At 68.8% G+C, this 57,671-nt stretch carries 50 protein-coding genes and 3 tRNA genes (1 of these 53 running past the window's edge); 17 read left to right on the top strand and 36 right to left on the bottom strand.

The features are described from left to right. The 4 genes from fadD32 to A5680_RS23505 all read left to right on the top strand — a co-directional run. A protein-coding gene (gene fadD32 / locus A5680_RS23520; protein WP_055403906.1) for a long-chain-fatty-acid--AMP ligase FadD32 crosses the window boundary here: on the top strand, window positions 1–900 show its 3' portion. The gene continues 999 nt to the left of window position 1, outside the view; only the last 900 of its 1,899 coding nucleotides appear in the window; the start codon falls outside the window, past its left edge; the stop codon is at window positions 898–900. A gap of 71 nt (window positions 901–971) precedes the next feature. Next, entirely contained in the window at window positions 972–6,296 is a 5,325-nt protein-coding gene (gene pks13 / locus A5680_RS23515) for a polyketide synthase Pks13 (protein WP_067823850.1), read from the top strand. A 77-nt stretch (window positions 6,297–6,373) separates the two neighbouring features. Further along, window positions 6,374–7,867, top strand: coding sequence for an acyl-CoA carboxylase subunit beta (locus A5680_RS23510; protein WP_231633838.1), 1,494 nt, complete (start codon window positions 6,374–6,376; stop codon window positions 7,865–7,867). 39 nt (window positions 7,868–7,906) lie between these two features. Continuing rightward, a complete protein-coding gene (locus tag A5680_RS23505) occupies window positions 7,907–9,277 on the top strand; it encodes a tetratricopeptide repeat protein (protein ID WP_082970476.1) in 1,371 nt (456 codons plus the stop codon). 223 nt (window positions 9,278–9,500) lie between these two features. On the opposite strand, the gene A5680_RS23500 is transcribed toward A5680_RS23505, so the two are convergent. The 16 genes from A5680_RS23500 to A5680_RS23425 form a co-directional block, all read right to left on the bottom strand. Continuing rightward, window positions 9,501–11,273 (bottom strand): acyl-CoA dehydrogenase family protein, encoded by a 1,773-nt coding sequence (locus tag A5680_RS23500; protein WP_067823784.1) that lies wholly within the window; start codon window positions 11,271–11,273, stop codon window positions 9,501–9,503. A 10-nt stretch (window positions 11,274–11,283) separates the two neighbouring features. After that, entirely contained in the window at window positions 11,284–11,721 is a 438-nt protein-coding gene (locus A5680_RS23495) for an FHA domain-containing protein (protein WP_067823781.1), read from the bottom strand. Continuing rightward, complete coding sequence (locus tag A5680_RS23490) at window positions 11,718–12,185, bottom strand: hypothetical protein (RefSeq protein ID WP_067823778.1); 468 nt, start codon at window positions 12,183–12,185, stop codon at window positions 11,718–11,720. The genes A5680_RS23495 and A5680_RS23490 overlap by 4 nt, the downstream gene beginning before the upstream one ends. 105 nt (window positions 12,186–12,290) lie before the next feature. Further along, window positions 12,291–12,797 (bottom strand): hypothetical protein, encoded by a 507-nt coding sequence (locus A5680_RS23485; RefSeq protein WP_067823775.1) that lies wholly within the window; start codon window positions 12,795–12,797, stop codon window positions 12,291–12,293. 156 nt (window positions 12,798–12,953) lie between these two features. Further along, window positions 12,954–16,157 carry an arabinosyltransferase domain-containing protein gene (locus A5680_RS23480; protein WP_067823772.1) on the bottom strand — a complete coding sequence of 1,068 codons (3,204 nt, stop codon included), beginning with the start codon at window positions 16,155–16,157 and terminating at the stop codon, window positions 12,954–12,956. Next, a complete protein-coding gene (locus tag A5680_RS23475) occupies window positions 16,154–19,480 on the bottom strand; it encodes an arabinosyltransferase domain-containing protein (protein WP_067823768.1) in 3,327 nt (1,108 codons plus the stop codon). Before A5680_RS23475 ends, A5680_RS23480 begins: the two co-directional genes overlap by 4 nt. 71 nt (window positions 19,481–19,551) lie before the next feature. Then, on the bottom strand, window positions 19,552–20,175 hold the full coding sequence (locus A5680_RS23470; protein ID WP_067823847.1) for a maleylpyruvate isomerase family mycothiol-dependent enzyme: 624 nt from the start codon (window positions 20,173–20,175) through the stop codon (window positions 19,552–19,554). Window positions 20,176–20,186: 11 nt separating this feature from the next. Continuing rightward, window positions 20,187–23,453, bottom strand: a complete 3,267-nt coding sequence (locus tag A5680_RS23465; protein WP_156675212.1) for an arabinosyltransferase domain-containing protein — start codon at window positions 23,451–23,453, stop codon at window positions 20,187–20,189. Continuing rightward, window positions 23,453–25,411, bottom strand: coding sequence for a galactan 5-O-arabinofuranosyltransferase (locus tag A5680_RS23460; protein ID WP_067823765.1), 1,959 nt, complete (start codon window positions 25,409–25,411; stop codon window positions 23,453–23,455). Before A5680_RS23460 ends, A5680_RS23465 begins: the two co-directional genes overlap by 1 nt. Before the next feature lie 2 nt (window positions 25,412–25,413). Further along, window positions 25,414–26,178 carry a decaprenylphospho-beta-D-erythro-pentofuranosid-2-ulose 2-reductase gene (locus A5680_RS23455; RefSeq protein ID WP_055404588.1) on the bottom strand — a complete coding sequence of 255 codons (765 nt, stop codon included), beginning with the start codon at window positions 26,176–26,178 and terminating at the stop codon, window positions 25,414–25,416. After that, entirely contained in the window at window positions 26,179–27,579 is a 1,401-nt protein-coding gene (locus A5680_RS23450; RefSeq protein ID WP_067823762.1) for an FAD-binding oxidoreductase, read from the bottom strand. A gap of 89 nt (window positions 27,580–27,668) precedes the next feature. Continuing rightward, the gene (locus tag A5680_RS23445) at window positions 27,669–28,034 is read right to left on the bottom strand and encodes a GtrA family protein (RefSeq protein WP_156349657.1); all 366 of its coding nucleotides are present in this window, start codon (window positions 28,032–28,034) and stop codon (window positions 27,669–27,671) included. Window positions 28,035–28,150: 116 nt separating this feature from the next. Beyond that, window positions 28,151–28,630, bottom strand: a complete 480-nt coding sequence (locus A5680_RS23440; RefSeq protein WP_067823758.1) for a GreA/GreB family elongation factor — start codon at window positions 28,628–28,630, stop codon at window positions 28,151–28,153. 99 nt (window positions 28,631–28,729) lie between these two features. Beyond that, window positions 28,730–29,869, bottom strand: coding sequence for a flotillin family protein (locus tag A5680_RS23435; protein ID WP_067823755.1), 1,140 nt, complete (start codon window positions 29,867–29,869; stop codon window positions 28,730–28,732). A 58-nt stretch (window positions 29,870–29,927) separates the two neighbouring features. Continuing rightward, window positions 29,928–30,143, bottom strand: coding sequence for a hypothetical protein (locus tag A5680_RS23430; RefSeq protein ID WP_082459932.1), 216 nt, complete (start codon window positions 30,141–30,143; stop codon window positions 29,928–29,930). 44 nt (window positions 30,144–30,187) lie between these two features. Further along, window positions 30,188–30,709 carry a 6-carboxytetrahydropterin synthase gene (locus tag A5680_RS23425; protein WP_055404594.1) on the bottom strand — a complete coding sequence of 174 codons (522 nt, stop codon included), beginning with the start codon at window positions 30,707–30,709 and terminating at the stop codon, window positions 30,188–30,190. Between the two features lie 68 nt (window positions 30,710–30,777). Here A5680_RS23425 and A5680_RS23420 point away from each other — a divergent pair, with 68 nt between their 5' ends. Beyond that, a complete protein-coding gene (locus tag A5680_RS23420; protein ID WP_055404595.1) occupies window positions 30,778–31,140 on the top strand; it encodes a DUF732 domain-containing protein in 363 nt (120 codons plus the stop codon). Between the two features lies 1 nt (window position 31,141). Here the strand turns inward: A5680_RS23420 and A5680_RS23415 are convergent, their stop codons facing one another. From A5680_RS23415 to A5680_RS23395, 5 genes are read right to left on the bottom strand one after another with little or no spacing between them, the layout of a single operon-like run. After that, complete coding sequence (locus tag A5680_RS23415) at window positions 31,142–31,972, bottom strand: ABC transporter permease (RefSeq protein ID WP_067823752.1); 831 nt, start codon at window positions 31,970–31,972, stop codon at window positions 31,142–31,144. Further along, window positions 31,969–32,898 carry a glycosyltransferase gene (locus tag A5680_RS23410; protein WP_067823747.1) on the bottom strand — a complete coding sequence of 310 codons (930 nt, stop codon included), beginning with the start codon at window positions 32,896–32,898 and terminating at the stop codon, window positions 31,969–31,971. The genes A5680_RS23415 and A5680_RS23410 overlap by 4 nt, the downstream gene beginning before the upstream one ends. Further along, the gene (locus A5680_RS23405) at window positions 32,891–33,718 is read right to left on the bottom strand and encodes an ABC transporter ATP-binding protein (RefSeq protein ID WP_055405602.1); all 828 of its coding nucleotides are present in this window, start codon (window positions 33,716–33,718) and stop codon (window positions 32,891–32,893) included. Before A5680_RS23405 ends, A5680_RS23410 begins: the two co-directional genes overlap by 8 nt. Before the next feature lie 11 nt (window positions 33,719–33,729). Continuing rightward, complete coding sequence (locus A5680_RS23400; protein ID WP_055405601.1) at window positions 33,730–34,236, bottom strand: bacterial proteasome activator family protein; 507 nt, start codon at window positions 34,234–34,236, stop codon at window positions 33,730–33,732. A 20-nt stretch (window positions 34,237–34,256) separates the two neighbouring features. Continuing rightward, window positions 34,257–36,233 (bottom strand): DUF6541 family protein, encoded by a 1,977-nt coding sequence (locus A5680_RS23395; RefSeq protein WP_067823744.1) that lies wholly within the window; start codon window positions 36,231–36,233, stop codon window positions 34,257–34,259. A 129-nt stretch (window positions 36,234–36,362) separates the two neighbouring features. Between A5680_RS23395 and A5680_RS23390 the strand changes: the two genes are divergently transcribed. After that, window positions 36,363–37,559 (top strand): cysteine desulfurase-like protein, encoded by a 1,197-nt coding sequence (locus A5680_RS23390; protein ID WP_067823741.1) that lies wholly within the window; start codon window positions 36,363–36,365, stop codon window positions 37,557–37,559. 78 nt (window positions 37,560–37,637) lie between these two features. On the opposite strand, the gene A5680_RS23385 is transcribed toward A5680_RS23390, so the two are convergent. After that, entirely contained in the window at window positions 37,638–38,606 is a 969-nt protein-coding gene (locus tag A5680_RS23385) for an NAD(P)H-quinone oxidoreductase (protein WP_067823843.1), read from the bottom strand. A gap of 37 nt (window positions 38,607–38,643) precedes the next feature. Here A5680_RS23385 and A5680_RS23380 point away from each other — a divergent pair. Beyond that, window positions 38,644–38,730 (top strand) — tRNA-Ser (locus A5680_RS23380). Between the two features lie 36 nt (window positions 38,731–38,766). Here the strand turns inward: A5680_RS23380 and A5680_RS23375 are convergent. From A5680_RS23375 to A5680_RS23365, 3 genes are read right to left on the bottom strand one after another with little or no spacing between them, the layout of a single operon-like run. Then, window positions 38,767–38,958, bottom strand: coding sequence for a hypothetical protein (locus A5680_RS23375; protein ID WP_055405523.1), 192 nt, complete (start codon window positions 38,956–38,958; stop codon window positions 38,767–38,769). Between the two features lie 29 nt (window positions 38,959–38,987). Beyond that, window positions 38,988–40,223: a lipase LipE gene (lipE, locus tag A5680_RS23370; RefSeq protein ID WP_067823737.1), complete on the bottom strand. Its 1,236-nt coding sequence runs from the start codon at window positions 40,221–40,223 to the stop codon at window positions 38,988–38,990. Window positions 40,224–40,248: 25 nt separating this feature from the next. Then, window positions 40,249–41,073 carry a crotonase/enoyl-CoA hydratase family protein gene (locus tag A5680_RS23365; RefSeq protein ID WP_067823732.1) on the bottom strand — a complete coding sequence of 275 codons (825 nt, stop codon included), beginning with the start codon at window positions 41,071–41,073 and terminating at the stop codon, window positions 40,249–40,251. A gap of 23 nt (window positions 41,074–41,096) precedes the next feature. Here A5680_RS23365 and A5680_RS23360 point away from each other — a divergent pair, with 23 nt between their 5' ends. Continuing rightward, window positions 41,097–41,681 (top strand): TIGR03086 family metal-binding protein, encoded by a 585-nt coding sequence (locus A5680_RS23360; RefSeq protein WP_197499836.1) that lies wholly within the window; start codon window positions 41,097–41,099, stop codon window positions 41,679–41,681. Window positions 41,682–41,849: 168 nt separating this feature from the next. Here A5680_RS23360 and A5680_RS23355 read toward each other — a convergent pair whose 3' ends face one another. Continuing rightward, window positions 41,850–42,311, bottom strand: coding sequence for a DUF4334 domain-containing protein (locus A5680_RS23355; protein WP_067823725.1), 462 nt, complete (start codon window positions 42,309–42,311; stop codon window positions 41,850–41,852). Between the two features lie 11 nt (window positions 42,312–42,322). Continuing rightward, on the bottom strand, window positions 42,323–43,390 hold the full coding sequence (gene hisC / locus A5680_RS23350) for a histidinol-phosphate transaminase (RefSeq protein WP_055405528.1): 1,068 nt from the start codon (window positions 43,388–43,390) through the stop codon (window positions 42,323–42,325). A gap of 86 nt (window positions 43,391–43,476) precedes the next feature. On the opposite strand from hisC, the gene A5680_RS23345 reads away from it, so the two are divergent. Beyond that, a tRNA-Ser gene (locus A5680_RS23345) sits at window positions 43,477–43,565 on the top strand. Between the two features lie 45 nt (window positions 43,566–43,610). Continuing rightward, window positions 43,611–43,683 (top strand) — tRNA-Arg (locus tag A5680_RS23340). A gap of 88 nt (window positions 43,684–43,771) precedes the next feature. Here the strand turns inward: A5680_RS23340 and A5680_RS23335 are convergent. Both A5680_RS23335 and A5680_RS23330 read right to left on the bottom strand, forming a co-directional pair. Then, window positions 43,772–44,284, bottom strand: coding sequence for a hypothetical protein (locus A5680_RS23335; RefSeq protein ID WP_067823722.1), 513 nt, complete (start codon window positions 44,282–44,284; stop codon window positions 43,772–43,774). A 19-nt stretch (window positions 44,285–44,303) separates the two neighbouring features. Next, on the bottom strand, window positions 44,304–45,302 hold the full coding sequence (locus tag A5680_RS23330) for a phosphotransferase family protein (RefSeq protein WP_231977685.1): 999 nt from the start codon (window positions 45,300–45,302) through the stop codon (window positions 44,304–44,306). Between the two features lie 199 nt (window positions 45,303–45,501). On the opposite strand from A5680_RS23330, the gene A5680_RS23325 reads away from it, so the two are divergent. From A5680_RS23325 to A5680_RS23310, 6 genes are all read left to right on the top strand, one after another. Beyond that, entirely contained in the window at window positions 45,502–46,443 is a 942-nt protein-coding gene (locus A5680_RS23325; protein WP_067823716.1) for a class I SAM-dependent methyltransferase, read from the top strand. A gap of 51 nt (window positions 46,444–46,494) precedes the next feature. Next, window positions 46,495–46,905: an MmcQ/YjbR family DNA-binding protein gene (locus A5680_RS23320; protein WP_067823840.1), complete on the top strand. Its 411-nt coding sequence runs from the start codon at window positions 46,495–46,497 to the stop codon at window positions 46,903–46,905. Between the two features lie 103 nt (window positions 46,906–47,008). Further along, the gene (locus tag A5680_RS25505; RefSeq protein WP_082459989.1) at window positions 47,009–47,272 is read left to right on the top strand and encodes a hypothetical protein; all 264 of its coding nucleotides are present in this window, start codon (window positions 47,009–47,011) and stop codon (window positions 47,270–47,272) included. After that, on the top strand, window positions 47,269–47,424 hold the full coding sequence (locus A5680_RS26395) for a DUF6131 family protein (RefSeq protein WP_197506511.1): 156 nt from the start codon (window positions 47,269–47,271) through the stop codon (window positions 47,422–47,424). The genes A5680_RS25505 and A5680_RS26395 overlap by 4 nt, the downstream gene beginning before the upstream one ends. Before the next feature lie 152 nt (window positions 47,425–47,576). Further along, complete coding sequence (gene tcrX, locus A5680_RS23315; RefSeq protein ID WP_055405310.1) at window positions 47,577–48,281, top strand: two-component system response regulator TcrX; 705 nt, start codon at window positions 47,577–47,579, stop codon at window positions 48,279–48,281. A 100-nt stretch (window positions 48,282–48,381) separates the two neighbouring features. Then, on the top strand, window positions 48,382–49,887 hold the full coding sequence (locus A5680_RS23310; RefSeq protein ID WP_055405311.1) for a cell wall metabolism sensor histidine kinase WalK: 1,506 nt from the start codon (window positions 48,382–48,384) through the stop codon (window positions 49,885–49,887). Here A5680_RS23310 and A5680_RS23305 read toward each other — a convergent pair. Continuing rightward, window positions 49,880–50,356 (bottom strand): lipoprotein LpqH, encoded by a 477-nt coding sequence (locus A5680_RS23305; RefSeq protein ID WP_055405309.1) that lies wholly within the window; start codon window positions 50,354–50,356, stop codon window positions 49,880–49,882. The genes A5680_RS23310 and A5680_RS23305 overlap by 8 nt on opposite strands. A gap of 162 nt (window positions 50,357–50,518) precedes the next feature. On the opposite strand from A5680_RS23305, the gene A5680_RS23300 reads away from it, so the two are divergent. Beyond that, window positions 50,519–52,399, top strand: coding sequence for an alkyl/aryl-sulfatase (locus A5680_RS23300; RefSeq protein ID WP_197281329.1), 1,881 nt, complete (start codon window positions 50,519–50,521; stop codon window positions 52,397–52,399). Here A5680_RS23300 and A5680_RS23295 read toward each other — a convergent pair. From A5680_RS23295 to A5680_RS23270, 6 genes are all read right to left on the bottom strand, one after another. After that, the gene (locus tag A5680_RS23295) at window positions 52,389–53,360 is read right to left on the bottom strand and encodes an NADPH:quinone oxidoreductase family protein (RefSeq protein ID WP_067823713.1); all 972 of its coding nucleotides are present in this window, start codon (window positions 53,358–53,360) and stop codon (window positions 52,389–52,391) included. The genes A5680_RS23300 and A5680_RS23295 overlap by 11 nt on opposite strands. Further along, on the bottom strand, window positions 53,360–53,971 hold the full coding sequence (locus A5680_RS23290; RefSeq protein ID WP_067823709.1) for a TetR/AcrR family transcriptional regulator: 612 nt from the start codon (window positions 53,969–53,971) through the stop codon (window positions 53,360–53,362). Before A5680_RS23290 ends, A5680_RS23295 begins: the two co-directional genes overlap by 1 nt. Further along, window positions 53,968–55,275, bottom strand: a complete 1,308-nt coding sequence (locus A5680_RS23285) for an acyl-CoA dehydrogenase family protein (RefSeq protein WP_055405305.1) — start codon at window positions 55,273–55,275, stop codon at window positions 53,968–53,970. The genes A5680_RS23290 and A5680_RS23285 overlap by 4 nt, the downstream gene beginning before the upstream one ends. Window positions 55,276–55,292: 17 nt before the next feature. Further along, a complete protein-coding gene (locus A5680_RS23280) occupies window positions 55,293–56,057 on the bottom strand; it encodes an SDR family NAD(P)-dependent oxidoreductase (protein ID WP_067823705.1) in 765 nt (254 codons plus the stop codon). Window position 56,058: 1 nt separating this feature from the next. Beyond that, a complete protein-coding gene (locus tag A5680_RS23275) occupies window positions 56,059–57,090 on the bottom strand; it encodes a phosphotransferase family protein (protein WP_067823702.1) in 1,032 nt (343 codons plus the stop codon). 56 nt (window positions 57,091–57,146) lie between these two features. Further along, window positions 57,147–57,671, bottom strand: a 525-nt coding sequence (locus A5680_RS23270) for a class I SAM-dependent methyltransferase (RefSeq protein ID WP_156675211.1), incomplete at its 5' end; no start/stop codon positions are given.

Here is a 57,671-nt window from a genome sequence, read left to right as displayed (position 1 = left end):
GGCCTGCGCGAGACCGCGATCAAGCCGTCCTACGGCCTGGCCGAGGCCACCCTGTTCGTTTCCACCACGCCCATGGACGAGGCGCCCACGGTCATCCACGTCGACCGCGACGAGCTGAACAAGCAGCGCTTCGTCGAGGTCGCCCCCGATGCGCCCACGGCCGTCGCGCAGGTTTCCGCCGGCATCATCGGCGTCGACGAGTGGGCCGTCATCGTCGACCCCGACACCGCCAGCGAGCTGCCGGACGGGCAGATCGGCGAGATCTGGCTGCACGGCAACAACATGGGCACCGGCTACTGGGGCAGGGAAGACGAGACCACCGAGACTTTCCGCAACCTGCTCAAGTCGCGCATCAGCCAGTCGCACGCCGAGGGCGCCCCGGACGACGGCATGTGGGTGCGGACCGGCGACTACGGCACCTACCACAAGGGCCACCTCTACATCGCGGGCCGGATCAAGGACCTCGTCATCATCGACGGCCGCAACCACTACCCGCAGGACCTCGAGTACTCGGCGCAGGAGGCCAGCCGCGCCCTGCGCACCGGCTACGTGGCCGCGTTCTCGGTCCCGGCTAACCAGCTTCCGCAGGTGGTGTTCGACAACCCGCACACCGGCCTCAAGTACGACCCCGAGGACAGCTCCGAGCAGCTGGTGATCGTGGCCGAGCGCGCTCCCGGCACGCACAAGCTCGACTACCAGCCGATCGCGGACGAGATCCGGGCGGCCATCGCCGTCCGCCACGGGGTGACCATCCGCGACCTGCTGCTGGTGCAGGCGGGAACGATCCCGCGTACCTCCAGCGGCAAGATCGGGCGCCGCGCGTGCCGCGCCGCCTACCTCGACGGCAGCCTGCGTAGCGGCGTCGGATCGCCGACGGCCTTCGCCGGCGCTAACGACTGAACCCAGGAACCATGGCTGAATTAGACGATCCCCAGGACCCGCAGGAGAATCTGCCCGCCAAGAAGACCGAAATGCGCGCCGGCGACGATGCAGAGCGGAGCGATGAGGAGGAGCGGCGCAAAATGACGGTCCCCGAGATGCGCGAGTGGCTGCGCAACTGGGTGGGCAAGGCCGTCGGGAGGTCGCCGGACGACATCGACGAGTCGGTGCCGATGGTCGAGCTCGGCCTGTCGTCCCGCGACGCCGTGGCGATGGCCGCCGACATCGAAGACATGACCGGTGTCACCCTGTCGGTCGCGGTGGCCTTCCAGCATCCGACCATCGAGTCGCTGGCCACCCGCATCATCGAGGGCGAGCCCGAGATCGACACCAGCGGTGACGACGTCGCCGACTGGACGCGCAACGGCCCGGCCGAACGCGTCGACATCGCGATCGTCGGCCTGTCCACCCGGCTCCCCGGCGACATGAACTCTCCCGAGGAGACGTGGCAGGCGCTGATGGAGGGTCGCGACGCCATCACCGACCTGCCCGAGGGCCGCTGGTCTGAGTTCCTCGAGGAGCCGCGGCTGGCCGAGCGGCTGGCCAACGCCCGCACCCGCGGCGGCTACCTGAAGGACATCAAGGGCTTCGACTCCGAGTTCTTCGCGGTCGCCAAGACCGAGGCCGACAACATCGACCCGCAGCAGCGGATGGCCCTCGAGCTGACCTGGGAGGCGCTCGAGCACGCCCGCATTCCGGCGTCGAGCCTGCGCGGCGGATCGGTCGGCGTGTACGTCGGCGTCTCCAACAACGACTACAGCTTCCTGGCGGTGTCCGACCCGACCGTCGCGCACCCGTACGCGATCACCGGCACGGCGACGTCGATCATCGCCAACCGGGTGTCCTACTTCTACGACTTCCGCGGCCCGTCGGTCGCCGTCGACACCGCCTGCTCGAGCTCGCTGGTGGCCGCCCATCAGGCGGTGCAGGCGCTGCGCAACGGCGAGTGCGACGTGGCGGTCGCCGGTGGCGTCAACGCGTTGGTCACCCCGGTGGTGACGCTCGGTTTCGACGAGATCGGCCAGGTGCTGTCGCCCGACGGCCGGATCAAGTCGTTCTCCTCGGACGCCGACGGCTACACCCGCTCCGAGGGCGGCGGCATGCTGGTGCTCAAGCGGGTCGACGACGCCCGCCGCGACGGCGACCAGATTCTCGCCGTGATCGCCGGCAGCGCGGTCAACCACGACGGCCGGTCCAACGGCCTGATCGCGCCCAACCAGGACGCGCAGGCCGACGTGCTGCGCCGGGCCTACAAGGACGCGGGCATCGACCCGCGCACCGTCGACTACATCGAGGCGCACGGCACCGGGACCGTCCTGGGCGACCCGATCGAGGCCGAGGCTCTGGGCCGCGTCGTCGGCCGCGGACGTCCGGCCGACCGCCCGGCGCTGCTGGGTGCGGTGAAAACCAATGTGGGCCACCTGGAGTCGGCCGCGGGTGCCGCGAGCCTGGCCAAGGTGGTGCTGGCGCTGCAGCACGACAAGCTGCCGCCGTCGATCAACTTCGCCGGCCCCAGCCCGTACATCGACTTCGACGGGATGCGCCTGAAAGTCGTTGACACCGCGACCGATTGGCCGCGCTACGGCGGCTACGCGCTGGCCGGGGTGTCCAGCTTCGGGTTCGGTGGGGCCAACGCGCACCTGGTGGTGCGCGAGGTGCTGCCCCGCGACGTCGTTGAGAAAGAGGCGCCGGAACCCGAGCCGCAGGCCGAGGCCGAAAAAGCCTCTGAAACCGCTGACGCGCCAACGATGGAAGGCCACTCGCTGCGGTTCGACGACTTCGGCAACATCATCCCCGACGCCGAGGCGCCCGAGGAAGAGTACGAGCTGCCGGGCGTCACCGAGGAGGCGTTGCGGCTCAAAGAGATTGCGCTGGAAGAGCTCGCGGCCCGGGAGGCCGAGGAGCCGACCAAGCCGCTGATCCCGCTCGCCGTGTCGGCCTTCCTGACCTCGCGCAAGAAGGCCGCCGCCGCCGAGCTGGCCGACTGGATGGAAAGCTCCGAAGGCCAGGCCTCCTCACTGGAGTCCATCGGGCGGGCGCTGTCGCGCCGCAACCACGGCCGTTCGCGCGCGGTGGTGCTGGCCCATGACCACGAGGAGGCCATCAAGGGCCTGCGCGCGGTCGCCGAGGGCAAGCAGCGGCCGGGCGTGTTCAGCGTCGACGGCCCGGTGACCAACGGCCCGGTGTGGGCGATGGCCGGATTCGGTGCGCAGCACCGCAAGATGGGCAAGAACCTGTACCTGCGCAACGAGGTCTTCGCCGAGTGGATCGAGAAGGTCGACGCGCTGATTCAGGACGAGCGCGGATACTCGGTGCTCGAACTGATCCTCGACGACTCGCACGAGTACGGCATCGAGACTTCCAACGTCGTGATCTTCGCGATCCAGATTGCGCTGGGTGAGCTGCTCAAGCACCACGGCGCCAAACCCGCTGCGGTGATTGGTCAGTCGCTCGGCGAGCCCGCGTCGGCCTACTTCTCCGGCGGCCTGTCCCTGGCGGACGCGGCGCGCGTCATCGCCTCGCGTTCACACCTGATGGGCGAGGGCGAGGCGATGCTGTTCGGCGAGTACATCCGGCTGATGGCGCTCGTCGAGTACTCCGCCGACGAGCTGAAAAACGTGTTCGGCGACTTCCCCGGCCTGGAGGTGTGCGTCTACGCCGCGCCCAGTCAGACCGTCATCGGCGGCCCGCCCGAGCAGATCGACGCGATCGTCGCCCGCTGCGAGGCCGAGGGCCGCTTCGCCCGCAAGCTGCAGACCAAGGGCGCCGGGCACACATCGCAGATGGACCCGCTGCTCGGCGAATTCTCCGCCGAGCTGCAGGGCATCGAGCCGATGAGCCCGAGCGTCGGAATCTTCTCGACCGTGCACGAGGGCAGCTACATCAAGCCCGGCGGCGAGCCGATCCACGATGTCGCGTACTGGGTCAAGGGAATGCGTCACTCGGTTTACTTCACCCACGGTGTTCGCAACGCCGTCGACAGCGGCCACACCACCTTCCTGGAGCTCGCGCCCAACCCGGTGGCGCTGATGCAGATCGGCCTGACCACCGCGGCCGCGGGTCTTCATGACGCCCAATTGATTCCGACGCTCGCCAAAAAGCAGGACGACGTCGAGTCGATGATCTCGGCCATGGCCCAGCTCTACGTGCACGGCCACGACCTCGACATCTGGACGCTGTTCAGCCGAGCCAGCGGACCGGCCGATTACGCGAACATCCCACCGACTCGTTTCAAGCGCAAGGAACACTGGCTCGACGCCCACTTCTCCGGCGACGCGTCGGTGATGATGCCCGGCAACCACGTCGCGCTGCCGGACGGCCGGCACGTGTGGGAGTACAAGCCACGCGGCGCGACCGACCTGGCGGCATTGGTGAAAACCGCTGCGGCAGCGGTCCTTCCGGACGCTCAGCTGGCCGCCGCCGAGCAGCGTGCGGTGCCGGGCGAGGGCGCCCGGCTGGTGACGACGCTGACCCGCCACCCCGGCGGCGCGTCGGTCCAGGTGCACGCGCGCATCGACGAGTCCTTCACGCTGGTCTACGACGCGCTGGTGGCGCGCTCCGGGCAACAAGGCGTCGCCCTGCCCGCCGCCGTCGGCGCCGGCGCGGTCATCGAGGCGCCGACCAACGGGGCGGTGGCCGAGCCGGAGGCGAGCGGGGACGAGCCGGAGGCCGAGACCCTGACCGACAGCCTGACCAACCGGTACTTCTCGGCGGACATGGGCAAGTGGTCGCCGGACTCCGGGGAGACCATCGCGGACCGCCTCGGCACGATCGTCGGCGCGGCCATGGGTTACGAGCCCGAGGATCTGCCGTGGGAGGTGCCGCTGATCGAGCTGGGTCTGGACTCGCTGATGGCCGTGCGCATCAAGAACCGCGTCGAGTACGACTTCGACCTGCCGCCGATCCAGCTGACGGCGGTGCGCGACGCGAACCTCTACGCCGTGGAGAAGCTGATCGAGTACGCGGTCGAGCACCGCGACGAGGTCGAGCAGCTGCACGAGCACCAGCAGACGCTGACGCCCGAGGAGATCGCCAAGGAGCAGGCGCAGCTGTTGAGTGGGGCGACGCCGGCCACCCTGGCGGCGACCGCGCCCGATCCGCAGGCCGAGCCCGAAACACAGGCCGCGCCACCGGCCCCGGCGTCGGATATGCCGATCCCCCCGCCGCCGACGGACCCGTCGGGCCCGACCCCGAACGGCAAGCAGCCCAACCTGGCCGGCGCCGCCCAAGCGCTCAACCAGGAGGCGGTCGCCAAGGCGCTCAACTCGGACGTGCCACCACGCGACGCCGCCGAGCGGGTCACCTTTGCGACGTGGGCGATCGTCACAGGCAAGTCGCCGGGCGGCATCTTCAACCCGCTGCCCAAGCTCAACGACGAGCAGGCCGCCAAGATGGCCCAGCGCCTCTCCGAGCGCGCGGAGGGGACGATCACCGCCGAGGACGTGCAGGGGTCGGAGACCATCGAGGCGCTGGCCGAGAAGGTGCGGGACTACCTGGAGGCCGGCGTGATCGACGGCTTCGTCCGCACCATCCGGGCGCCGCAAAACGATTCGCAGATACCGGTGTTCGTGTTCCACCCGGCCGGCGGTTCGACGGTGGTGTACGAGCCGCTGCTCAACCGGCTGCCGTCGGACACCCCGATGTACGGCCTGGAGCGGGTCGAGGGCACCGTGCAGGAACGGGCCGCCCAGTACGTTCCCAAGCTGCTGGAGATGAACGGGGACAAGCCGTTCGTCCTCGTCGGCTGGTCGCTCGGTGGCGCCTTGGCCTACGCCTGCGCGATCGGGCTCAAGCGGATGGGCGCGAACGTCGCGTTCGTCGGCATGATCGACACCGTCCGGGCCGGCGAGGAGATCCCGCAGACCAAGGAAGAGACCCGCAAGCGCTGGGACCGCTACGCGCGGTTCGCCGAGCGCACCTTCAACGTCGAGATCCCCGCGATCCCGTACGAGCATCTCGAGGAGCTCGACGACGAAGGCCAGGTGAAGTTCGTGTTGGAGATCGTCCAGCAGAGCGGCGTGCAGGTGCCCGGCGGGATCATCGAGCACCAGCGAACCTCGTACCTGGACAACCGGGCGCTCGAGACGGTCCAGATCGAGCCCTACGACGGCCACGTCACGCTCTACATGGCCGATCGCTACCATGACGACGTCATCGAGTTCGAGCCTCGGTACGCCATCCGCCAGCCGGACGGCGGCTGGGCCGAGTACGTGGCCGACCTCGAGGTCGTGCCGATCGGTGGCGAGCACATCCAGGCCATCGACGAGCCGATCATCGCCAAGGTGGGTGCACACCTGACCGAGGCGTTGGACAACATCGAGGCGGGGCGCCGCCGGACGAGTGAGGTGGGCAAGTAGTGACCGGTGCGGAACCTTCTCGCGCTCACACGACAGCCGAAAAGCTGGCCGAGCTACACGTTCGTCTGGAGCGGGCCATGGAGCCCGGCGGCGAGAAGGCCGCGGCCAAGCGCGAGAAGAAGGGCATCCCCAGCGCCCGCGCCCGCATCCACGCGCTGGTCGACCCGGGCACGTTCATGGAAGTCGGGGCGTTGGCCAAGACGCCGAACGACCCGAACGCGCTCTACGGCGACGGGTGCGTCACCGGGCACGCCATGATCGACGGCCGGCCGGTCGGGGTGTTCTCCCACGATCAGACCGTCTTCCAGGGCACGGTCGGCGAGATGTTCGGCCGCAAGGTCGCCCGGCTGATGGAGTGGTGCGCGATGGTCGCCTGCCCGATCATCGGCATCCAGGACTCCGGCGGGGCCCGGATCCAGGACGCGGTCACCTCGCTGGCGTGGTACGCCGAGTTGGGCCGCCGGCACGAGGCGCTGTCGGGTCTGGTGCCGCAGATCTCCCTCATCTTCGGCAAATGCGCCGGGGGAGCGGTGTATTCGCCCATCCAGGACGACCTGCTCGTCTCGGTGCGAGACCAGGGCTACTTCTTCGTCACGGGCCCGGACGTCATCCGCGAGGTCACCGGCGAGGAGGTCACCCTCGACGAGCTCGGCGGCTCCGACGCGCAGGCCCGCTACGGCAACATCCACCAGGTGGTGAACTCCGAGGCCGAGGCGTTCCAGTACGTGCGCGACTTCCTCTCGTTCCTGCCGTCGAGCACCTTCGGCAAGCCGCCGATCGTCAACCCCGGCCTGGAGCCGGAGATCACCCCGACCGACCTGGAGCTCGACGCGATCGTGCCGGACTCCGACAACGCGGCCTACGACATGCATGAAATCCTGCTGCGCATCTTCGACGACGGCGACTTCCTCGACGTCGCCGCGCAGCACGGGCCGGCCATCATCACCGGGTACGCGCGCGTCGACGGGCACCCCGTGGGGGTGATCGCCAATCAGCCCATGCACATGTCGGGGGCGATCGACAACGAGGCCTCCGACAAGGCGGCGCGGTTCATCCGGTTCTGCGACTCGTTCAACATCCCGCTGGTCTTCGTGGTGGACACCCCGGGCTTCCTGCCGGGCGCCGAAGAGGAGAAGCGCGGAATCATCAAGCGCGGCGGCCGTTTCCTGTACTCCGTGGTCGAGGCCGACGTGCCGAAGGTGACGATCACCGTGCGCAAGTCCTACGGCGGCGCCTACGCCGTGATGGGGTCCCGGCAGCTGACCGCCGACTTCAACTTCGCCTGGCCCACCGCGCGCATCGCGGTGATCGGCGCCGAGGGGGCCGCGCAGCTGCTGATGAAGCGGTTCCCCGACCCGACGACGCCCGAGGCGCAGCAGATCAAGAAGGACTTCATCGAGGGCTACAACCTCAACATGGCCATCCCGTGGACCGCCGCCGAACGCGGCTTCATCGACGCGGTGATCGACCCGCACGAGACTCGGCTGTTGCTGCGCAAGTCGCTGAAGCTGTTGCGGGACAAGCAGTTGTGGTTCCGCACCGCGCGCAAGCACGGGCTGATCCCGGTCTAGCGTTCCGGTTGAACCGGCCTGGCAGGCAAGGGGATCTGCATGTCGGAAAACCAAGCGGCCGAGGTTGATCCGGTCACGGCAGCAGTACAGAAGTGGCAGTCGGTGCAAGCCACGCTGGGTCCGCAACACGAATCGACTGTCGCCGCGCTGCTGGCGCTCGCCGAGGCGCGCCAGACCGCCGGCGACACTGAGGGTGCTGTCCGTGACGCCGGTGCAGTACTCGATATGCGTCGCGATGTGCTCGGACCAGAACACCCGGAGACGCTCGTGGTGGCCGGCGCGGTGGCGCGGTGGCGTTTCCTCCTCGCTGACGTCGGTGCGGTCGACCAACTGCGCGAACTGGTTCCGACCATGGCTCGCGTGCTGGGCGCTGAGCACCCCGACACGCTCCGCGCAAGTCATGTCGTGGCCTACGTCGAGTATCCGAACGAGGATCCCGGAAGCCGGCTGGTGCGCTGGGTTCGGTTGTGCGGTGCCGAAACTCGCGCGTTCGGTGTCGAGCACGAGGTGACGCTTTCGGCGGCCTACATGGCGGCGCAGGCCCGCTACGATCTCGGCGACCCTTTCGGCGCCAGCTCGGACGCGGTGCCCGTCGTCATGTACCGCCGCCAGGTCCTGGGAAAGCATCATCCCGATACGCTGGCTGCCCAATTGGCGCGGCTGGGGTGGCTCGGGGAAGCCACAGGCGTCACCGATTTCGTTTGCAGAAGCCTCGACGAACTGATAACGGCCGCCGAAAACGCGCTCGGCCATGACGCTGAAACCAGCCTGCGGGCGCGTTACGTGCGTGCGCTTTGGGCGCCGAAAACGGCGGGTACCGAAGTGGACTGCATCTCCGAGTGGGAACTACTGGCCGAGGACCTGGCCCGCGGCCTTGGCGAGGGCCATCCGCTGAGCGTCGCTGCGCGCGAACAACGCACAGCGGCGCGCGCCGAGTGGGAGCAGGACCTCGACGAGGTGCGCGATCTTGCCTTCCATTTGTACGTCGACATGGAATCGGAAGAGCGCGGCATCGACCAGCCCCCGGGGCGGGGCTGGCTGGACACGGGAGACCTCGACGAAGACACGGTCGACAAGGTGACCGAGGATGCCGACGAGCAGCGCTCCGAGCGCGCCGAGTTGATGGAAAACATTGTGGCAGCGAAGAAAGCGCTGTCCCGAAGCGCCCGAACCGCGGGCAATGACGCCTACCAGACCCTGCTGTGGCGGTATTTCCTGGCCTGGCGGTTTTGGGAGGGGCACGAATTCGAGGCGGCCGGCGAGCGGACCCGGCGGTTGATCGACGATTGCGCGCGGCTGCTGGGAGACGACCACGAACTCATGCAGGCATCGCGAACAATGCTGCACTTCATCGACAACCGCACCTGGAGCGGTCTGCCCCTGTTCTGGGATGGCAGCGCGATGGTCTGAAGAGGTTCCTGGTGTTCCACCACGATCCCGAAATCGGTTGTGGTTCCGCACGGCACGAAAGCACGGGCCGATTCGTCTAGATCGGCTGCCGCGCAACATCATTCGTCACACCGGCAGCGTCTCTCCGACCATACGCCGACCGTGAAACTTGATATCGCGTGCGATATCAAATCCGTGGATCGGGTGGTGTTTGTCGCACGACACGATCGGCGGCCAGTGATCGCTAGCCCGTGAACGCGCCGTCGACGAGTTCGTCGAACCGCTCCAGCGCCTCGTCGGAGTCGGCGTCGATGCCGCGCAGCGCCCCCCGATCCGCGAGGTACCGCTGCGCATAGAGGCGGGCCACCAGCGCCTTGCGCTCCCCGCCTCGGGTGGCGCGCTCCCAGGCGGCCTGCTCGGTGAGCAGCGCCCCCGCGTACACGTCGCCCATGAATTGGGCCAACGGGAACAGCCGCGCCTCGGCCATGTCGCGGTCAAGTTTGGACCACGCCGTGATGGCCGCGTCCAGGTCCTCGATGCGCCCGGCGATCAGCCGGGTGGTGTCGTCGTCGTCGGAGACCGACACCGCGTCGCGCAGCCGCGCCAACAGGGCCTCGTGGGCGCGGGTCTGCTCGATGCCGCGCCGCACGTCCAGGCACAGGATGTTGTCGGGCCCCTCCCAGATGGTGTTCACCTGCGCGTCGCGCAGCAGCCGGGCCACCGGCCAGGTCTCGATATAGCCATTGCCGCCGTGGATTTCGATGGCATCGGACGCCGCGGTGATCCCGAGCCGGCAGGCCTTGAGCTTGGTGACCGGCACCGCGATGCGCTGGCGCATGCCGCGGGGCTGGCGATGGTTGGCGGCCCCGGTGCCGTCGAAGACCATGGCCTGTGCGGCTTCGACGTCGACGATCAGCTCGGCGAGCTTGCGCCGCATCAGCGGCTTGTCGATGAGCGCGCCGCCGAACGCGTGCCGCCGCCGGGCGTAACACAGCGACTCGACCAAGGCTCGGCGTGCGTTGCCGAGGCCGAACAGCGCGATGCCCAGGCGCGCGGCGTTGGTCAGCTCCATCATGCGACCCAGCCCCTTGCCGTCGGACGGGCCCGCCTCACCGGTGGGCTCGCCGGACAGCAGAAACGCCTCGGCGTCAACGAATTCCACCTCGCCGGAGGCCACCGAGCGGGTGCCGAGCTTGTCCTTCAGGCGGCGCACCCGCACCCCGTTGCGCGACCCGTCGCGGCGGGTGCGCAGCACCAGGAAGTTGGCCACGCCGCGCGTCGAGTCGGGGGCGCCCTCCGGCTTGGCCAGCACGACGAATGCCTCGCCGGCGCAGTTGGACGCAAACCACTTGAAGCCGTTCAGGATCCACGCGTCGCCGGCGCGCTTGGCGGTCGTCTCCAGCGCGCCCAGGTCCGAGCCGCCGGTGCGCTCGGTCAGTAGCTGCGCGGTCTCGCCGGCCCACTCGCCCGAGGCGAACTTGGCCAGCACGTGCTCCCGCACGTCGGGCGGCGCGTAGGCGGCCACCAGCGAGGAGACCATGCCGCCGCCGGTGCCCAGCGCGCACCCCATCCCGATGTCCGCCTGGTTGAGCAGATAGTTGGACGCGAACAGGCTCAGGCCCGAGCTCACCTTGGCGGCGCGCGCGTCGTCGCGCAGGGCCTGCTGGGCGTCCAGGACCGCGCGCTTGGACTGGGTGAAGGACGCCGGCATGACGACCTGGCTGATGTCGTGTCCCCACCGGTCGTAGCGCTCCAGCCGCGGCGGGTTGTGGTCGGTCTCTTCCGCCCATCGAGCGACCGGGCCGCCCATCAGCTCGCCCATGCGCACCAGGTGCGGCTCCACGACCGCGAGTTCCTCGGGCTGCAGGTAGTACGCCATGGTGAATTGCAGGGTGGGGTCGGTGAGGTACCAGTTGAGACCGACGGCCCCGCGGTAGTTCTCGGTCCGGTAGCGCTGGGCTTTCTCCTCGGTGGAGAACGGCAGCCTGTCCACCGCCTCTACGGCGTAGTCGCTCATGGGACAAACGCTACGCGTTGGTGAGGAAGACCAGACGCACCCGGCCGATCTGGATTTCGTCGCCGTCGGCCAGCACCGCCTCGTCGACGGGCTCCCGGTTGAGATAGGTGTGATTCATGCTGCCCACGTCGATGATACGGAATTGCCCACCCGCGCTGTGGAATTCGGCGTGCCGGCGGCTGACGGTGATGTCGTCGAGGTAGATGTCGCTTTCCGGATGCCGGCCCGCGGACATGACGGGTTGGGTCAGGGTGAACCGTGAGCCGGTGTTGGGCCCGCGCTTGACGATGAGCAGCGCCGTGCCCGGGCTCAGGGTGGGCCGGTCGTCCTCCGCGGCGGTTTCCGGGGCGTCGAACTCGGCGGGTACCGCGGTGCCGATGTCACCGGTGAGTTCGTCCTCGCCCGCGCGTTCGGTTGGCCGGTGCGGTGGCGGCCCCGGGTCGCTCACGCGGCTCGCGGCAGATCCGGGTTGACCGCCGCCCCTTGAGTTGTCGGCCGTTTCGGCGCCGGTGCCCAGCCGACGTAGGTCAGGTACAGGCCGACCAGGGCGAAGACGACGCAGAGCGCGATCCACCAGCCTTGCGCGCCGATCATGTCGTTGGCCACCGAGGCGAAGAATTTGGGAAAGGCGACCAGCAGCACCCCGCGCAGGACGATCAGCCAGCCGAGCAGCGAAACGATGATCGCCGCGGCCCCCCGCCAGTTTTGGTGCGCGGCAACGATAGTGAGGCCGAGCAGCAGGATGAAGGCGCCGGTCACAAACGTCCACATCGAGTTCGCCTCGAACTGCGACAGCAGCGACTGCATGTCGGAGGCGCGGGCCACCGCCGTCACGTCGACGACGACGAGGAAGGGGCCGAGCACGCGGCACAAAAAGCGTGTCGGGGTCGTGGGCTGTTGTGGAGCGTTCATTGCCGTGCCTCTCATCCGACGCCGGTCATTCGGCGACCCCTTTATCGGAGCACTCGACCGCGGCGTCGAGATAGGGACTTAAGGCACTGGCTGCCGGGGCGGGAGTTAGACGGGCGCGACGAACTCGGAGGTGTAAAACTCCGCCGGATTCTGCGAGTTTCCGTTGGCCCGCTCGATAATCACCCACACGCCCGTGGTGCCGGGCCGAATGGTGTCTTGCACGACCGCCGTTCCATTGCCCGACCCGTCGGTGTCCATCCCGGCGAAGGCGGTGCCGGGATCACCCGGTCCGCAGGTGCTCGACGACGGCCGCGGCATTTGGATGAGCCCGACGTCGAAGTGGGTGCCCGGCTCGGGTTCGTCGTACAGGTGCACCTCGGCGACCGCTCGTGAGCCGGAGGTATGGATCAGCGCCGAACCGGTGCCGAGCATCGGGCTCGGCACCTTGGGGGCCTCGGCCACGCGGCTGAAATCGCAGCGCCGCAAGTAGTTGTCCATGACGACCGTGGTGGCGCCCTCGGCCCCGGCCGTGGTGATTTCGAACGTCGCCGCCGGGGTGATCACCACGGTGATCGCCGCCGCACATGTTCCGACGCGTGTCAGCGCGCGCATAATGCCACCTATTGTGTCCCGTGTGAACTCGATCACAGCGCAATAGGTATTAGCCCGCCTTTGGCCGAATTAAACCTTTCCTCGGCAATTACTCAATCGTTAATTTATGCGGTTATTTGGCGGCTGCCGAATTACGGCGAAAGCCTTTATTAATCGTCACGGCTTAATCCGGATCGGGCCCGGGGACCACCAGCCGCTGCGGGTCGCGGTGCCGAGATCGAGCTGGGCGGGCTGCGCGTCGGCGATGGTGTCGAACTTGCGCAGCGATCCCCAGTCCCGGCCCCAGTCGCGGGACAGGTAGGTGGACATCACGTGCGCCCGCAACAGCAGGTCGGTGATGCCCAGCAGGCCGCCGTTGACGCCGTCCTGCCAGGTGTCGGTGTCCTGCTTCTTGGCGTTGTAGTCCGGGGTGATCCGGAATTTCGGAATCTCGGTGACCCCGTTGACGTGCAGCATCGGCTGCTGGCACGGGAACGCCAACCCGACCGCCCAGTCCATCAGCACTGGCTGCGTCGAACCGACGTACTCCTGCAGGGAGCGCAGTTCCGGCACGCGGGGCGGGGTCAGGGCGACCCAGTCGTCCGGCGTCAGGGACAGGTCCTCGGCGACCACGCGCACCGCGACGGCGTCGGCGGGGATCTGGGCGCGCGGGAAGCGCAGGTTGCGCCACACCTTGGGCTGCTCACCGTAGAGGTCGTAGGGCACGATGCGCCCGGCCGGCAGCAGGTCGCCGCCGGGTCCCGGCTTGCCGTACTCCAGCACGACGGTCTGCCCGGTGGTGTGGTGGTGCAGCACGCTGTTGCCGGTGATCGTGCCCGCGGCGGTCACCGCCACCAGGGGGTGCCCATCGTCCGCCTTCGGCAGCTGGTACCACGCGGAGGTCAGCCTGCTCTGCTGTTGCGGCCCGGTCGTGTAGCTGCCGGCCACCGGAACCTGCTCGGGGTTGAGGCCGTACGGCAGCGGCACCGTCGACCCGTTGACGCCCGGGTTGGTCAGCTTGAGCGGCGCGTCCCAGTCGTAGTCGGTGCCGGGCTGCGGCACCGAGGTTTCCTTGACCGACTCGGCCAGGGTGCGGTCCGGCACGCCGTTGGGGGTGAACCCGGTCGGGTTGACGCCGCCCAGCGGGCCCAGCGGTCCGTAGTCGCCCGGTAAGGGCGCCATGAAGCCCGCGTTGCTGTCGGGCTCGACGAGCACGTCGTCGGCCAGCCCGCATCCCCCGCTGAACTCCCGCAGGTTGTCCCAGGCGTTGGAGTAGGTGGGGTATTGACGCACGATGCCGGCCGTCATCGACGCGATGAACACCAGCGTCATGAAGCCGGCCGCCAGCGGGACGGGCGCGGCCGTCAGCGCCCGGGCCAGCCGACCCTCGCCATGGCTGGGGCCGGCGAAATGCAACCAGGCCGCGTACACCGCGGCGATCACGAAGAGCGCGAAAAAGACTCCGCTGATGGTGATTCCGCCGATTTTCGGCATGCTGTTGTTGAACGGCACGCCGTAGCTGGAGACGTACCACCAGCCATTGGTGGTGGCAAAGCACAGCGCCAACACGAACAGCACCGCCGCCAGGAACGCCATCCGGTTGCGCGACCAGCGCAGCACCTTGGGCGACACCAGCACCGTCGTCAGCGCGGCCATCGCGGCGCCCACCGCCGCGAACAGCCCGAAGTGGTGCACCCACTTGGTCGGGGTGAACATCAGGAAGAACATGGTGCCGAAGATGACACCCATCAACCGCCAGGCCGGACCGCGGGCGACGCCGGGAATTCGCTTGCGCCGCAACATGATGAACACGGCCGTGAAGAGGCACAGCGCGGTGATCAGGAAGCCGAAGCGCCGCGACAGCGAGCCGTCGACGGTGGGCAGGATCAGATAGTAGTAGCGCAGGTTCTCGGTGTACCAGGCCTGGCTGGGTCCGATCGCGGTCCGAATCCTGGTGGCTTCCAACACCGTTGACAGCGTCTGGTCGGCGAACACCACCGTCAGGATGACCGTGCCCGCGGCGAGCATGGGCGCCACCAGCGGCAAGGTGCCGACCAGCCGATGCCGGCGGACCAGGATGCGCAGGATCGGGCGGCCACCGGCGACCAGCGCGGCCACCGCGATCAGTCCGGTGGGCTGGACGCCGAGGGTGAACGCCGCGGTGATGACGGCCAGCGCGGCGGGCGTCAGCCGGCTGTAGCGCATGGAGCGCTCGATCAGCACGTAGGTGATCAGCGAGCCGACGGCGATGATCGGCTCGGGGCGCAGGCCGTTGTCGAACGGCATCCACGCGGTGAGCAGCACCATGCCCGCCGCCCAGTTCGCCGGCCTGCTGGCCGCGACCGCGGGCCCCAGTCGGGGCAGCACCTCACGGGAGAGCAGCAACCAGCACACGATGCCGGCGATCAGGTCGGGCAACCGCATCCACAGGCTGGCGTCGCTGACATGGGTCATCAGCGCCAGCAGGTTGTAATACCAGCCGAACGGGTCCTCGGGGCTGCCGAACCAGCGGAAGTAATTCGACATGTAGCCGGCGTGATCGGCCACCCGGGCCATGCCCAGGATGTAGCCGTCGTCCGACGAGTTCGCCCCGATCACGTGCCACAGCAGGAAGCCGAAGATCACCGCGACGTCGGCCAGGGTGAACGTGCGCCAGTTCGCGGGGATGAGCCGGCGCATCCGGTGGCCGTCCAACTGGTCGAGGCGCCACAGCGCGACCAGCGCGACGATCGTCGACAGGATCGCCAGCACCATCGCGGTCAGCTTCAGCGTCGTCGGCGTGGTGGAGAACCGGGTGTCGATGGTCGCCGACAACTTCAAGCCCGGCGGCGCGGGGCCGGTGAGGTCGGTGAACACCCCCACGATCTGCGGCCGCAGGTTCGGGTCGGCGAAACCACCGCTAATCGGTTTGCCCGCCGGATCATTGAGCCCGACGAAGGTGGCGAACGCGCCGGCCTTCGTCGAGGTGATCTCGATGCGCTGACATTGCGGGGACTCCACCCGGTCCCGCGGCGCGCTGGCGATCACCACATTGCGGTCGGTGACGTCCACACGCTTGCCGTTGACGACGACGAACAGGGCGTTCAGCGCGGCGTCCTTGCCCTTCTTGGGCGCCGTGCTCAGCACGACCCCGCCCTCAGCCGGCAGGGCGCGCACGGCTGAGCATGGCACGGTCGCCGTGATGTCGACCGGGGTCAGCGAAATCAGCGGCGCCGTAACGCTATTCAGTTGGCCGTTCTGTGGCCAGTTCAATGTGGCGGTGGTCTGCACGACGGGTAGCAGCGGGGTCGCCATCGAGAGCACGAACCCGAGCAAGCCGGCGATGGTCGCCACCCAGCGCGTCGTCCGCACGTCCTTGCCGGCCGCCGTCGTCGCGCTCATGGCAGTGCCCGAATCGGTCCCTGCCGGCTCCAGCCGTGCACAGTCATCACACCCTGTTCGATAACGGCATCCGGCGCCTGGTCAGCCGGCACTAACCGGAAGTACTGCTCCACCGATCCCCAGTCGCGATGCCAGTCGCCGCGCAGATACGTCGAGACCGTGGAGGTGCGCAGCATCGCCTGGGTGACCAGGAACGGGCCCCCGTCCTCGCCGGCCTGCCACCCGTTCGACGAGGCCGCCGTCTGCTTGTGATCGGGCAGGATCCGGTAGTCCGGAAGTTCGGCAACGCCAAGGTGTTCGGTGAACGGGTGCTGGCATGGGAAGTTCGCGGCGGTCGCGATGTCCATCAGCACCGGGGTGCGCGACCCGATCAACTGCTGCAAAGTCTCCAGCACCGGGACCCGCGGCGGCGTGACGGCGAACCACTGATCCGAGCTCAGGTTCGGGTCGTAGGCGACGATGCGCGCCACGTTCGCCTCGGGCGGTGCCCAGGTCAGCGGGAACCGCAGGTTGCGCCACGCCGGCTCCGGCCCGATGTCGATCGGATACACCTCTGCCAGCGGCTGCGTGGTGCCGTCGGGACGCGCGACGCCCCACTGGAGTTTCAGCTGCTGCCCATAGGTGAAGGTGCCGTCCTCCTTGTACGACCAGATGGCGCCGGCCGCCGTCACCACCACGATCGGCCGGTCCGGGCTACGCGGCGGCAGCTGGTACCACGCCGACGTCGCGGTGGCGGCCAGCGAGTTCTCGCCGTAGCTGCCCATCACCGGGGTGCGGGCCGGGTCCAGGCCGAACGGCAGCGCCGCGTGCGAGCCGTTGATCCCGACCGGGCCTTTACCGCCGGCGGTGCCGGCCGAGTCGCTCATGGTGGCATTGGGCTTGTTGGGTGACCCGGTGGAATTCACCACCCCCGGCTTGGTGACCACCGGGTACGACCTCAGGTCGTCGCCGACGCCGTCGGGCTTGAAGCCGACCGGGTTGCTGCCGCCGAGCGGTCCGTCCGGGCCGAAGGTCTGCCCGGGCGCCGGCTGCAGCATGCCCGCATTGGGGTCGGGCTCGGCCAGCACGTCGTCGGCCATGGCGCAGCTGGTCGGCGAGAGCCCGGACGTCAGGGCGGCCAGGTTGGCCTTGCCGGTGGTGTAGAGCGGGTAGCGGAACACCGCGCCCTTGGTCAGGGAGGCGACTTCGCCGACCACCATGATGGTCGCGACCACCAGCAGCGGCGTCGACGCGAGAACCCGGTTGCGCCGGTTGTCCTTGACCTCGGTGTGGCCGGCGTAGTCCATCCGGAAGTGCTGCCAGGCGGCGAGCAGCCCGGTCGCGATCGACAGCGCCAGGAACATCGACGTCACCGGGTGGCTGGCGACGACCGGCTGAATGTCATACCAGGGCACCCCGTAGTTGCCGACGTAGAACCAGCCGTTGACGCCGGAGGTCGCGACCGCCAGCACGAACAGCAGCGCGGTCACGTAAAGCGTCAGGTTGCGGCGATTGTGCAGGCCGATCCGGGCCAGGGCGAAGGCGGTCACCGCACCCAGCGCCCCGGCCAGCCCGGCGAACGCACCGAACTGGACCGCCCACTTCGTCGGCGTAAAAGTCAACAACAGCAGGCCGAACGCCGTGGTGCCGATCAACCGCCACGCCGGGCCGCTGGCCACGCCCGGGATGCGGCCGCGGCGCAGCAGGGTGACCAGCATGCCGAACATGCACAGCAGCAGCACCAGCACGGCGAATCGGCGCGCCATCGACCCGTCGGGGTTGGACTCCACCGTGAGGAAGTAGTAGCGCAGCCAGTCCTGGTACCAGGCGATGGTCGGCCCGACCTTGTATTTGATGCGCGCCGACTCCGCGACTCCTGCCAGCGTCTGACTGCGGAACACCACGATGGTGATCAACGACAGCGACGACGCCAGCACGGCGACCGGAGCCAGCAGCCCGTCGGTGGCCCGGCGCCGCCGGATGATCTGGACGATGGCCCGGGCGCCGGTCAGTAGCGCGGCGACGGCGATCAGGCCCTGCGGCGCCAGCGTCACGGTGAGCATCGCGACGAAGATCGCGACGGCGGCGGGGGCCAGGCGCTGCAGCGCGATCGCGCGCTCCACCAGCATCCAGGTGATGATCACGCCCAGCGCGATCAGCGGCTCGGGCCGCAGCCCGTTGTTGAACGGCAACCACGCGGCCAGGAACACCGCGCCCGCGGTGAACACCGCCACCCGATTCGCGGCGAGGCCGCCCCTGCCGGGGCCCAGCCTGCGCAGGATCCAGTGGCTGATGATCAGCCAGCAGGCGATCCCGGCCAGCGTGGCGGGCAGGCGCATCCACACGCCGGCGGTGCTGACCGACGCCAGCCGGGACAGCACCCCGAGGTACCAGTCGAACGGCGCGTCGGTCGCGCCGAAGTAGCGGTAGTAGTTGGCGATGTAGCCGGCCTTCGGGGCGACGCGGGCGATGGTCAGGTTGTAACCGTCATCGGAGGAGGTGGCGCCGATGACGTGCCAGACCAGCAGCGTCGCGATCACCCCGGCGTCGGCGATCCATGTCGCGATCCCGACGCGCCGCCACGAATTCCACCGGGCCCGCGGGCGGTAGCGGGCAAGCCAAGCGATCGGCGAGCGCCAGTTCACCAGCGCGCCGCCGCCGCGACTGCGGCGATCGAGCGCGGCCAACGCGACGACGGCCGTGAGGACGGCCAGGGCCCCGACGGCCATCGCGAGCTGCTTGACGGCGGTGGGGGCCGTGATGAACCGGGTGTCGATGTCGATGCGGGCCGACAGCCCCGGCTGGGCGGGCACCTTCAAATCCGTGAAGATGCCCCCGACTTGGGGCTTCTTTTCCGACGGCAGGATCCCGGAGGCGCCCGGGATGCCGACGAAGTCGGCCCCCGCGGTGCCCGCGTCGGCCCAGACGTGCAGCACGCTGCAGGCTCCGCCGGTCACCGCCGGGCGCGGCGCCGCCACGGCCACGGTGTCGCGGAAGGCGACCACCACCAGATCCTTGTCGGCCCGGACGAACAGCCCGTTCTTGCCGGCGTCCAACCCGCCCGCGGGCAGGGTGGAGACCACCAGGCCGCCGACGGCGGGCAGCGTGGCGATCGCGGCGCACGGGATGGAGATGTCCAGCGCGCGCGGCGCGCCGGACACCAGGGCCGCGGTGACCTGGGTGACGTGCCCGTCGGCGGTGCCCTGCGGCCACAGCACGGTCGCGGTGGTCTGCTTCACCGGGAGCAACGGGACCAGCGCGCACAGCAGCAGTCCGACAAGCCCCGCGACGACGGCCACCAAGCGTGGGATCCGCTGGGATCGCCGATCATCGTCGTGGGGCACGAGGCTCGATCGTAAGCGAAGCCGCTATGTCCGCTGAGGACGCGGGGCCGCGCAGCGGGTCTTCGGGCTGTTCACCGGGGCAGCCGGGCGGCCAGCGTGTCCAGGCCCGGGCCGTCGAGCTCGGCGAGCGCCGCGGGTCGGCCGGACATCGCCATCAGGAGCGCCTCGCCGGGCCCGATCACTTCGGGGCCGCGGCCGTGCGCCCACTCGATGTCGGTGGCGCGCAGGTGCAGCCCGCGGATCCGGCGGCCGGCCCCGAGCCTGGGATTGCCGGGGACCAGACCGAGCACCCGCTCGAGCCGATCGGCCGGCACGGTGCGCGGGCGGCCCAGCGCGCGGCGGATGTCCTGGTGGTGAATCGTGCCGTCGACGAGCGCGATCATGCCGCCGAAGCCCGCCGTCAGCCCGCGCGGTTCCAGATGGGCGCGCAGGAAGTCGAGCAGCTGCTGGGGGCTCAGGTCGGCGAACTCGTCGACACCGACCTGGTTGGCCCTGACGACCCAGCCCTTCGCGAAGCGCTTCAGCAGCCCCAGCGCGCCGAGCTCCTCGTAGCTGATCATATGCGCGACAACGTCTTTGACGGTCCAGCGCGTGCACAGGCTGGGCGCGTCCCACTGCTGTGGCGTCAGGGTGGCGAGGAATTCGGCCAGGTCGGCCCGCTCGTCGCGGGCCATGCTCATCAGGGTGGCCGTCATGTCCGCGGTGCCTACGTCTTGCGCAGCGGCGCGGGACTCCACAGCCCGCTGCGCGTGGTCGTACCCAGCTGCAGCCGGGCGGGCTGGGCGTCGGCGTAATACGGCGTCAACCGTTGCAGCGAGCCCCAGTCACGCGACCAGTCGTCCTTCAGATAGGTGGCCATGGTGGTCGCCTTCAGCAGCAGCTCGGTGACCCCCAGCGGGCCGCCGCCGTTGTTGTCCATCACCGGCGAATTCGCTTCGGCGCCAAAGCGATCCGGCAGGATGCGCCACTTCGGCGTCTCGTCGACGCCGTTCTGGTGGCCGAACGGCCGCTGGCACGGGAACGCCAGCCCGACCAGCCAGTCCAGGAACACCGGGTCTTTGGATCCGACCACGTCCTGCAGCGTGCGCAGCTGCGGGATCCGCGGCGGTGTGAGCGCGATCCAGTGCTGCGGCGCCAGGTCCTCGTCGTCGGCGACCAACCGCAGCTGGGTGGCGTTACTGGGGATGGCCGACAGCGGCAACCGCAAGTTGCGCCACGCCGGCGAGGCCCCGACGTCGGCGAACTGGAACGACCCGCCGGGGTGTCCGCCGGCGGCCTCCTCGTCGGTGGCCCACTGAACCTGGACCTCGCGGGGGTCGAAGCGGCCGGCCGCGCTGACCACCAGCAGCGGCCCCGCCTTGTCGCGGGCCGGCAGGCGGTACCAGCCCGACCGCAGGTGGGCGGGCACCTGGATGCCGGGGCGCCAGCTGCCCAGGACGGGCGTGCGCGAGGGATCCAGGCTGTAGGGCAGCTGGGCCACCGAACCGTTGATTCCCGGCGCCGGGTTGGTCCCGCCTTCCGTGCCGGCCTCGGCGCCGGTGACCAGCTTGTCGTCGTTGATGAAGCTGCGGTCGCCCGGACGCTCCATCACCGGGTCGGCGCGGACGTCGGCGGGAATGCCGTTGGGGGTGAAGGCTTCCGACAAGCCCGCTCCCAGCGCGTCGCCCACCGAGGCGCCCACCGGGGCCAGCGCCCCGGCGTTGGGATCCTGTTCCACCAGCACGTCCTCGGCCAGGCCGCAGGACTTGCCGGCCAAAGCCTGCAGGTTGGAGCGGCCCACCGACCAGGCGGGGTACTGGTCGGTCATCGCCAGGGTCAGCGACGCGACCTCGAACACGACCAGCAACCATGTCGCAATTGCCAAGGGGGACTGGATGATTCCGGTCGCGCGGGTCCGGGACGACCCGTTGTTCGGTGAAACGAAATGGAACCATGCCGCCACCAGCAGCACTAGAACGGTCAGGCCGAGCAGCGCCGTGGCGAAGGCGTAATGCCACGCCGGGAACGAATTCGACCATGGCACACCGAAATTGGACACATACCACCAGCCGTTGACGCTCGCGAACGACAACGCCGCCAGGAACAGCACCACCGCGGCGAACATGGTGCGGTTGCGGCGGGACCTCATCGCTGCGGCGGTCACCGCGACCGCGGCCAGCGCACCCAGCGATCCGGCCAACCCGGCGAACACCCCGAAGTGATGGGTCCACTTGGTGGGCGTGAACATCATCGCGATGAACGAGATGATGGTGATGCCGACGATGCGGCGGCTGGGCCCGGCGGCCGTGCCCGGAATTCGGCCCTTGCGCAACGACATTGCCACGGTGATCGCCAGCGCCAGGATCAGCGCCAGCACGGCGAAGCGGCGCGCGACCGACCCGTCGGGGCTGGCCATGAACAACCGCTCGTAGCGGATGTGCTCGTCGAACCAACTCAGGCTGGGCCCGACGGCGCGCTTGAGCATGCTGGCCTGGATCTCACCGGCCAGCGTCTGGTCCCGGAAGATCAGGATGGTGGTGACGGTGACCGCGGCGAGCAGCGGCGCCACCAGGGGCAGCGCGCCGAACCGTTTGGACCTGCGGTGCAGGATGGTGCGCAGCGGCCCGATCGCGACCAGCAGGGCGCCGATCGAGGCGATGCCCGTCGGCCCGGAGAACAGGGTCAGCGCGCCGATGATGCAGGCGACCGCCACCGGCAGCAGCCGGCTGGTGGCCACCGCGCGCTCCACCGAGCACCAGGTGAGCAGGATGCCCAGCGCGATGATCGGCTCGGGGCGCAGGCCGTTGTTGAGGGGCAGCCACACCGCCAGGAACATGCCGGCCGCCGTCCATGCCGCACCGCGGTTTCGTTTGACGGCGTGGCCCAGGCGGGGCATCACTTCCCGGCTGATCACCCACCAGCACGTCAGCGCCATGGCCAGGGTGGGCAGTCGCATCCAGATGCTGGCCGTGCTGACGTGGGCCCACAGCGCCAGCAGGTCGTAGTACCAGCCGAAGGGGGCCTCCGGCGTGCCGAACCAGCGGTAGTAGTTGGCCATGTAGCCGGCGTGCTCGGACACCCGGGCCATGGTCAGGATGTAGCCGTCGTCGGAGGTGTTCGCACCGACGAACTGCCACCACACCAGAACGGCGATGACCAGCGCGTCCAGCCCGCTGACCGACCACCAGCGCGACGGCAGGAAGCGGCGGTGCCGGGTGCCGTCGGCGGTGTCGAGCAGATGCAGCGCGACCAGCGCGGCGGCCGTCAGGACGACGCCGAGGATCATCGCGGCCATCTTCAGCTGCGTCGGGCTGCTGCTGTAGCGGGTGTCGACGGTCGCCGAGAAGCTCAGGCCGGGCGGGGTCGGCCCGGCGAGATCGGTGAAGACGCCGACGATCTGGGGCCGGAAGTCGTAGCCGCTCTTCTCCCCGCGCAGCGGCGCGCCGGGGTGCTCGGTGTTGGGGCCCTGGGTCAGCCCGACGAATTCGGCGGTGACCTTCTCGGCGTGCGCGGTGAAGGTCAACCGCTGGCAGGCCGGGCTGAGCACCTCGCTGAGCGGCGCGGTGACGACCGCGACGTTGCGCACCACCACCACCAGGTAGTCGTTGGCGCGCTGGATGAGCAGCCCGCGGTCGACGGCCTTGGGCGCCTGCTTGGGCACGGTGGACAACAGCACGGTCTTGCCGGCGTTCTGCGGTCCGGCCAGCCCGGCGGCGGCCTGGCAAGGCACGGTGATGTTGAGGTCGGTGGCCACGTACCCGATCAGGGGGGCGTCGACGCTTGCGAACGTGCCGTTTTGCGGCCAGTTCAGCTGCGCGGTGGTCTGATTGACCGGCAGCAGGGGGGTGGCGAGGGCCAGCAAAGCCCCGAGCAGCCCGGCGACGATTGCAACCCACCGAGTGATCCGGTGGTTCGCTCCCGTGTCGGTCACGGTGGTAGATGCTAGTTCTTCGACGCCCGGCGGCCCCTTTTGAGGCACGGTGTCGGTGCTCATCAGCGGCTCGGTCCGGGCTTGCGGATGGCCACCACGAACGGGCCGGCGCTGTGGACGACGAACTGCGGGCTCTCGAAGAGCGCGGCCCGCAGGTCGACGGTGTAGCGACGGACGTTGGGCTGGTTGGGGTAGACGTCCTCGGCGAGCCGCAGGGTGTAGTTGCCGTTTGCGCCGCGGCGCATCAGAAACACCGTCGGCGGCGGCCAGGGGCAGGTGTCCAGCGCGTGGAGGAGCTCGTCGGCGGACTTGAGTTTGGACCACTTGTTGATCTGGGCGGCCCGCAGGTCGAACTGCGCCAGCGGGTTGGCGTAGTGCGACGTCAGTCCCTGAAATCCCCAATAGGGATAGAAGGACAGGAAGCTGTAGTCGGCGGTCATCACGACGGTCTGGTCGCGCGGCCGGCCGGTCACGGTCGTGATGGTGTGGTCGATGTCGGGGTAGAACTTCTCCGAGCTCGGCGGCCTGCGGTCGCCGCGCTGCCCGTTGCCGTCGGTGTCGGTGTAGGCGACGGTGAGGTCGGGCCGCAGCACGTCGGGAATGTCTTGGCTGAAAGCGATCGCCGCGGCCAGGCCGACGGCGCCGGCCAGGGGGAGCACGGCCCGGCTGCGCGCGGACAGCGCCCGCGTCGCCTCGACGAACCCGAACGCCCCGGCGGCCACCAGCAGCACCGTCAGGGTGGGCTGCAACCGGAACGACAGCAGCGTGGTGCGCGCCAGCGTGGTGAGCATCGACAGCAGCGACCATAGGTAAACGGCCAGCACGCCGATGGCCAGGGCGCCGGCCCGGACCGACGACCTCGCGCGCACGACCAGCCACAGCGCGCCCAGCAGGCAGACCGCCCCCAGCAGGGAGAACTGCAGCATCGGGAAGGTCAGCACGGCGCCGTCGGCCGGCAGGTAATGCGCGGCGCTGCCGGAGTTGCTCACCGGGCTGCCGACCGCCCGCAACAGGAACGGCAGCCAGGTGGTGCTCGCGATGGCCGCCGCGATGACCGCGATGACGGCCAGCCGGCGCAGCGGCTCCAGCGCCGCCCTGAAACCGCCCTGCCGCCAGCGCGACCCGGCCACCCACAGGCCCATCACGCCGAACGTGAAGGCGCTGAAGCCGAACAGCAGCGTGTACCACGTCGCGGTGAAACCCAGGAAAAGGCCGGCGGCGATGACGGCGGCCCAGCCGCTTCGCGCCTGTGGCTCCGCCGCCGCCTCGAGCGTCACGCCAGCGTGGCCGTCGGCGTCCGGCGTCACGCTGGCGTGACGCTCGGGGGAGTCCCGCCGTTCGCCGGCGCGCAGCCCCGACCAGGTCAGCACCAGCACCGGCGGCAGCAGCACGGTGATCATCGCGGCGTACGGCTCGGGCGAACCGTAGGCGAGCGTCGCCGCGGCCGTCGCGGTGGTGACGATCAGCGCGTACTCGAACCGGATCATCCGCCACCACAGCACCAGCGCGACGGCGACCGCGATGGTGATCGAGGTGACGGCCCAGGGCTTGTACACCTCCCAGGCCGGCGTTCCGCTCAGCGCCGCGGCCCGCCCGCCGATCCAGAACCAGCCCGGCGGGTAGAACGGCGGCAGCCCGATGTAGGTCATGTCGCGCAGGGCCGGACTGTCGGCCAGCCGGGTCAGGTACTCGGTGCGGAACTGCTGATCGACGGAGATGCCGAACAGGTACAGCTTGGTCGCGCCCAGCGGCATGCCCAGGGTCACCACGGTGAACGCCGACACGAACACCAGCCCGGCCAGCTGCGCGGGCCGGCGCCACCGTCGCCATGCCCAACCCGCGGCTACCAGACCGGCCAGGCAGCCCACCTGTCCCACCGTGGTGAGCGCGTGCAGCTGGTTGGACGACGGGAAGGCGGGCCACTGCACCCGGGAGATCGCGGTCAGCGAGACCACGGCGACGACGACGGCCACCGCCACCGCCACGAACATCTGGCCTAGGCTGGCCAGGGCGTTACGCATGATCAGATGGGCAGCTTGCGGAAGATGGGCCGCGGGATGTGTCGCAACACCATCATCACGTACCGGAATGCTCCTGGCGCCCAAACCAATTCCTTACCCTTTGCGGCCGAGGTGACCGCGAGGTTGGCGACGTACTCCTTGTCGACGGTCAGCGGCGCTTCCTTGACGTGCGCGCTCATCCGGGTGCGGACCTGGCCGGGGCGGATCACCAGGACGCGAACCCCGTACTCGCGCAGGGCTTCTCCGAGTCCGAGGTAAAAGCCGTCCAGTCCCGCCTTGGTGGAGCCGTAGACGAAGTTGGACCGCCGCACCCGTTCCCCCGCGGCCGAGCTCATCGCGATGATCTGGCCGAAGCCCTGGGCCCGCATCTTCTCGCCGAGCAGCACCCCCACCGAAACCGCTGCGGTGTAATTGATTTCGGCGGCGAGCACGGCCTTCCGCTGGTCTTGCCACAGCTCTTCGGCGTCCCCGAGGATCCCGAAGGCGACGATGGCCACGTCGACGTCGCCGTGGGCGAACGCCTCCTCGATCATTTTCGGGTGGCTGTCGGGGTCGGTGGCTTCGAAGTCGATCAGCTCCACCGACCGCGCGCCCGCGGCCTTCATCTGGGCGACGGCGGCGTCGCGGCCCGGGTCATCGGGCATGGCGGCCAGCACGATCCGGGCGTGCGCGTTCTGCAGGTAACGCTCGCAGATGGCCAGCCCGATCTCCGAGGTACCGCCGAGCAGCAGGATGGTCTGCGGGTTACCCACAGCGTCGAGCACCATTTACAACAGCTCCAAACGTCGGGCCATGTCCGAGGCGAACACCCCCGAAGGATCCACCTTGCGGCGCACCGCGATCCACTCGTCGATGCGCGGGTACATGGCGTGAAAGGTTTCGGCGCTGGCACGGGAATCCTTGGCCGTATAGACCCGGCCACCGAATTGCAGTACGCGCCGGTCGAGTTCGTTGAGGAACTCGTTGATCCCCGGCTTGTTGGGGAAGTCCATCGCCACGTTCCACCCGGCCATCGGAAAGCTCAGCGGCGCGCGGTTGCCCGGGCCGAACAGTTTGAAGACGTTCAACGCCGAGTAGTGGCCGCTGGTCTGGATCCAGCGGATGATGTCCTTGAATTCGTCCATCGCGTCCGGCGGAACCAGGAACTGGTGCTGGGCGAAACCCATTGGGCCGTAAGCGTTGTTCCATCCGCTGACCAGGTCGAGCATGTGGTAGAACTGCGACAGGTTCATGATCTTGCCGGAGTAGGTCCCGCCCAGCCGGTAGTACACCTCGCCGATGGCCATGAACGACAGCTTGTTCATCGCGCTGACCGGAAACACGTTTGGCACCGTCAACAGTTGCGGCGCATCGAATTTCAGCGGATTCTTGGCCAGCTTCGCCGGCAATTGGTCCAGCCTCGCCAGGCTGCCGCGGCTGACCGCGGCACGGCCTAGCTTGGGCGGCGGACTGATCAGGTCGAACCAGGCGCTCGAGTAGGTGTAGTTGGCCTCGCTGCCGTCGAGGTGGACCGCGACCGTCTCGTCGAGGTCCTTGGTGGCGACGCCGTCGGCGATGAAATAGGCCGTCTCCGTGGGTGTCATCTCGATGGTCGCGCGCAGCACGATCCCGGTCAGGCCGTTGCCGCCGACCGTGACCCAGAACAGCTCGGCGTCCGAGGCGTCCGGGCCGTCGGGGGTGATGGTGCGGATGGTGCCGTCGGCCATCAGCAGATCCATCGAGCGGACGTGGTTGCCGAAGCTGCCCGCGCTGTGATGGTTCTTGCCGTGGATGTCGCAGGCGATCGCGCCGCCGACGGTGACCTGACGGGTGCCCGGCAGCACCGGAACCCACAGCCCGAAGGGCAGCGCCGCCTTCATCAGCTGGTCCAGGCTCACCCCTGCGTCGACATCGACCAGCCGGGTGTCGGCGCTGATCGAGTGGATGCGATTGAGCCCGGTCATGTCGATCACCAGGCCGCCCCCGTTCTGGGCGTTGTCCCCGTAGGACCGGCCCAGCCCGCGCGCGATGACGCCCCGCCCGTTCGGGCCGCCGGACTCGGCCACCCGCGCGACGGCCTTGGCGATCACCTCCGGATCGCGGGTCGAGAGCACCTCGGCCACCGACGGCGCGGTGCGGCCGAAGCCGGTCAGCCGGGTGGGGGTGGTTCCAAGTTCGGTGCTCAACATCGTCAAAGAGGCTACCGCCTGCCCGCGCGACGATGCGGGACGCTTGCGTCCCGAGGAGGAGGCGGGCAAAACCGCCGTGCGCAGGTGGCTCAGCGGATGCGGAAGATCACGGCTCGCTGCACGACGAAGTTGATCACCGTCGCGGTGCCCTGCGCGATCACGAACGCGACGGGTATTGCCCACCCGCGATAGTGCATAAGCGCAAGGCACAGGTGGTTCAGCCCGACCTGCACGGCGAAGGTGATGCCGTAGAGGATCATCACCGCGACGAAACGCGCGGTGCTGGGCGCCGCCTGGAACGTCCACCGGCGGTTGATCAGGTACGCGGTGATGGTGCCGACGACGAAGCTGGTCGCCTTGGCCAGGTCGACCTGGACGCCCACCGCTTTGTACAGCGCCAAGTACAGGCCGAAGTCGACGATCCCGGCCAGGCCGCCGGTGACGACGAAACGCATCACCTGAGTCGTCAGGCTCAACTGCGGGCTGGGCGGTGCGGCATCGGGCGGCGGGGCAACCATCGGGGGGAGTCTATCCGGGCCGGCGGGCCGCGCCGGGGACGCTACGGGACGCTTTAGCGGGGCAGCTTGACCGCTATCAGCTCGACCTGATCCTCGCCCTGCGGCGTGGAGTAGGTCACCGTGTCGCCCGCCTTGTGTCCGGCCAACGCCTGGGCCAGGGGGCTGCGCGCGGTCAGCGTCTCGCCTTCCCGACCCACCGGCGTCTCTTCCACGATCGAGATCACGTGCATGGTGACCACTTCGCCGTCGGAGAAGCGCAGGGTCACCTCGGTGCCACCGGGCAGCGTCTCCGAGGCGTCGGGGTCGGACGGTCCGGTGCGCAGCCGGCGGTCCAGCTCGTTGATCCGGTCGCTGAGCCCCACCAGCTCCTCGGCGCGCTGGATCGCCTCGGCGGCGTCGCCGTGATCGCCCACCATGCCACGGTCGTTGCGGACCTCTACCTCGAGGCGGTCGCGCCGCTGCCGCAGCCGGTCGAGCTCCGCGGCCAGGCTCTCTTTCGCCGCGTCCGCCGCTGACTGGACCTTCTTGCTCACGTCGGTGGACCCTTTCGCCCAATTTGCTCAGATGGCGTTCCAGTGTCGCACCGCGACGAGTTGGCCGTCACCATTATTGGCCAAGCGGCGAGTTCCCCCTCAGTGGGCGATCGAACCCGATTCGGAGTTCGTGGCGATCGGCGGCGCGGCGTCGGTGTCGTCGTAGTAGTCGACGGTGCCGCGCAGGGCGTCGAAAATGGCCCGGCCCTGGGCGACCAGCCCGCTGGCCACCTCGGTGAGTCCCTCGGCGCCGTTGAGCACGGTCACGTTGGCGTTGGCGAGCCCCCGGGCCGCCTTCTCCACGATCTCGGGCAGCTGATCGATCAGCGCCTTGTCCAGGGCGACCCGGTTGTGCGACGCCGCGGCCTCGGCCTGGATCTTCATCTTCTCGGCGTCGGCGACGGCCAGGATCCGCACGCGCTCGGCCTCGGCCTCGGCGGGCTTGACCACCTCGGCGACCAGTTCCTGCTGGCGCAGTTCGGCGGCGCGCTGGGCCAGCTCGGTGCGCATCTGCAGCACCTCGCGCTGGGCCTCGGCTTCGGCGAGCGGCCCCGCCTGCGCGGCCTCGGCCTGGGCCTTGTCGACCTCGGCCTTGTACTGCGCCTTGACGATTGCGGTCTCGCGGGCGAATTCCGCCTGCTTGCGCTGCGATTCCTGCTCGGCTTCGGCGGCCGCCTGATTCGCCTGGGCCTGGGCGATCTGGGCCTGCTGCTGGATGGCCGCGTTGTGCGGCGCCGACATCGCGTTGATGTAGCCGAGCCCGTCGTCGTCGATGGATTGGATCTGCAGCGCGTCGACGGTGAGCCCGATGCGGGCCATCTCCTCCTTGGACCCGTCGAGCACCTCGGTCGCCAGTTTCTGGCGTTCCCGGATGATCTGCTCGACGGTCATCGAGCCGATGATCGACCGCAGGTGGCCGGCGAAGATGCGGCCCGTCAGCACGGACATCTGATCCTGTTCGGACAGGAATCGCTGGGCGGCGCTGATGATGCTTTCGGTGTCGTTGCCAACCTTGAACGCGATCACCGCCCGGACGTTGAGCGTGATGCCCTGCTGGGTCACGCATTTCTCGGCCACCTCGGCCTCACACATCGCCAGCGTGAGGAAGCGGGCCTTGCGGAAGAACGGCATGATGAAGGCGCCGTGGCCGGTCACGACGCGAAATGGGGCGTTGCTCTTGCTTCGGCCGCCCGAGATCAGCATCGCCTCGTCGGGGGAGGGCACCTTGTAACCGAGCATGGGGACTCCTTTTGGGTTTCGCTGTTGTATCCCGGACGATCCGGGCGGTCAATTCAGATCAGGCGAGGCCGTGCCAGGGTTCGACGACCACCGTCCGGGCTTCCCTGACCTCCACCACCAGCACCTCGGCGCCCTTCGGCAGCGGCTCGTCGGACCACGCCAGGAAGGCCTCCTTGGCGCCGCGCACGGTGACCAGTACCTCCCCGGCGCCGCGGTCGCCACGGGTTGCCACGGTCAACGTCCCAACGCAGCCGATTGCCGAGGCGTCGCTCACGAACGCATACTCCCGCATCGGCATTGCGAGCGTCGTGTTTCGTTCTAAACGGGTCCCGCCGTCAGGGTGACGACGTTGTTGCGGCTCTCGCGCGCCTTGATCCGCGATACCCAGACGCGGCCGCCGGTCGCCCGCTCGACGATGCGTTCGACCGTCTCGAAGGTCCAGGCGGCCGTGCCCGCCATCCCGGTGTCGTCCATGATCCGCAGGTCGATGACGCCCCGGTCGGCCAGCAACTCGAACAGGTCGCGCTGGGGGTCGTCGACGGCGATCAGCGTGGTGTGGTCGAACTGGTCGCGCAGCGCCGTCTTGACCTCGTCGAGGGTGCCCTCGTCGATCACCGCCTCGGTTTCGGGTTCGGTTTCGGCGCAGGCGAATTCGATGTCAAAGGCCCGCTCGAAGCCGTGCAGGAAGAAGCGTTTGCCTTGGTTGGCCCACGAGCGGTGGCAGCAGGGCAAGTTGTCGAACAACTTGCGCAGGTGGAACCGGGCCGTGCGGCCCAACGGGGCGTCGGCGCGGTGCATCGTGGCCACGCGGGCGCCGTCGAGGTAGATGGTGTTGCCCATGGACCGCAGCCTCTGTCGCGCTCCTTGCGGGATCCTCAAAGGATCCTTGGAGGCCTATCGTTGATGACATGAACGTCGGTCCGGTGAAGTGGTCGACAGTCGTGGCGGCCCCGCTGTGCGCCGCGCTGCTTTCTGCCGCCCCGGCCGCGGCGGATCCACCCGACGATGCCTTCCTCGGGGCCCTCGCCGACAACGGGATCGTCATCAACGACCCGGGCACCGCGATCTCGATGGCCCGCTCGGTGTGCGCCGGGCTGGACAACAACCAGCGGTCGAGCCTGCTCGCGATGAAGGTGATGAAAGACACCAGTCTGACGGCGCGACAGGCCGGGTTCTTCGTCGGCCTTTCGGTGTCCGCCTACTGCCCGCAATACAAAGGGCAGATCGATGATTCGCTCGCCTGGCTCGATCCCGGCCCGCCGCTCATGTGAGCTAGACCCAGTACGGCACCCGGGCCCGGTATTGCCGCATCGCGACAGCCGCCAACAACCAGCCGACGACGGTGAGCACCGCCACCACGGCCCAGTGCCGCAACTCCTGATGGGCGCCGAGCAGCGGGGCGCGCACGATGTCGAGGTAGTGCAGCAGCGGGTTGAGCTCGACGATCTTCGACCACCGGCCCGCGCCCTGCTGCCGCAGCGTGTCGTCGTTCCAGATGATCGGCGTCATGAAGAACAACAGCTGCACCACCGAGAACAGCAGCGGCCCGATGTCGCGGTAGCGGGTGGCCAGGATGCCGAAACACAGTGACACCCAAATGCAATTCAGCACGATCAACGCCAGCGCCGGGATCACCGACAGGTCCGCCCACGACCACGGCTTCGGATAGATCATCGCGATGACGACGTAGATGACGATGTTGTGCGCGAACAAGATCATCTGCCGCCACACCAGGCGGTACACGTGCACCGACAGCGGGGTGGGGAGTTGCTTGATCAGACCCTCGTTGGCGACGAAGACGTCGGCGCCCTCCAGAATGGCGGCGTTGATGAGGTTCCAGATGATCAGGCCGAGCGTCACGTAGGGCAGGTGCACGGACAGCTCGAGGTGAAAGAGCTTGGAGTACAAGCCGCCCATCGCGACGGCGGTGGTGCCGGTCGCGATGGTGATCCAGAACGGCCCCAGCACCGAGCGGCGGTAGCGCTGCTTGATGTCCTGCCAGCCCAGGTGCAGCCACAACTCGTGCCGGCGGAAGCCCGCGACCAGATCGCCCCGGGCCCGGGTGAAGGTCCGCGACTGGGCGGCGGCGTCCAGAAACGTCATTGCGTGCCTCCCGGACTCGATGGTGGCGACCCGCCGAACTGCTCCCGACGGCCCAAGCGGCGCAACCGAATCCACTCCGCCAGGCCCCTGGGGTCGCGGCGGGTCAGCAGAAAGTACCAGCCGAACCGCACCCACTCCTGCACCTGCAGCTTGCGCAGCCCCGGCTGGGACAACAGGTAGCCGCGGTTGCGATAGGTGTAGAACCGCTTGGTCGGGTCGTCGGGGTACTGGGTGTGCATGCGGCCGCCCAGGATCGGCCGGAATTCCGCGGACCCGCAGGGGTGCAAGTAGATCGCGTCCAGGCAGGTGCCGAACGGTAGGCCCGACCGCACCAGTCGCCGATGCATCTCGACCTCGTCGCCGCGGATGAACAGCCGCAGGTCGGGGACGCCGATCGCTTCGAGCGTGGACGCCCGGAACAACGCGCCGTTGAACAGCGACGCGATGCCGGGCAGCAGGTCCTGCCCGGGCTCGGTGCGCAATTCGCTTGCGCGCCTGCGCCATACCAGCCCGCGGCGCAGCGGGAACGCGAGCCGCTCGGGGTCGTCGAGGTTGCACACCATCGGTGACACCTCGGCCAGGCCGTGCTTCTGCGCGCACGCCAGCAGGGTGGCCAGCACGTGCGAGTCCTGCGGCCGCCCGTCGTCGTCGGCCAGCCACACCCAGTCGGCTCCCTGCGCCAACGCGTGCAACATGCCCAGCGCGAAACCGCCTGCGCCGCCGAGGTTTCGGCGGGAGGCCAGGTAGCTGGTCGGGATCGGCTGGCCGGCGACCAGGTCGCGGACCCGGCCGTCGCCGCACCCGTCGTTATCGACGACGATCAGGTGATCGGGCAACCTGGTCTGGCTGCTCAGGGTGCCCAGCGACTTGGCCAGCTCGTCGGGGCGCCGGTGGGTGACGACGACAGCGACGACGGACTCACTCATCCCCGGATGCTCTTTGCGCCAGCGGTTTTTCTGCGGCCGTCTCGGCCAGCACCTCGCGTACGTGCCGGGCCGCGTCCTCACCCTCGTAGGCGCGCACCACGTCTTCGATGCCGCCGGACTGGCGGATCACGCCGTGGTCGATCCACATCGCCGTCTTACAGAGGCGGGCGAGGAATTCGTTGGAATGGCTGGCGAACACCAGGATTCCGGACCGCTCGACCAAGCCCTGCAACCGGGACTGGGCCTTTTTCAAGAAGTCGGCGTCCACCGCGCCGATGCCCTCGTCGAGCAGCAGGATCTCGGGGTCGATGCTGGTGACCACGCCCATGGCCAGCCGCACCCGCATGCCGGTGGAGTACGTGCGCAGCGGCATCGACAGGTAGTCGCCCAGCTCGGTGAACTCGGCGATCTCGTCGACCTTGGCCAGCATCTGCTTGCGGGTCTGCCCCAGGAACAGCCCGCGGATGATGATGTTCTCGTAGCCGGAGATCTCGGGGTCCATACCGACCCCGAGATCGAAGACCGGTGCGACCCGGCCGGTGACCTGCGCCCAGCCGCGGGTGGGCTCGTAGATCCCCGAAAGTAGGCGCAGCAGAGTCGATTTCCCCGCGCCGTTGTGGCCGACCAGCCCGACCCGGTCGCCCAGCTCGAGCGACATGGTGATGTCGCGCAGCGCCTCGACGACGACCACGTTGGACGCGTTGCGGCCGATGGTGCCGCCCGCCTTGCCCAGGAAGGCTTTCTTCAGCGAGCGCGACTTCGCGTCGAAAATGGGAAATTCCACCCACGCGTTGTGCGTCTCGATGTGAGGACCCGCCACCGTGCTTCGCTTTACAGGTACTGACCGTGCCCGGATCCGCCGGGCTTGCCGATGCCCGGGGGCAGCGCGCCCTGACGCATCTTCTCCAGCTGCGCGCGGGCGGCCATCTGCTGCGCGAACAGCGCCGTCTGGATGCCGTGGAACAGGCCCTCCAGCCAGCCGACCAGCTGCGCCTGGGCGATGCGCAATTCGGCGTCGGACGGCGCCGCGTCCTCGTTGAACGGCAGGGTCAGGCGGTCGAGCTCTTCGCGAAGTTCCGGCGCCAGGCCCTCTTCCAGTTCGCGGATGCTGGTCGCGTGGATCTCGCGCAGCCGGTTGCGGCTGGCCTCGTCGAGGGGTGCGGCGCGGACCTCCTCGAGCAGTTGCTTGATCATCGTTCCGATGCGCATCACCTTGGCCGGCTGCTCGACCAAATCGGTCAGTGAGCGCTCGTCGGAGTCATCCTCCGCCACCGCCATGATCCGCGGGTCGACGCCGCCGATGATCTCAATGCCATCGTCGTCGTTGCCGGTACTCATCCATCACCATCCTTTGCGCACTAAGAGTGCGGCGCCGCGCCGTCGTTTCCGCGCCATTCGTAGATTCGGGCTCCACCGTTGTCGTAGATCAGCGCCCACGACTTCGATTTATCCAGTGACACTAGTCCGTCGGGTACGGCGAAGCCCCGGACCGTCGGCATGCTCGTGTAGATGTACCGGATATTGAGCGCTTTGATCGCCTCGACCACCCGGGGATCGGACTCACCCTTGCGGGCGCCGGCCCAGAAGATGTAGCGGTTGGGGCCGGGGCCCATTTGCTGCGGGTAGTCGTAGTGGGTCCAAAGCGGGTGCAGGTCGGCGACGGCGTACATCCACGCCGTGCCGTCGGTGTTGGCGTTGCCGATCACGGTGGTGTGCGCCCCGGGCAGCTTGGACAGATAGGCCATGGCCATCAGGTCGCGCTGGTCGATCATCACCGAGTCGTACTTGTCGCCGAACAGGACCAGGTGCCGATAGAAGTAGTGGCGGGCGGTGAACACGGTCGTGGCCACCAGCAGGACCGCGGTGGCCGCGGTCCAGGCCGGCGCCGGCAAGGGTTTGAATCGGCCGGCGACTCGTCGGGCGCCGGCCATCACCACCATGACGATCAAGAACAATGCGACACCGGCCATCGGCTCGAGCAGCAGCGTGATGGCGGCCGAAATGCGGCGCGGGTCCTTGTAGAAAAACTCCCCGAACGCGCCGGCCACCGCGCCGAGCGGGCCGCCGAGCGGTGTTCCCGCGTCGACGTCGACCACCACGAGCAACAGCCACACCGCCAGCGGCCACCAGATCCTCTTGTAGGCGAAGATGATTCCGCCGACGATCGCCAGCGTCATCAGCCCGTACTGGTACGGGAAGTCGTTGAGATGACGCGAGTGCTGGAAGACGGCGTCCCACACCCCCCGCTTCTTGCTGAGCTTGGTCAGGAATGAGTGCCCGGCGATGATGTCTTCCTGCTGACGGACGCTGATGAACTGCGGCAGCAGGATCAGCGCGGTGGTCACCGTCACGCCGGCGAGCGTCATTGCGTCGGCGAGCCGCCCGCGCACCGGATTCCACAGCACGTCCAGCAACCACCAGGCCACCAGGAACAGCACGACGATGAACCCGCCGGTCAGGTGCACGGACATCAGCCCGACGAAGGCCAGCACCGCTAAGGGGATCCGGTCGCGGTGCCGCGGCGTCGAGGCGATCAGCACGAAGGTGGGGACGACGACGCCGTAGGCGGCCAGGTTGGGCATCGCGGCGACGCCGAACTCGACGTAGGGCAGGGAGGTGAACGACACGGAGAGCGCGGCGGTGGTGGCGGCCGCCGCGGCGGTGCGCCATTCCCCCCAGCGCCCCCGCAGCAGCTTCCAGGTCAGCATCGCCGCGCTGGCGGGGAACAGCCACACCGAGGCCGCCACCGAGCTCACCGTGTAGCCGGTCGTGGGCGCCGCCCCGGTGAGCTGACAGAACACCGCCACCCACGCGTGGAACACCGACGGGTAGTACAGCGTCTGATGCGTCTCGACGTTGCGCAGCTCGCCCATGTGGGTGGACGACGCCTGCCCGGTGTCCAGGATGAACCGCACCTCGTTGGCGTGCCAGACGGCGTCCCACGTGCTCGGCACCGTCTGCCAGTGGGCGGCCAGGCCGCGGTAGGCCGCCCACATGATCAACAGCGCACCCAGCAGCACCCCGGCCGCCACGGTCAGCGCCGGCAACCGGCCGATCCCGCGCGCCTCGGCCTCGGTGTCGCGGAAGCGGCCGAGCAGCAGCTGCAGGACCGTCATCGCCAGGCACACCACGATCAGCGTGGCCAGCGCGGTCCAGCCGTTCCACGGGATTCCGACGGCGCCGAACGGGATGATCGCCAGCGCGATGGCGCCGTAGGTCAGCGCCGGGCCGACCGCGACGGCGATGGGCCAACTCAGCTGACTGATTCGCGCGATGACCGCCCCGGGCGCTATCAGCAAGAACAATGCGATCAGCGTTCCGAACCAGAGGCCCACTCGACTAGTATGGCTGGCCGGGTGTCCTGCCTCTTCGAAGCCACCGGCACGCTGGAACGGCTCGAGCGTCTCCGGGCACCCGCTACCGTCACAGTTTCGCGGAGAAGCGGAAGCTCTAAGGTGGCTGGCATGGCTTACGACGTCGCCCGGGTGCGCGGACTGCATCCGTCGCTGGGTGACGGGTGGGTGCACTTCGACGCACCGACCGGGATGCTGATCCCCGATTCCGTCGCGACCACGGTCTCCACGGCGTTCCGCCGGTCCAGCGCCACCGCGGTGGGTGCGCACCCGTCGGCGCAGCGCAGCGCCGCGATCCTGGAGGCCGCGCGGGCCGCGGTGGCCGACCTCTTCAACGTCGACCCGGCGGGCGTGGTGCTCGGCGCCGACCGCGCGATCCTGTTGTCGGCGCTGGCCGAGACGTCGTCCTCGCGGGCCGGGCTGGGCTACGAGGTGATCGTCAGCCGCCTCGACGACGAAGCGAACATCGCCCCGTGGCTGCGGGCGGCGCACCGCTACGGCGCCAAGGTGAAGTGGGCCGAGATCGACATCGAGACCGGCGAGCTGCCGACCTGGCAGTGGGAGGGCTTGATCGGCAAGTCGACCCGGCTGGTCGCCGTCTCATCGGCGTCCGCGGCGCTGGGCACGGTCACCGACCTGCGGGCGATGACCAAGCTGGTGCACGACGTCGGCGGGTTGGTGGTCGTCGACCATTCCGCCGCCGCGCCCTACCGCCTGCTCGACGTGAAGGAAACCGACGCCGACGTGGTGGCGGTGAACGCGCTGGCGTGGGGCGGCCCGCCGATCGGCGCGGTGGTGTTCCGCGACCCGGCGCTGCTCAACTCGTTCGGCTCGATATCGACGGACCCCAAGGCCACCGGGGCGGCGCGCCTCGAGATCGGTGCGCACCAGTTCGGTCTGCTGGCCGGCGTGGTCGCCAGCATCGAGTATCTGGCGGCGCTCGACGAGTCGGCCCGCGGCAGCAGGCGCGAACGCCTCTCGGTGTCGATGCAGTCGGCCGGCCTGTACATGAACCGGATCTTCGACTACCTGATGGTGTCGTTGCGGTCGTTGCCCCTGGTGATGGTGATCGGACGGCCGGAGGTGCGCATACCGGTCGTCAGTTTCGCGTTGAACGGGGTGCCCGCCGAGCGGGTGGTGCAGCGGTTGGCCGACAACGGGATCCTCGCCGTCACGTGCGAGAACTCCCGCGCCCTGGACGTGCTGGGCGTCAACGACGTCGGCGGCGCGGTGACCGTCGGGCTGGCGCACTACTCGACGACGGCGGAGGTCGACCAGTTGGTGCGCGCGCTGGCGTCTTTGGGCTGACGGCCGCTCCCCTTTCGCCGAACGTGACGTCACGGCGGCGAAACGCGCGGAACGTCACCCTCAGTTCACGCTCGGCGGCTAGACGGTCAGCACGACCTTTCCGGTCACCTTGCTCGACGTCAGCTGTTGGTGTGCCTCGCCGGCCCTTTGGATAGGCAGCCGGGCGCCGATGATGGGCCGGACGCGGCCCTCGGCGATCATCGGCCACACCGACCCGATCACCGCCTGCACGATCTCAGTCTTGCTGTTGGGCCCGGTGACCGGGCGCGCCCGCAGGGTGGTGCCGATGACGCGGGCGCGCTTCATCAGCAGCTTGGCGATGTTGAGCTCACCCTTGATGCCGCCCTGCATCCCGATGATGACCAGCTGCCCGTCGACGGCCAGGGCGTCGATGTTGCGGTCCAGGTAGGCGGCGCCCATGATGTCGAAAATCACGTCGGCGCCGCCGCTTTCCCGCAGCCGCTCGACGAAATCCTCGTCGCGGTAGTTGATGGTGATCTCGGCGCCGAGCTCGCGGCAGAACTCCAGCTTCTCCGCCGAACCGGCCGTGATGGCCACCCGCGCACCCAGCGCGCGAGCGACCTGAATCGCGTGGGTCCCGATGCCGCTGGCGCCACCGTGCATCAGCAGCAGCTGGCCCTTGCCCAGGTGGGCGGTCAGGACCAGGTTGGACCACACCGTGCAGGCCACCTCCGGCAGCCCGGCCGCGTCGATGAGGTCGACACCGGAGGGAATCGGCATCACCTGACCCGCGGGCACGGCGACGTACTCGGCGTATCCGCCACCGGCCAGCAGCGCGCAAACCTCTTGTCCCGCTTGCCAACCCGTGACGCCGTCGCCGGTTTCGGCGATCACGCCGGACACCTCCATGCCGATGATTTCGCTGGCGCCCGGCGGCGGGGGGTACTTGCCGGCGGCCTGCAGCACGTCGGCGCGGTTCACGCCCGCCGCGGCGACCTTGATCAGCACCTCGCCCGGGCCGGCGGACGCGTCCGGCACCTCCTGCCAGGAAAGCTGATCGGGGGATTCGGCGACGATTGCGCGCATGGTGGCCACGCTACCGAGTCCCGCTACCCTAATCAGCGGTGGCGTGGCAGAGCGGCCTAATGCACTCGCCTTGAAAGCGAGAGACGGCTAACACCGTCCGGGGGTTCAAATCCCTCCGCCACCGCTGGTGTCGGGTGCCCCACTCGTCGGGGGGCGAACGCTAGTAGCTGCGATCGCCCTCGCTGTCGTCGAAGAAGCGCCATTCGCCGTCGGCTTCGACCTCCATGCGCCAGCCCAGTTCGTTGCCCTCGACCGCCTCATCGGCGAACCACGCGTGCGCCTTGTCGGCGCTTTCGATGTCCTTGGTCGCGACGACGTCGCCCTTCGGGTTGAGCACTCGGTAGGTAGCCATGGCGGCAGTGTTCCCACCCGAGGGCGCCCTCAACCGGCGGGGATCTCCGCGGTGATCTTGTCCAGCAGGGCGGTGTAGCGCTTGGCTTCCGGATCGCGGCCGGGTTTGCCGCTGCTCACCACGCCGGCCGCCAGGCCGCGCGCCGGGTCGGCCCAGATCGCGATGTTGACCAGGCCGAGGTTGCCGAAGGCGTGCGGCGCGTGGCGCCCGAACGGCCCCCACCGGTCGGTGCCCAGGATGAAGCCGGTGCCCCACCGCGCGGGTTGCAGCCCGACGGCGAAATCCGGTCGCAGCCGGCGGCATTCCTTGACCGCGCCGTACATCGTCTCGGGGCTGACCACCCGCACCCCGTCGAGAGTGCCGCCGCGGCGCCAGATTTCGGCGAACCTGGACATCTCGTTGGCGGTCGACACCGTGTTGGACGACGGGATGATCGTGGTGAGGAAGAGCGGGGTGTTGGTGATGGGGATCTGCTCGTGCACCGTCCCGCCGATCGCCTTGCGGAAGATCTGCGCGACCACCGGCGGCAACGGTCGGCCGGTCGCGTGACTCGGGGCGACCAGGGGCAGGTCCTCCTTGGCGACGCCGAAGTTGGTCCACCGGAAGCCGAGCGGGTCGAGGATCTCGGTCGCCAGAATCTCGCGGATCTCCTTGCCGGTGGCGGCGTAGACGATCTCCCGAACGAGCGGACCCCAGGTGAGCGCGTGGTAGATGTGCACCAACCCCGGCCGGTACAGGGGGCGCAGCTCGCTCAGCTTCTGCTGCGCGTACTCATGGTCGTCCGCGCGTCGGACGTCCGGCTTGGGTCCGGTGGGGAAGGGCAGCCCGGCGCTGTGCGTCATGACGTGCCGGATGGTGATTCGGTCCTTGCCGTGGCTGGTGAACGTGGGGATGTAGTCGCAGACGCGGTCGTCGAGCGAGAACACCCCGCGCTCGACGAGCATGTGCACCACGGTCGCCGCCATCCCCTTGGCCGCGGAGTACACGCAGAACGGCGTGTCCGGTGCGACGGGGATCTTCTCGGCGTCTGGCGGGTCGGTCGGGGCGTTGCCCCAGCCGTGGCCGATCGCCCGGTTGAGCACGACGCGCCCGTTGCGGCGGAGGCACAGCTGGATGGCGGGGTGAAAGCCGGCCGCGTACCAGTGCCGCGCGGCCGCCCAGATCCGGTCGACGGCGGCGCCGTCGATCTCGGAGTGGTCTTCGTCGCCGATCGTCGTCACGGCGTCCAAGTCGGCCGGGACGCGGATTCTCCCGTCTGATGTCACCTCAGCGAGGGTACGTGTCGGCGGCTCACTCGCCGGTGAACTGCGGCGGGCGCTTCTCGAATGTCGCCGCGATGCCCTCGGTCAGGTCCTTGGACGGTAGGAAGGCCGCGTTCCAGGCGGCGACGTAGCGCAGGCTCTCCGACACGGCCGCGGCGCGCTGCTGGTCGAGGACGTCCTTGACGCCGTGGACGGTCAGCGGCGGGTTGGCGGCGATCTCGGCGGCGGTGGCGTGCGCGGCGGCCAGCGTGGCGTCGGCGTCGGCGTACACGTCGTTGACCAGGCCGATCTTCTCCGCGCGGGCCGCGTCGATGTCCTTGCCGGTCAGCGCCAGCTCGCGCAGGTGGCCGTCGCCCAGGATCATCGGCAGGCGGGCCAGGCTGCCCACGTCGGCGACGATGGCGAGCTTGACCTCGCGCACCGAGAATTTGGCGTCGGCGCTGGCGTAGCGGATGTCGACCGCCGAGATGAGGTCGACGCCGCCGCCGATGCACCAGCCATGCACCGACGCGATGGTCGGGGTGCGGCAGTCCGCGACCGCGGTGATCGCGCCCTGCATCCGTTTGACCTCGCGGTGGAACACCGCGCGGGGGCCGGCCAGCGCGTCCCCGGACAGCAGCGGGGTGAACGACCCACCCATCGCGGGCACGTCCAGGCCGTAGCTGAAGTTCTTGCCCGAACCGGTCAGCACGATCGCCCGCACCTCGGGGTCGGCGTCCAGCGCCGCGAACAGCTCCGGCATCTCCGACCAGAACGCCGGGCCCATCGCGTTGCCCTTGCCCGGCCCGATCAGCGTCACCTGGGCGACGTGATCTTTCGTTTCCACCGTGACGGATTCGTATGCTTGCGCCATATCGAGACCGTAGCGTGGCAAATATGGCTCCTGATTTGCGGCCCGGCCCGCATTCCCCGCCCACCGACGAACTGCACAGCGCCGAGGACACCCTCGGGGTGCTGCAGCGGGTGCTGCACACCATCGCCGCCGACGACCTGTCCCGCCAGACGCCGTGCGCGGAGTTCGACGTGGCGCAGTTGACCGATCACCTGTTGAAGTCGATCACCGCGCTGGGCGGCATGGTCGGCGCGGAGATCCCCGAAGCCGACGACGGTGATTCGGTGGAACGGCGGGTGGTCGCGGCGGCCCGGCCCGCGCTGGACGCCTGGCATCGGCACGGCCTGGACGGGTCGGTGCCGTTCGGCAAAGGGGAGATGCCCGCCAAGGGCGCGTGCGGCGTCCTGTCGATCGAATTCCTGGTCCACGCTTGGGATTACGCCGCCGCGGTGGGACACGAGGTGAACGCGCCCGAGCCGCTGTCCGAGTACGTGCTGGGGCTGGCCCGCAACATCATCCGGCCCGAGTTCCGCGGTGGCGCCGGCTTCGACGACCCGGTCGACGTGCCCGAGGACGCCGGCGCGCTGGAGCGGTTGGTCGCCTTCACCGGCCGCGACCCGGCGCGGTAATTCGGGCCGGGTATCACGCCCATACGCCCATATCGCGCGCCCATCGCGCCCATCGCGTGTCCATCGCGTGTGCGATGAGGGCTTTGGGAGTGCGCTCAGGGCGCATTTCGGCCCGGATCCCCGCCCTGGCTACACACTCAAAGCCGTAGACGCACGCTGGTCGAGCTACTACACCCGCTCCAGGTAGAAGTAGTAATACCGGCCGTTATCCCGGACGCCCTTGCCGTTCATGATGCCCATCACGGCGTCATCGTCGATCAACTTGAAGTGGTCGTGCACGGGCTGGCCGTCATAGACCATCGTCGCGGTGACCTCGCCGCGGAACTCTTCCAGCCACAGGCTGGCCTCGCCCTTGCCCATCTCGACGTTCGAAAACTTGTTGCCGTCGGCGTCGAGGCAGACCAGCGGCTGCACGTCGCGGACCGATTTGAAGGTCTTGCCGAACCAGCCGGCCTTCTCCAGCTGACCGTTCATCCGGTGGCCCGTGCGGAACTCGCCGCCCTTCCACTCGCCGAGCATGCCCTCGATGGTCGCGGGCTCGAGCCTCGCCCAGAAGTCGTCGAGCTCGGCGTCGGGAATGTCGCCGTCACGCTCCTTGAACTCGGTGAACAGTTTGCGCGCCAAGTTCAACGGACGACTCCTTACGGTTCGGTGCGGGAAATCCAGTCGCAGGCGAATTGCAGCAGGGCGTCATTCTCCTCCACCGCACCGATGGTGACGCGCACCCCCTCGCCGGCGAACGGCCGCACCACCAGCCGCGCGTTGGCGGCCTGCTCGGTGAAGTCCTCGGTCCGGGCGCCCAGCGGCAGCCAGACGAAGTTGGCCTGCGACGGCGGCAGGGTGAACCCGGCGCCGCGCAGCTCGGCGGTGACCCGGGTCCGCTCGGCGACCAGCGCGTCGGTGCGGGCCATCAGTTCGCCGGACGCCTCCAGCGAGGCGATCGCGGCCGCCTGCGCGACGTTCGTCACCGCGAACGGCATGACGACCTTGTCCAGCGCGGTGATCAGGTCGGGGTGGCTGACCGCATACCCGACGCGCAGGCCCGCCAGTCCGTAGGCCTTCGAAAAGGTCCGCAGCACAACGACATTGCTGCGGTTGAGGGCCAGATCGAGGCTGTTGGGCAGCATGCCGTCGCGGATGTATTCGACGTAGGCCTCGTCGATGGCGATCAGGATGTGCGGCGGCACGGCCTCGACGAAACGCCTCAGGGCTTCGGGATCGACCACCGTCGACGTCGGATTGTTCGGGTTGCAGACGAAGATCAGCCGGGTGCGGTCGGTGATCGCGGCGAGCATGGCGTCGAGGTCGTGGGTGTGGTCGGTCAACGGCACTTTGACCGCGGTGGCGCCGGACACCTGGACGATGGGCAGGTAGCACTCAAAGCTGCGCCAGCCCATCATCACCTCGTCGCCGGCGGATGCGGTGATTTGCACCAGCTGCTGGCACAGGGTGACGGAACCGCTACCGACTGCGATGTGTTCGGGGGCGACGTCGGGGCCCAGGTGCATGGCCAGCGCCGCCTTGAGGTCGACGCTGGCGTTGTCCGGGTAGCGGTTGACGACGGCAACGGCACGCTCGATCGCCGCATGCACGCTGGGCAGCGGGCCGTGCACGGTCTCGTTGCTGGCCAGTTTGATGGAGCCCGGCACGTTCTTGCCGGGCACATACACTGGCAATCCGGCCAGTTCGGGACGCAGGCGGGCGGTCACTTCGACAGTTTATGTCGCGAATGTGTACAGTATGGCCGGTTCCGCGAGACCGGACCGGGGTCGGGTACCCTCGAAAAGTCCAAAAGGGAGGCGTGCCAGAGCGGCCGAATGGGGCTCACTGCTAATGAGTTGTCCCCCTCAAAGGGGACCGGAGGTTCAAATCCTCTCGCCTCCGCTGACTCCTGTTGGAGGAGCACAACGTAAGACAACTGAACGACCGGCGCCCGTAGCTCAACGGATAGAGCATCTGACTACGGATCAGAAGGTTAGGGGTTCGAATCCCTTCGGGCGCGCTCTAATCGCCGTGGCCGCTTCACATCCCGGTTGATCCCCGGCCGAAAACCGTTGTGTCCCAACCTTGCCGGCGACGGCCGAGGATCCCTACCGTCCCCCGAACGGGCCCCCGAACGGCCCGCGGCGCGGGGGAACCGTCACGGTTTGGGTGACGGTGCTGGTCTCGGTGCTCGGCGAGGCCGTGACGGTGCTCGGCGGCTCCGTCGTGGTGGGGGGCGGGGTGTCGGTGCTGGGGGTGTCCGTGCTCGGCGGGGGGACCGTCTCGGTGACGGTCTCGGTCGGCGCCGGTGCCCCACCGCCGCCGTGGTGCCGGGACGGTTGCGAAGTCGTGGTGGTCACCGTGGTGGACGGAACGGTGGCGGTGGTGGTCGTTGTCGTCGCCGCCGGGCCGTGGGCGGGCGAACCGGTCGCGAGTTTGACCACCGCGAACACCAGCGCGGCGAGCACGATCACCCCGAGCGCGCCGGCCGCGACCAGCGCCGCCGGACGGCGGTACCACGGGGTGGGCGGCTCCGGCTCGGGCGCCGGCTCGTCGTAGTACCCGCCATACGCGGCTTGGGTCGGCTCGGAGTAGTAGTCGGGTTCCTCGGGGTAAGGCACGAACGCAGATGTTAGTGGATCAGACCGCGCCGTCGATGAGGCGCAGCGCCCGCTCGAACAGGTGCACCGTGGCCGCGTGCAGCTGATCGCCGACCTCTTTTTCGGCCTTCCCCGCGCAGGCCCTCGCCAGCGTCCCCTCGATCACGATGCCCAGCTTGAAGCAGGCCAGCACGGTGTACCAGGTGATGTGGGACAGGTCGCGGGTGGTGTTGGCGGCGTAGCGTTCGAACAGCTCGTCGGTGCTGGCCAGCCCGTCCTGACCGCCCAGGGCGTGGCTGAACACGCTGGAGCCGTCGGGCTGGCGCCAGGTGGCCAACAGCCAGCCCAGGTCCAGCAGCGGGTCGCCGATAGTGCACATTTCCCAGTCGACGATCGCGACCACGTCCGGCCCGGTGCGGGAGAACATCACGTTGGCGGCGTGGTAGTCGCCGTGCATGATGCCGGGTGTCCAGGTTGTCGGCCGGTGGCGGTCCAGCCAGCTCGAGACCTCCTCGATGCCCGGGATGTCGGGCCCGGGGTAGCCGTCGTACTCGTTGTAGGAGTCCAGCTCCGAAAGCCAGCGCGGCACCTGGCGTTCCAGAAAGCCCTCCGGCTTGCCGAAGTCGACGAGACCCACCGCCACATGGTCGACCGCGCCCAGCTTGGCCAGCGCGTCGGCCATCGAGAGGCCCATGCCGTGCCGCACACTTCGATCGCCGGCATGCAACGGCGGCAGCCCCTCGCCGGCGTTGAACCCGTCGACCGGGTCCATCAGGTAGAAGACGGCGTCGCCCAGCACGCCGGGGTCCTCGCACGCCGCGATCAGATGCGGGTGCGGCACATCGGAGCCGGCCAGTGCGGCAAGGACTTTCGTTTCCCGCAGGATGACGCTGTTGCTCCGCGGGCGCAGGTGCCGCGGCCCGCGCCGCAGCACGTAGGGCCGGCCGGCCCGGGTGAACCGCAGCATGACGTTCTGGGTGCCGCCGGTGACGGCGGAAACATCCTGAATCGGGCCCTCGCCGAGCCCCCGCTCGGACATCCACGTCGCTACGGCGTCGAGGTCGACCCCGGCCACGGCCAGTTCGTGCGGCGTGCGCGTCATCGCGGCGCTCCCTTCGGCAACCTGTGGGCCCACTGGGAAAGAGCGTAAGTCACCGCCTGAACGCGGCCGGGGGTGGCGGAGGCTGGAACAATAGTGTGCGGAACTAACTGACTCTCGGGCCTGGAAGGAACTGGCGATGCCGCGTACCGACAACGACTCCTGGGACATCACCCAAAGCGTGGGGGCCACCGCATTGGGCGTCGCCGCGGCGCGGGCAGCCGAGACGGCGAGCGAGGATCCCCTGATCAACGATCCCTTCGCGCGGGTGTTTGTGGACGCCGCGGGCGAGGGCATGTGGAGCATCTACGCGGATCCCGCGGCGCTGGCCAAGGCGGTGGAGCTGGAGCCGGAAGTGGGGTCGCGGATCCAGCTGATGATCGACTTCATGGCCACGCGCACAGCGTTTTTCGACGAGTTCTTCCTGGGCGCGGCGGACGCCGGCGTCCGCCAGGTGGTCATCCTGGCCGCCGGCCTGGACGCGCGGACCTGGCGATTGCCCTGGCCGGACGGCACGGTTGTCTACGAGCTGGACCAGCCCAAGGTGCTGGAGTTCAAGTCCAACACGCTGCGCGAGCACGGCGCCGAACCCAAGGCGCAACTGGTGAACGTCGCCATCGATCTGCGGCAGGACTGGCCAACGGCGTTGCGGGAGGCCGGGTTTGACCCGTCGCGGCCGGCGGCCTGGTCGGCGGAGGGCCTGGTTCGTTACCTGCCCGCGCAGGCCCAGGACTTGCTGTTCGAGCGCGTCCACTCGCTGAGCGCGCAGGGCAGTTGGCTCGCCTCCAACGTGCCCGGTGAGGGTTTCACCGACCCCGACGTCGTCCGGCGCCAGCGCGAGGACATGCAGCGCATGCGTGCCGCGGCGGCCAAGTTGGTCGACGCCGAGATCACCGATTTCGACGACCTCTGGTACGCGGAGGAGCGCACGCCGGTCGACGGCTGGCTGCGCGAACGGGGCTGGGACGTCGCCACGGCGACGTTTTCGGAGTTGATGGCTCGCTACGGCCGGCGCGTACCGCAGGGATCCGAGCATGCGATGCCCCCCACGCTGTATGTCTCCGCGCAGCGCCGCGGCTAGGGCGGACGACACTCAAACGCCCACGCGCGCATGGCCGCTACCCTCACCGGTGTGGCTGATCGACCGGCACGAGTGCGCGACGTGCACGAGATCGCCGCGTCGATGCCGCACGTGCAGCGTCTGGAGGGCCCGAAGGGCAACGCGATCTATCAGGTGGGCGGCAAGTCTTTCGTCTTCTTCCGCACGCCGCAGCCCGATGCCACCGATCCCGACACCGGCGAACGATATGCCGACGTGATCATGCTCTGGGTGGAGTCCGAAAGCGACAAGCTGGCGTTGATCCAGGACCCCGCGTCACCGTTCTTCAGCACCGACCACTTCGACGGGCATCCCTCGGTGCTGGTGCGGGCCGCCCGGCTCGGCGAAATCGGCAGGACGGAACTGGCCGAGCTCATCCAGGACGCGTGGCTTTCGCGGGCCTCCAAGCGGCGGGCCGCCGCATGGCTCGCCGAGCACGCCTGATCCCAGCGGGCTCCGCTGGGGCACTGCCGAATTCATCCCGGGCCATGTTTAGACGCAAGTCGAATGGGTAACTACCGTCCACGAGAAATTTTTCTCGTCCACATTGGAGGTCACCATGCGTGGCAGCGGAATCATCGGCACCATTGCCTTGGTATGGCTGCTGATCGGGGTTTTTGCGGCATGGCAACGCGATTACTTCAAGGGTGACTCAACCAGTTGTGTCACGGCTGGAAACATCGCGTTGACCGTGGTCGCGGGCCCTTTGAATTACGCGGGCGTCAACCCGAAAGTCAAGGATTGCCATGTCCCGCAGCCCAGCTCGATGCCCAGCAGCATAGAACCCCTCACATTAAGGAAAGTGTCATGATTGTCCTCGGTGCGATCCTGTTAATTCTCGGATTTGTTTTCGGTATCCATTTGCTGTGGGTACTCGGTATCGTCTTGCTCGTTATCGGGGCCATCTTGTGGATTATGGGCTCCGTCGGGCGTCCGGTCGCCGGCCGGCGCTACTGGTATTAGCCACCTCGCCGGGAAAACGGGATCGCGCGACTGCCCGGCAGTCGCGCGATCCCGTTCACAGGCAGCGCAAAGGTAAGCCATAGCCACGGCTCAGCGCGGTGCGCATACTGGAACGTGTGACACAGCCGCGAGCATCCGTCGAGCGGGTTGTCATGTGTCGCGCCGACGGCAATCCGATCAACGTTCTGGTGGTGGACGACGAGTCCGTCCTGGCCGAGATGGTGTCGATGGCGCTGCGGTACGAGGGCTGGAACATCGCTACGGCCAGTGACGGGTCATCGGCGATCGCCGCGGCCCGCGCCCAGCGCCCGGATGTGGTCGTCCTCGACGTGATGCTGCCCGACATGAGCGGGCTCGACGTCCTGCACAAGCTGCGCGAGGAGAACCCCCAGCTGCCGGTGCTCCTGCTGACGGCCAAGGATGCCGTCGAAGACCGCATCGCCGGGTTGACCGCGGGCGGCGACGACTATGTCACCAAACCGTTCAGCATCGAAGAGGTGGTGCTGCGGCTGCGGGCGCTGCTGCGGCGCACCGGCGTGACGACGGTGGACAGCGGCGCGCAACTGGTGGTCGGCGACCTGGTGCTCGACGAGGACAGTCACGAGGTCACCCGCGCGGGCGAGCCGATCGCGTTGACCTCCACCGAATTCGAGTTGCTGCGCTTCATGATGCGCAATTCCAAGCGGGTGCTGAGCAAGGCCCAGATCCTCGACCGGGTGTGGAGTTATGACTTCGGCGGCCGGTCCAACATCGTCGAGCTGTACATCTCGTACCTGCGCAAGAAGATCGACAACGGCCGCGAGCCCATGATCCACACGCTGCGCGGCGCGGGCTATGTCCTCAAGCCGGCCCGCTAGGAGCGATCGCAAGCCCGGCGAAGCCGGGCGCCGCGGGTCGCGACCGTTGGGCAGGAGCGATCGCAAGCCCGGCGAAGCCGGGCGCCGCGGGTCGCGACCGTTGGCCAGCTCGCGCCGGGCCTGGTCGTTGCGCCTGCGGCTGCTGGTCGGGCAGATAGTCGTGCTGGCCATCGTGTGCGTCGGCATCACCGCGGTGACCGAGCTGGCGCTGAACCATCACCTGGTGAAACAGCTCGACGGGCAACTCGCCGGCACGTCGTTCCGGTCGGCACTGATGTATCCCGAACCGAACCGGCCGCGGCGCGACCACTCCTACTATCAGCGGCCCGGCCCCGGCCCCCGATTCCTGGACGCCCCCGGTCAGCCGGCCGGCATGGTCGCCGCGGTGATCAACCACGGCAAGACGGTCGATGCCGGCTACCTCACCAGCAGTGGGACCCGGGCCGCGCTGACCTCAACCGCCCAGACCCAACTGGAACAGATCGCCGACAGCCGCGCGCCCGTGACCCTGAACCTGGACGGCCTCGGCCGTTACCGGGTGGTCGCGGCCCCGAGCCGAAACGGCGGCGACACCATCGTCACCGGCCTGTCGATGTCGAATGTCGACGCCACCCTGATCCGGATGCTGATCATCTTCGCGATCGTCACCGTGATAGCGCTGGCGGCCGCGACCATCGCCGGGGTAATCATCATCCGGCGGGCGCTGGCGCCGCTGCGTCGCGTCGCGCAGACCGCGAGCAACGTGGCCGACCTGCCGCTGGACCGCGGCGAGGTCCAGCTGCCGGTCCGGGTCCGCGAATCCGACGCGAACCCGGCCACCGAGGTGGGCCAGCTCGGATCGGCCCTCAACCGGATGCTTGACCACATCGCGGCCGCGCTGTCGGCGCGGCAGGCGAGCGAGACCCGGGTGCGCCAGTTCGTCGCCGACGCCAGTCACGAACTGCGCACGCCGCTGGCCGCGATCCGCGGCTACACCGAACTCACCCAGCGCATGGACCGCGAAGGCGGGGACCGGGAGGCAATAGCCCACGCCATGAGTCGGGTGGCCTCCGAGACCGAACGGATGACGCGCCTGGTCGAGGACTTGCTGCTATTGGCGCGCCTGGATTCCGGCCGGCCGCTGGAGCGCGAACCGGTCGATTTGTCGCGGCTGGCGGTCGACGCGGTCAACGACGCGCACGTCGCCGGAGGAGACCATCAGTGGGAGCTCGACCTGCCCGAGGAGCCCGTGATCGTCACGGGTGATGGCGCCCGGCTGCACCAGGTGCTGACCAACCTGCTCGCCAACGCCCGCCTGCACACCGGCGCGGGCACGGTCGTGACCACGCGGTTGACCACCGAGCCGGCACACACCGTGCTGCAGGTCATCGACAACGGACCCGGCATCCCGGCGGCGTTGCAGTCCGAAGTGTTCGAGCGGTTCGCCCGCGGAGACACCTCGCGTTCGCGCAAGGGCGGCAGCACCGGACTGGGTCTGGCGATCGTGTCCGCTGTGGTCAAGGCGCACGACGGCACGATCGCGGTGAAAAGTTCACCCGGCCATACCGAGTTCACGGTGCGGTTGCCACTGAACGGGTGGCAACCGCCCGCGAGCTCAGCTAGCTAGAGCAGTTGACGTCGATTTCGAACGGCTTGTTCACCGGTTGCATCGGGTTGGCCATGTCGACCCCGGTGGCTGTGCCGGTGATCTTGTAGCTGTTGCCGTTCTTTTCGGCGGAGGCGTTGCCCTGGCCGGTCCCGGAGGTGTAGCCGAGCGTCACGCCGTTGACGTTGCCCAGCCCAACCGATTTCACCTGGGGCGGATTGGCGTCGGTGAGAACGGCGGCGATTCCGGTCGCCGCACCGCCGATCGCGATGTTCACGTTGCCGCCTGCGGTCGTGCACACGACCGAGCCGCTCACGTTCTGGTCCTTACCGTCGATGAGGACCTTGGTTCCGCTGGCAGCGCCCGCCGAGGTGTTGATGGCCGAACTAGTGCCCGAACCGCCCGAACTCGACTTGTTGCTGGAACAGCCGGAAATACCGGCGGCTAGAACTGCCGCTCCAACCGCCGCGACCATCAGTCCACGCTTCACGTGTTCTCCTTCGCCCGAAAGTTGCGACCCTCGGCATTGAGGGCCGTCTGGGCAGTATGCGGGTTAACTGGACTCAATATCTAGGGTTCGAGGTAATTGTTTGCATGTTCATTGGTCGGTTGCCAATGAACGCTGTGCGGAATGGCCGCGCAATGGCAATGTATTGGCGTGGAACACAAACGCCCCACCGCGGTCATCGAGGCGGCACACGGCGCGCACGCGCTGCCATTCGATGACGACGCGGACTTCGACAACGCCGATCGTGGCTTCATCGCCGCCCTGTCGCCGTGCGTCATCAAGGCCGCCGACGGACGGGTGGTGTGGGACAACGACGCGTACTCCTTCCTCGGCGGCCCCGCTCCGACGTCGGTGCACCCCAGCCTGTGGCGGCAGTCGACGCTGGCCGCGAAACAAGGCCTCTACGAAGTGGTTCCGGGCATCTACCAGGTCCGTGGGCTCGACATCTCCAACGTCACGTTCGTCGAAACGGACACCGGCATCATCGTTATCGACCCGCTGGTCTCCACCGAGGTCGCGGCCGCCGCCCTCGGCCTGTACCGCACGCACCGCGGCGGCGACCGCCCCGTCGTCGCGGTGATCTACACGCACAGCCATGTCGACCATTTCGGCGGCGTCCTGGGCGTCACCTCGCAGGCGGAGGTCGACTCCGGTGCGGTGGCCGTGCTGGCGCCGGACGGTTTCGTAGAGCACGCCGTGCAGGAGAACGTCTACGCCGGCCCGGCCATGACGCGCCGAGCGACCTACATGTACGGCTCCCTGCTGCCGCGCGGCCCGATGGGCCAGGTGGGCTGCGGGCTGGGCCAGGCCCCGTCCACCGGCGAGGTGGCGATCATCGTCCCGACCATCGACATCCGCGAGACCGGCGAGAAGCACACCATCGACGGCGTGGAGATCGAATTCCAGATGGCGCCCGGCACCGAGGCCCCGGCCGAAATGCATTTCTACTTCCCGGCTTTCCGCGCGCTGTGCATGGCCGAAAACGCCACGCACAACCTGCACAACCTGCTGACGCTGCGCGGCGCGCTGGTGCGCGACCCGCACGCCTGGTCCGGCTACCTCACCGAGGCGATCGACACCTTCGCCGACCGCGCCGACGTGGTGTTCGCCTCGCACCACTGGCCGACCTGGGGCCGGGACAGCATCGTCGAGTTTCTATCCCTGCAACGCGACATGTACGCCTATCTGCACGACCAGACGCTGCGACTGCTCAATAGGGGCTACACCGGTGTTGAGATCGCGGAGATGTTCCGGATGCCGCCCGCGCTCGAACGCGCCTGGCACACCCACGGTTATTACGGGTCGGTCAGCCACAACGTGAAGGCGGTCTACCAGCGCTACATGGGCTGGTTCGACGGCAACCCGGGCCGGTTGTGGCCGCATCCGCCGGAGGCTCTCGCGCCGCGTTACGTTGAGGCGATGGGTGGAATCGACCGGGTAGTGGGCCTGGCTCAGGCGGCGTACGACGCCGGCGACTTTCGTTGGGCGGCAACGCTGCTGGATCACGCGACCTTCGCCGACGACGGGCACGCCGGTGCCCGCGAGCTGTACGCCGACACGCTCGAACAGCTGGCCTACGGCGCGGAGAACGCGACCTGGCGCAACTTCTTCCTCAGCGGCGCAACCGAATTGCGAAGCGGCAACTTCGGCACCGCGGCTCAGGTCGCCTCGCCCACGATGCTGTCCCAGTTGACACCGGAGCAGATCTTCGACAGCCTCGCGATCCGGGTCGACGGGCCGAGAAGCTGGGATCTCGATGTCGCGATCGATATCGCCTTTACGGATCTGGACGTCAACTACCGGCTCACCCTGCGCAACGGGGTGCTGGTGTACCGCAGGGCGGCGGCCGATCCGGCGACGGCCACCGTTACGGTCAAGCTGGACAGCAAGTCTCGGATCCTGACGGCGGCGCTGGGCGACTTCGCCTCGCCCGGCCTGCAGATATCGGGCGATCAGGACGCGCTACGGGCCTTCTTGGGGGTGCTGGACCAGCCGGACCCGAGCTTCAACATCGTCACGCCGTGACGTCGATGACGACTTTGCCCAGCACTTTGCGGTCGGCCACATGCCGCAGCGCGGCGGCGGTGTCGGACAACGGGAATCGCGCCCCGATGTACGGCCGGATCGTTCCGGCGGCGAACATTTCCGACAATTCCCGCATGTCGCGGACGGCCTCGTCGGGATGGTCTGCCATGAAGGTGCGGATCTCCATGCCGCGCACGCAGATGTCTTTGAGCAGAACGAGGTTCAGCGGGATGGCCGGTATCGTCCCGGCCGCGTAGCCCAGCGTGACGAAGGTGCCGCCGCGCGCCAGCGCGCGCAGCGCCGGCTCCGCGTACGGCCCGCCTACCGGGTCGATGACCACCCTGGCGGCGTCGCCGGTGAGCTCGCGGATGCGTGACTTCAAGTCCTCCCGGTCGTAGTCGACGGTCGCCTCGGCGCCGCGTCGGCGGCAGAGTTCGAGTTTGTCGGTGCTCGACGCCGCGGCGAGCACCCGCGCTTTCAGGGCGACGGCCAGGTCGACGGCGGCCAGCCCCACGCCGCCCGCCGCGCCCAGCACGACCACCCAATCCCCTTGCGCCACCGCGGCGGTCGAGCGCAACGCGTGATACGCGGTGCGGTAGGTGACGCCGAAGGCGGCCGCCGAGGCGAAGTCGGCGTCGTCGGGGACGAGCGTCGCCTGGCTCGCGTCCAGCAACGCCTGCTCGGCGAACGCCCCGAAAGTGGTTCCGGCCACGCGCTGCCCTGGGCGAAACGGCGCGCCGTCGCCGGCGGCAATCACCTCACCGGCGATCTCGTTGCCCGGGATGAACGGCGGCGGGATCTTGACCTGATACTTGCCGGCGATGAACAGGACGTCGGGGAAGTTGACGGCGGCGGCGTGGACGCGCACCAACAGCTGCCCGGGACCGGCCACGGGATCGTCGACGTCCTCGAGAACCAGATCTTCCGGGGTGCCGTAGGAACGGCAGACGACCGCGCGCATCAACTGACCCCCAGGCCGCGTAGACAGAATTGCACCAGGTGTGCGATGTCGTCGGGCTTCGGCCGGTCGCCCGAGCCCACGTATCGGCGCATCGTCGCCGCCGTGCAACTGAACACGGCCTCCACGTCCCGCTCGACGTCGCTGCTGCCCAGCGCCGCAACGGGTTCGACGAGCAGATCGCGCAGCGGCCGCATCATCTCCTGATCCGCCGCCCGCCAATTCGTGCCGGCCGACATCTGCCCGGCGGCCGCGCGGCTCATGCTGATCAGGTGCGGGTCGGCCACCTGCGCGAGCGTGCCCTCGATCCAGCGCGCGACCTGGTCGCGGGGGTTCGGCTCCTTGGCCATCTGGTGCTCGAGGTAGGACACCACGATGCCCACCCCGCGTTCCATCACGGCCAGGATCAGTTCGTCCTTGCCGGCGAAATAGCGGTAGAACGCCTTGTTCGACGAGCCGGACTCGGTGACGATGTCGCTCACCCGCGGCGGTTCGGGCGCGACGCGTTCCATGACGCGCACGGCGGCGGCCAGGATGCGCTCGACCTCCTCGGTGGCTTCGCGCTGGCGGTCGTCGAGCGCCCGCTCGACCGCCGCGGTCACCCTGCTGGTCACGGCGAATCGGGCAGGGCCGGAACCCGGTCGATGAGGTCGCCGTACTTGGACCGGGCGGCCTCGCGCCGGATGTCCAGCAGCTCGCTCGGCCATTCGGCGTCCTCGGCCTCGTACCCCTTGAGCAGCAGCCGGGCCAGGTTCACCTTGTGGGCCTCGGTCGGCCCGTCGGCCAGCCCGAGCGCAACCCCGCCGAGCAGCACGTTGACCAGCGGCAGCTGGTCGGTGGTGCCGAGGGCGCCGTGCACCTGGATCGCGCGCAGCCCAATCGATTTGAGCACCTGCGACGCCAGTATCTTGCACGCGCCGATCTCGGCGCGGGCCGCGTGCTCCCCGGCGGTGTCGATCAGCCATGCCGCGTGCAGCACCGCCAACCGGAACGGCATCAACTCGGTGTAGGAGTCGGCGATGAACGCCTGCACCAGCTGCTTGTCGGCCAGTGAACTACCTTGTGTGAAGCGGCTTTTCGCGCGCCGGGCCATCATCTCCACCGCGCGTTGGGCCACCCCGATCGAGCGCATCGCGTGGTGCAGGCGCCCACCGGCGAGCCGGGTCTGCAGGATCATGAAGCCCTGCCCGGCTTCGCCCAGCAGCGCGTCCGACGGCACCCGGACCCCGTCGTAGTGCACCAGCGAGTGCCCGGGCTCGTGCGGCAGCGCGCCGACTAGGTGATGGGTGGCCTCGATGGTCAGCCCATCACTGCCGGCCGGCACCAGAAAGGTCGAGGCGCCGCGGTGGACGGGCACGTCCGGGTCGGTGATCGCGACGACGATGAAGAAGGACGCGACGGAGGCGTTGGAGGAGAAGTACTTTCGCCCGGTGATCACCCAGTCGTCGCCATCACGGAAGGCGCGCGTGCGGAAGACTCGCGGATCGGCCCCGCCCTGCGGCTCGGTCATCGAAAAGCACGAGAAGATCTCCCCGGACAACAGCCCGGCGAGATAGCGGTCCTTTTGTTCCTGCGTACCGAAGCGGGCGATGATCTCGGCGTTGCCCGTGTCCGGCGCCTGGGTGCCGAACACGATCGGCGCCCACGGGCTGCGGCCCAGGATTTCATTGATCAACGTCAGCTTCACCGCGCCGAAGCCCTGACCGCCGAGTTCGGGGCCCAAATGCGGTGCCCACAAGCCTTTGTCGCGGACCTGCTGCTTGAGCGGATCGACGATGCGCCGGCGCTCGTCGTTCAGCGGCAGGAACTCGCAACCCGGGAACAGCACCTCGAGGGGTTCCACCTCCTGGCGGACGAACTCGCGGACCCAGTCGATTTTCTCGGCAAATTCCGGTTCGGTGGAGAAGTCCCAAGACATTCGATCGCTCCTATCTGCTAGGGGATTCCGCCGTCGGCGCGCAGGATGGAGCCGGTGGTGAAACTGGACGCATCGGACGCCAAAAACAGTGCGGCGCCCACGATTTCGGCCGGCTCCCCGGCCCGCTGCAGAGCCAGGTGCGCGAACGGCTTGCCGTGGGCCGCCTCGAGGTTCCAGGCCTTGCTCACGTCGGTCAGGAACGGGCCGGCCATCAGCGTGTTGACCCGCACCGCCGGCCCGAACGCCTTCGCCAAGGCTTCGGTCATGGCATTGAGGCCGGCCTTGGCGGCGGCATAGGGGACGATGTCGGGTGTCGGGCGCAGCGATCCGGCCGTGCTCACGTTGACGATCGACCCCCGTCCGGCCGCCACCATGCGCTCGCCAACCAGGGCCGACAACCGGAACGGACCCTTGAGGTTGAGGTTGACCACCGCGTCGAACAGCTTCTCGGTGACGTCGGTCAGCTTGTCGTACAGCGGCGACATGCCCGCGTTGTTGATCAATACGTCGACCTTGCCGAACCGGTCATAGGTCGCCTCGACCAAGCCGTCGAGCTGGTCCCAGCGGCCCACGTGCACCTGATACGGCACGGCTGCGCGCCCGGTCTCGGCCTCGATCTCCTTGGCGGTGGCCACGCAGTTGTCCATGTTGCGGCTGGCGATCACCACGTCGGCGCCGCACCGGGCGGCGCCGAACGCCATCTCGCGGCCCAGCCCGCGGCTGCCGCCGGTGACCAGCACCACCCGGTCGGTGAGGTCGAAAAGCCGCTCCACGTAAGCCATTTCAGTGTGCCCTCGCCAGCTCGGCCGCCGTGGCGATGAGCTGGGGGATCATCGCCCCGAAGGCGCCTTGAATCTTGGAGTCCACCTTGCCGGTTCGCACGCCGGCCGCATAGGTCTTCTCCAGCACGATGCCGAGCTTCCAATTCGCCAGCACCAGGTAATAGTCGATGTTCTCCGTCGACAGCCCGCTGATCTGCTGGTAGTGCTCGAGCAATTCGCCGCGCCTGGGCATGCCGCCCATGTCCAGATAGAACCCGTCGGCGCGGGGCTCCTCTCCGTCGTAGCCCAGCAGGCACCACGCCAGGTCCAGCAACGGGTCGCCGACGGTCGTCATCTCCCAGTCGACGATCGCGGCCAGTCGCGCCGGCTCCCCGTGCGCGAACATCACGTTGGCGAACTGGTAGTCGCCGTGCATGATGCCCGGCCGATAATGCGCCGGGCGGTTGTTGCGCAGCCAGTCGGCGGCCTCCTCGAGGCCCGGCAGCTCGCGCACCCTGTAGGCGTCGAGGAAGGCTAGCCAGCGGTCGACCTGCCGCTCGTGGAAGCCGTCCGGGCGGCCGAAACCGTCCAGGCCCTGGGCCCGCCAATCCACCCGGCCCAGCTTGGCCGCGCCCTCGACGAGCTGGAAGGCCAGCCCGCGCCGGGCGGCAAGGTCGGTGTCGAACGGCGGTTGCCAGCCCCCGTCCATCGGGCTCCACCCGTCGATGGCCTGCATGACGTAGAACGGCGTGCCGAGCACGGTGCCGGTGTCGTCGGCGGCGATCAGCGCCGCGTGCGGGACGTCGGTGCCGGACAGCGCGCGCACCAAGCGGATCTCGCGCAGCAGGCCGTCGATGCGGGCGGCGTCCGCGCGGGCGCCGGGCATCCGCAACACCATCCGCTCGCCGCCGCGGTCGAGCAGGTACAGCGTGTTCTGCGAGCCGCCCTTCAGCTGCTCCAGCCGCGGTGGTTCACCGTTTCCCGGGGCGCCGTTGGAGTCCAGCCAGCGGCCAAGCACACCCGCGTCCAGTTGGGTCTGACCTACCGTCGTCATCCGCACACCCCACTCTCTGTGCGGAGAATAGCATTCTCCTACGTGGACGGGCCGGATCAGCCCGGCTTGTGGGCGCTGAGCAGAAAGCCCGGCGCCATGAAGTGGCCTTCGCCGTCGTGTTCCAGGTGTGGCAGTGGGTAGTCGGGCGACGCATTGCCGTAGACCTTGGCCGGCCGCAGATCGTCGACCCGCCAGAGCTCCGACACGGCGTCACGCAACTCGGCTTCGGTGAAGCCGCGCGGGCCGCCCTGACTCGCGTCGCCGAGCGCGCCGGTGGCGAAGGCCAGGATGTACAGCGCCGCGCCGGGGGCGGCCGCCCGGAAGATCGACTTCAGGTAATCCTGGCGCCGTTCCGGCGGCAGCGCGTGCAGCAGCCCGCTGTCCAGGACGGTCGAGAAGCGGTCGTCATAGCCGCGGAAGTTGGTGACGTCGGCTTGGGCGAAAGTCGCTGTGGTCAGCCCCCGTTCCGCGGCCGCGGCGGCCGCGGCCTCGATGGCTGTGGCGCTGATCGACCAGGGCAAGATCCGCAGCGACGTGCTGGACGCGGGCTGCGGCCACGCCGCCCAGTCGCTGGCCCTCGC

The sequence above is a fragment of the Mycobacterium sp. E2989 genome (assembly GCF_001667595.1).
Lineage (GTDB): Bacteria > Actinomycetota > Actinomycetes > Mycobacteriales > Mycobacteriaceae > Mycobacterium.
Note: the sequence above shows the minus strand (reverse complement) of the source record. Positions and strands in the feature narration are given on the sequence as shown.

Excerpts from the sequence above, each read along its gene's own strand:
- pks13 (WP_067823850.1), top strand. The coding sequence starts at position 972 with ATGCGCGCCGGCGACGATGCAGAGCGGAGCGATGAGGAGGAGCGGCGC.
- A5680_RS23510 (WP_231633838.1), top strand. The coding sequence starts at position 6,374 with ATGGAGCCCGGCGGCGAGAAGGCCGCGGCCAAGCGCGAGAAGAAGGGC.
- A5680_RS23505 (WP_082970476.1), top strand. The coding sequence starts at position 7,907 with ATGTCGGAAAACCAAGCGGCCGAGGTTGATCCGGTCACGGCAGCAGTA.
- A5680_RS23500 (WP_067823784.1), bottom strand. The coding sequence starts at position 11,273 with ATGAGCGACTACGCCGTAGAGGCGGTGGACAGGCTGCCGTTCTCCACC.
- A5680_RS23490 (WP_067823778.1), bottom strand. The coding sequence starts at position 12,185 with ATGAACGCTCCACAACAGCCCACGACCCCGACACGCTTTTTGTGCCGC.
- A5680_RS23485 (WP_067823775.1), bottom strand. The coding sequence starts at position 12,797 with ATGCGCGCGCTGACACGCGTCGGAACATGTGCGGCGGCGATCACCGTG.
- A5680_RS23480 (WP_067823772.1), bottom strand. The coding sequence starts at position 16,157 with ATGAGCGCGACGACGGCGGCCGGCAAGGACGTGCGGACGACGCGCTGG.
- A5680_RS23470 (WP_067823847.1), bottom strand. The coding sequence starts at position 20,175 with ATGACGGCCACCCTGATGAGCATGGCCCGCGACGAGCGGGCCGACCTG.
- A5680_RS23465 (WP_156675212.1), bottom strand. The coding sequence starts at position 23,453 with ATGAGCACCGACACCGTGCCTCAAAAGGGGCCGCCGGGCGTCGAAGAA.
- A5680_RS23460 (WP_067823765.1), bottom strand. The coding sequence starts at position 25,411 with ATGCGTAACGCCCTGGCCAGCCTAGGCCAGATGTTCGTGGCGGTGGCG.
- A5680_RS23455 (WP_055404588.1), bottom strand. The coding sequence starts at position 26,178 with ATGGTGCTCGACGCTGTGGGTAACCCGCAGACCATCCTGCTGCTCGGC.
- A5680_RS23450 (WP_067823762.1), bottom strand. The coding sequence starts at position 27,579 with ATGTTGAGCACCGAACTTGGAACCACCCCCACCCGGCTGACCGGCTTC.
- A5680_RS23445 (WP_156349657.1), bottom strand. The coding sequence starts at position 28,034 with ATGCGTTTCGTCGTCACCGGCGGCCTGGCCGGGATCGTCGACTTCGGC.
- A5680_RS23435 (WP_067823755.1), bottom strand. The coding sequence starts at position 29,869 with ATGCTCGGTTACAAGGTGCCCTCCCCCGACGAGGCGATGCTGATCTCG.
- A5680_RS23425 (WP_055404594.1), bottom strand. The coding sequence starts at position 30,709 with ATGGGCAACACCATCTACCTCGACGGCGCCCGCGTGGCCACGATGCAC.
- A5680_RS23420 (WP_055404595.1), top strand. The coding sequence starts at position 30,778 with ATGAACGTCGGTCCGGTGAAGTGGTCGACAGTCGTGGCGGCCCCGCTG.
- A5680_RS23415 (WP_067823752.1), bottom strand. The coding sequence starts at position 31,972 with ATGACGTTTCTGGACGCCGCCGCCCAGTCGCGGACCTTCACCCGGGCC.
- A5680_RS23410 (WP_067823747.1), bottom strand. The coding sequence starts at position 32,898 with ATGAGTGAGTCCGTCGTCGCTGTCGTCGTCACCCACCGGCGCCCCGAC.
- A5680_RS23400 (WP_055405601.1), bottom strand. The coding sequence starts at position 34,236 with ATGAGTACCGGCAACGACGACGATGGCATTGAGATCATCGGCGGCGTC.
- A5680_RS23390 (WP_067823741.1), top strand. The coding sequence starts at position 36,363 with ATGGCTTACGACGTCGCCCGGGTGCGCGGACTGCATCCGTCGCTGGGT.
- A5680_RS23385 (WP_067823843.1), bottom strand. The coding sequence starts at position 38,606 with ATGCGCGCAATCGTCGCCGAATCCCCCGATCAGCTTTCCTGGCAGGAG.
- A5680_RS23375 (WP_055405523.1), bottom strand. The coding sequence starts at position 38,958 with ATGGCTACCTACCGAGTGCTCAACCCGAAGGGCGACGTCGTCGCGACC.
- A5680_RS23365 (WP_067823732.1), bottom strand. The coding sequence starts at position 41,073 with ATGGCGCAAGCATACGAATCCGTCACGGTGGAAACGAAAGATCACGTC.
- A5680_RS23360 (WP_197499836.1), top strand. The coding sequence starts at position 41,097 with ATGGCTCCTGATTTGCGGCCCGGCCCGCATTCCCCGCCCACCGACGAA.
- A5680_RS23330 (WP_231977685.1), bottom strand. The coding sequence starts at position 45,302 with ATGTCCGAGCGGGGGCTCGGCGAGGGCCCGATTCAGGATGTTTCCGCC.
- A5680_RS23325 (WP_067823716.1), top strand. The coding sequence starts at position 45,502 with ATGCCGCGTACCGACAACGACTCCTGGGACATCACCCAAAGCGTGGGG.
- A5680_RS26395 (WP_197506511.1), top strand. The coding sequence starts at position 47,269 with ATGATTGTCCTCGGTGCGATCCTGTTAATTCTCGGATTTGTTTTCGGT.
- tcrX (WP_055405310.1), top strand. The coding sequence starts at position 47,577 with ATGTGTCGCGCCGACGGCAATCCGATCAACGTTCTGGTGGTGGACGAC.
- A5680_RS23295 (WP_067823713.1), bottom strand. The coding sequence starts at position 53,360 with ATGCGCGCGGTCGTCTGCCGTTCCTACGGCACCCCGGAAGATCTGGTT.
- A5680_RS23285 (WP_055405305.1), bottom strand. The coding sequence starts at position 55,275 with ATGTCTTGGGACTTCTCCACCGAACCGGAATTTGCCGAGAAAATCGAC.
- A5680_RS23280 (WP_067823705.1), bottom strand. The coding sequence starts at position 56,057 with ATGGCTTACGTGGAGCGGCTTTTCGACCTCACCGACCGGGTGGTGCTG.
- A5680_RS23275 (WP_067823702.1), bottom strand. The coding sequence starts at position 57,090 with ATGACGACGGTAGGTCAGACCCAACTGGACGCGGGTGTGCTTGGCCGC.